Below are 57,671 nucleotides of genomic sequence, written 5' to 3' on the forward strand. Positions count from 1 at the left end.
TATGAGCTTCCTGGTGCGGTGCTTGCCGTCCAGCCTTGGAATCCTGCTGGATATGTGGTTGAGGCAGATGCTAACGAAGAAAAATCCTGCACGTAAGGTAAATTTTGTGCTGCTGGTGATGTTCCTTGAGCAGCTAAGGACAAGCAACAAAAAAGACTTAAATAAGCCAAAAGACAGCGAGTTTGGTAGATGTGTTTCATTTGTTAGAAAATAAAAGTTTTTATAAATCAAATATAACTTATTTAAAATTAAGATATTATTATAAAATTATTAGCTTATTGTGCAAATCCAGCCATCGGGCTAATTTTTTAGAGCAGTCTAATTTGAATTGCCTTTTATCTTTTCGTCCGCTATCTTTTAAAAATAATTACTAGGCGATTCATAAGACTTTCGTCTCTGATAAAGCTATAAAAATAATACCACAATTTACTTGTGTTTAGTTTGTGGGCACGAGCAGGGACTTTCTTTGTTGATTTCACTATCAGTTATGAATTCAAAATCATAAAAATATTTTCCCCAAAAGTTTATAACTTGAGACTCATTATTAAATAAAAATTTATGTTCTTTTATTTGTTCTTTAACTAAAACAGAAAGCATTGTTTCGGTTTTAGCTGTTTCTGTCGACATAGCAACAGTTCCAACTTCATTAGAATAACTCCAATGTGCTAAAATTGCATATATTGCTCCGATTTGAGGATTTCTTAAACCAATTTCACCTAAATCTCTATTTTCTCCTTTTAAGAGAAATTTATCTTTCCAAGATGATATAATATCATCACAATTCAAAAAAGTATTTATATTGTCTTCAACCTTTTGAGTAATTGAATTTCTTGCTATTTTTACTTCTAAATACTTCATAACTTGACAATTTATTTTAGACGATTTCCATTCATTATGAACTCCTATACTACGAATGATTTTAAGTGACATTTCGACCCAAAGCGAGAAATTATCAACCATTAGATACTTGATAATTAACTTGCCATACATTCCTGTATGTTCCAAACAAACAAGCGTGTTTTCATGTGTTGAACCTTGTTCTTTTAGCTATTTACAAAGAGATTTGATTCCTTTATAATCATTTACAAATTGACTATGAATGGGTTTTTCTTTATTCCCATCAAGAATAGCCACAGCATCAAAATATTCTTTTGATACATCGATACCTAAAAAATGTTTAAATTTACTCATAAGAAAAGTCTTTAAAGGTTAGCAACCTAATTATTGAACACACTCATAACCTTGATAATAGGCCTAAAAACCTGAATTACTATTTGATGCTTGTTCAATATAAACTGACAAAGTTCTAATCGAATAATAAGTCTGAAAACTTTGCAACGCTCATGATTCACTTTGTCAGTTTGGTTGTTACTTTAAATTTACAAATAATTTATTATGCAAATCTAAAGGCTATCGCTCGAGTTACTTCGTCTATTCGCTGTCTCTCGGGTGCTTCGTCTGTTGGGTGGCAAATCCGAAGAATGAGTTTAATTTAGTCCCAAACCCACTGTATTATCAGAACGTTAGCTGTTATGGCAGGACGACCGCAACGACGGCTTAAAGACATATTGTCATTTTGGCTACATCCTAACTCAATTTGGCTACATCGGTTATTTAATATCTGCGGACTTTTGCATTATAAATTTAAAACAACATCAAAATGCAAAAGACAATTTTTATTACAGGAGCATCAGCAGGATTGGGAAAATCAACTGCCAAATTATTTCAATCAAAAGGTTGGAACGTAATTGCAACAATGCGAAACCCCGAAAAAGAAACGGAATTAACGCAACTCGAAAATGTTACGGTTTTAAAACTTGATGTTACTAATCCAACTGAAATTGAAGAAACTGTAAACAATGTGATTGCAAAACATTCCATAGACGTAGTATTGAACAATGCAGGTTACGGACTGATTGGCGTTTTGGAGGCAATGACAGATGACCAAATCACCCGACAATTAAATACCAATCTGTTAGGGGTTATTCGAGTTACCAAAGCATTCACGCCTTATTTCAGGGAAATGAAAAACGGAATTTTCATCAATGTTACCTCTATGTTCGGGCTTGTTGGCTATCCAACTTGTTCGGTTTATTCTGCCACAAAATTCGCAATTGACGGATTTTCAGAAAGCTTAGCTTACGACCTTGCACATTTCGGAATAAAAGTAAAAACAGCCGCACCAGGAGGAATACAAACTGATTTTGCAGGACGTTCCATGGACGGTGGATATCACAAAGCTTATCAAAAATTGATGGAAAAAGTAAGCGAGGGTTATAGCGAAGAAAGCATAAGCCAATATTCTACAGCCGAAAATATTGCTTTGGTAATTTACGAAGCGGCAACAGACAACAAAGACCAATTGCGTTACATTGCAGGTAAGGACGCTGTTTCTCTCTATACCGAAAAAGAAAAAATTGGAGCAGAAGCACAACACCAAAAAATTCTTAAAATGTTTGCTTATTAATGTGTTTTGTATATTTACAACAATGAAAAAAGATGATTTTACACCGCAAAAATTCAATTCAATTTCAGAATTGCACAAGGCTTTGGGCTTTCCAAAGCCATTGCATCCGTTGGTTAGTTTGGTAAATTATGCTGACATCAAAACCCCGTATGATGAACTGCCAAAAGCATTGCTGTTTAACTTCTATAAAATTTCGTACAAGAAAGGTTTGACGGGAAAAATAAAATACGGACAGAATTATTACGATTTTGATGAAGGTGGTTTGTCTTTCATTTCGCCCAATCAGGTTATTTCAAGTGCCGAAGATGAAAAAGATTATTCGGGATACACATTGCTTTTTCATCCCGATTTTATTGGCAATTATCCGCTTGCAACAAAGATTAAAACTTTTGGCTATTTTTCATATTCCACAAACGAAGCCTTGTTCTTATCAGACAAAGAAAAGCAAATCATTTTTTCCGTTTTTGAAAATATAAAAGAAGAATTGAACAGCACCATCGACGATTTTAGTCAGGATGTGGTTATTTCGCACCTTGAAGTTTTATTGAATTACAGCAATCGGTTTTATAAACGCCAATTCATTACCAGAAAAGCTGTTAGCAATGATTTATTGACACAAATGGAGCAATTGCTAAACAATTATTTTGAGCAGGAAGTAGCATTGCAAAAAGGACTTCCCACGGTTGAGTATTTGGCGAGCCAGCTCAATGTTTCGCCACGCTATTTAAGTGATATGCTTCGCTCATTAACAGGACAAAATGCACAGCAGCACATTCACGAAAAACTAATTGAAAAAGCAAAAGAGCAATTGACATCAAGCAATTTAAGTGTATCGGAAATTGCTTATCATTTAGGCTTTGAGCATTCGCAATCATTCAACAAATTATTTAAAAAGAAAACCCAACAAACACCGATAGAATATAAACAATCATTCAATTAGAAATATGGATCTAAAAATATTCATACAGGATTGGCTTGCTGCAAGCAATGCCTACGATACAAAAAAATATTTAGAGAAATGGCAAGAGAATGCAGTTCTTGACGACCCTTCAGTTGGACAAGTTTTTAAAGGACAATCGGGTATCCGAAAATATTTTGAAAGTTATTTCATCGGTTACAAGACACAAACACGACTTGTTAAATTGGACATCATTGCCGATAACAAAGCACACATTGAGGTTGAGTTTACAGGTGAATTTCCAGAAGGGAAAATAGGAGGAATTTTTGATTTTACTTTCAAAAATGGCAGGATTGATAAAGCAAAAGCAGACTTGACGTAAAATCACAGCAGCTAACATGCCCTTGCTACAAGAGGTTTGGGGTTAAATTAAGCCTTATTTTCGGATTTGCCAAATCATCCCAAATGCAAAACCAATTTCCAATTTAGGCCAATTGCCCAAATCTTTTGTAGCAAGTCTTAGCTGTAGTGCTTTTATTCGTTCTTGTTTTTGTCAATAAGTTGCACCATATTCTTGTTGAATTGTGAAAGTTCAATGTTCAATGAAGCAAAAAAATCAATGTCAGCATTTTCTATTTCAATAATTGCTTTTTGCAAAACCGTTTCTCCGATATTCGTTAGTTGAATGGTTTTTGCTCTTGTGTCTATTTCGTGTTCTTGTCGAGTTACAAATTTCTTTTCTTCTAAAGTCCTTAAAACTTTTGACACCATCATTCTATCAAAATTAGTTTGATTGGCAATGTCAATTTGCGTTACATTATTGTTGTTGTTTGAAAGCCAAGCTAATGCACATAATAGAGCAAATTGCGTTTGTGTCAAATCTAAAGGGTCTAAAACCTTTTTTTGTTTTCGTTGCCACAACAAAGTAAGTTGTCCGAGTAAATACCCAGGACTTTCGTTTGGACTTTTAAAATTAAATTCAATTTTTTTAGGCATAATCTTTATGTCGCATTTGGGTTGATATTTAGTAGTTTACTCATAAGTTGCTTGTAAAAACTCGGACAATGAAGTTGTTTTTCTCCCTAAAACCCTTTCTAAATCATTTGATTGTTGGTCAAATTCCCCATTGGCGATGGCTAAACTGAAAGTTTTAAGTATTTCAATTATATGACTTGGTAACCCAAATTTATTCATTTGTTCTTCAAATTCAATTTTTTCTGGGGAAATATATTGAATAGGTTCTTTTACAATTTCAGATATTTTTTTAGCAATTTCAGAAAAAGTTATTTGTTCACTTCCATTAAATTCTAATATTTTATTGGAATAGAATGAAGGATTTAAAAGAATACTTACTTCTGCTTCTGCTAAATCTTTTTTAGGTACAAAAGAAGTTAGTCCATTTGCTGTTGGCAAATAAATTGTTTTGGTTTTTAACAGTTGGCTTTTATCTCCTATCATCATTTCGATTACTTCGGCATATAAATTATGTTTCAAAATTGTATAAGTGATTCCTGATGTTTTAATACAATTTTCAGTTTGTAAATGAGAATCCACAAGATTTGCCAATGGTGAAGAATTACTTTGGTCTTTCCACAAAGCACTTGTATATAAAACGTGCTTAATGCCTGCTTTTTTTGCTGTATCAACTACGTTTTTATGAAGAGTTGCTCGTTCATTATCGTCTCCACCTGAAACAAAGTATAAAGTATCAATGCCTTTAAAAGCACTTTCCAAGCTTTCTAAATTTGCATAATCTCCAATTTTTATTTCAATACCATCATTGGCATATTGTTTTGCCAATTCATTTTTTTCGTCTCTCACCAAAACAGCAATATTTTCAATTTTGGTTTTCTCTTTTAAAAGGTTAACAACCTTACTTCCTAAACTACCTGTTGCACCTGTGATTAATATTTTATTGCTCATATCCACTTTTATTTTGTGTTTAAAAAAGTAAGTTTATACCCATCAATGTCTTTTACGTGGAATGCTCTACCAAAAGGTGTTTCTATAATTGGTCCAGTAGTGGCAACTCCATTTGAAATGAATTTTTCTTTCAATTCGTCCACATTTTCGTCCACTGCAAACCAAAGTGCTACGCCAATTCCTAATTCTTTTCCTTCAAGTGGTTCAAGTGGTGTACGAATAGCAAAACTTGCTTGTCCTTGATTGTACTTGAAAACGCAGGCTTGTGGGTTAGTACTGTCAATTTCAAACCCTAATTTGTTAGTGTAGAAGGCTTTTGATGCTTCTAAATCTCTTACTTGAAGAGATGCAAATGTTAATTGTATCATTTTATTTATTTTAAATTGTTGTCGCAAATATAATATACATGACAACAATAAGCAAATCTTTTTTCACAATTTTTATTTAGATCAATAAAATGATGATGTTTTTTGTTGGTAAGGTCGGTCGTAGCATTACAGCTAATATTAGTCTGTGAAAAAACTAAAATCTGCCTCTTGAGAATCTCATATTTGAGATTTTTCTTTGGCAGCCCTCCGAATACTTTCTAAATTTGAGGAGGTTTTTTCACAGCCTGACGTCAGTCTGTGAAAAAACTAAAATCTGCTTCCTGAGAATCTCATATTTGAGTTTTTTCTTTGGCAGCCCTCCGAATACTTTCTAAATTTGGAGAGGTTTTTTCACAGCCTGACGTCAGTCTGTGAAAAAACTAAAATCAGCCTCTTGAGAATCTCATATTTGAGTTTTTTCTTTGGTAGCCCTCCGAATACTTTCTGAATTTTAGGAGGTTTTTTTACAGCCTGACGTCAGTCTGTGAAAAAACTTCCGTTTGCTTAGGAACAAATATAACAAAAAACTTGTGTTAAAACAGGAATTTTCGTATTTTTAGGGATGCAGCATATCATAGGAATTTCCCGCCACCAGATGCGTATTTCCAGTTTAGAAGACGCCATAGCTCCCGATAATCAAGTGCGATTTATAGATGCATTTGTGACGTTTACAGACCTTGCTAAGCTGGGTTTTGCAGTGCAAACCATCAAAACCGAAGGCCGCCCGAGCTACGATACCAAAGTGTTTCTTAAAATCTATTTATACGGTTATCTGGGCGGAATAAGAAGCTCGCGAAAATTAGAGAAGGAATGTTTTAGAAACATTGAAATGCAATGGCTATTGGAAGATATTCGTCCCAATTACCACAGCATCTCAGATTTCAGAAAAAACAATCCCGCTGCCTTGAAGAAACTCTTCAAGCTTTTTGTCTCATTCTTGAAAGATGCGGACTTGATAGGCGGTGAAACCATTGCCATTGACGGCACCAAAAGCCGGGCTCACAACAGCAAAAAAGCCAATTTTAACCAAAAGAAAATTGACAAGCACCTGGAATACATTGAGACCAAAACCCAAGAATATCTTGATGCTCTGGAAGCAAATGATGCAAAAGAAAACTCTCCAAAAATCAAAAATGTCCAACAAAAAATAGAGTGTCTCAAACAAAACAAAATCCGCTACGAATTGCTGGAAGAAAAACTAAAAGCAAGCGGAGAACCCCAAATAAGCACCACCGACAGCGATGCCAGAGCATTATTGGTTCAGGGACAGGTGGTTGAAATCTCATTTAATATGCAGGCAGCCGTCGATGCCAAACACAATCTTGTAGTAGCCACGCACACCATCAATCGTAATGACCGCAACGCCTTATCGGCTATTGCCATAGAAGCCAAAGAGAATTTAGAAATAGAAACCTACACGGCTTTGGTGGACAAAGGCTATCATAACGGGCGAGAAATAGAAGCCTGTAGGCAAGCCAATATCACTACAATTGTAGCGCAACCCGAACAAGGAAAAAATAAGGAAAACGGAACAACCAAGGATTATTTTGTTTCTAAGTTCCAATACAATAAAACCACCGACACCTACACTTGCCCACAGGGCGAAACGCTTAAAACTACAGGCCACTGGCACAAGAAAACCACGGACAGAGACAGTTATGAGTTCAAGAGATACCGAACACCCAAATGCAGAGAATGTCCTGTAAAACATTTATGCACCAGTAGGATGGCCGGTCGAGATATAGACCGCAGCCAATATGCCGATGCCGTAGAAGAAAACAACAAACGCTACCACGCAAATGCACAGCTCTACCGCAAGCGGCAGGAAATCAACGAACACATTTTTGGCACTATCAAACGGCAATGGGGCTACAATCACACCAATTTAACAGGATTGGAAAAAGTAAATGGAGAACACAGCCTGATTATGCTGGTCTATAACATCAAACGCAGCATCAATATACTCGGAGTTCCCGAGCTCATTGCCAAACTCAAGAAATGGAACTCACCCTACAAGGCAAAAGTCTTGTTTTTGTTAAAAATGAGTTATTTAAAACCGAAATTAGACTTCTTTTTCTTTGAAACTAAATTAGCCTCCTAAAAAAGAGGCTTCGTTAAAAGCCCTTATTTGAATTTTGTGAGGGCAAAATAAAGAGGTTGGAATGAAAAAAAGAGGTTTTTTCACAGCCTGACGTCTTGGTACTACAGCAGGCTTGGAACTAAAGTAACCCCATTATTTGGATTTGCCAAATCATCCCAAATATAAAACCATTTTCCACTTAAGCCAATTGCCCATATCCGTTGTACTTGTTAGCAATAGTACTTTAATTCTTTTACATAAATAATTAATCAGAATCCTTTTCTCCATTCCAACGATACTTTCGGATTAAATCTTCTTTTTTTGTTTCAAATTTTCTCTTATCGGTATGGACAACTTTTTTAAGTAACCAGCCAGAATCTTTTCCAGCGTCCTTCACACGATTTTCATTATTCTTACCTAATTTTATTTGTTTTTCATATAGAGCGTATAAGGGACTTCCTTGCCATAAAAAATTATCTCCTCCTAAAAAATCTCTAGCAGAAAACCAAGCATCTTTATTAATATTGCACCAACAATAAACAGCTCCATGGAGAAAATCCATTATTCTCTGTTTTTCATCATCAGAAATTCCATGAACTTCTCTAATTTCAGATTTATCTATTAACATATTACTTGTATTTAATTTAATTTCATTTTGTCTTTCTGCAGGCATATTAATGCTAAATGTTCTGGAACTGTTGCGGGTTTGGGACTAAATTAAGCCATTATTCGGATTTGCCACCCGAGCGATAGCGAACTGGCGGAGCAATCATCCCAAATACAAAACTAATTTTCCATTAAGCAAATTGCTCAAATCCGTTATAGCTGTTAATGATTGGTTTTATAACTCAAGGGCTAATTTAATAAAATCACTTGAATTTTTGTACATTATTACCATCCCTGCATCTTGTGGGTTTTCGAGCTTATATCTGCCTTTAGCTGATCCATTTAGTGCGTAATCATGTCCGTCAATTGTTACTATACACCAATGTTTATATTTACATTCAATTATAACTTGATCACTGTAAAATGGCCAATCTCCAGCATATTCTGCTTTTAAAATTCTCTTATATTTTATATTAGGATTTAATTTTCTTTCTAAATCATCTTTTACAGTTCTTTTATGTATCTTTTTTGGTATTTCTTTGTAACGAGTTGTGTTTTTCCGATAATCTCTATTTCCAAAATCTTTTTCGTACAACATACCAAAGTCAAAAAAAGAAGTGATAGATATTTGTTTTGCTTTTTCTCCAATACAGTTAAATATGATTTGTCTTGATAAAGCAGAAATAAACTTTTCAAATATGATTATTACAACACTATTTAATTTGTAAAAAACTTCATGTTCAGTTTCTCTGCTAAACAGTTTTGATAATAATTTTTCATCACTTAATAAATGTTTGTTTTCAAACTTTGTCCATAATTCTTTAGTGTTTAATGGAATTTCTTTATTTTCAGTTATTTTTTTGCAGAAATCCCTTCCGTTCAAGATTTAATAGTTACGCCTGTCTTGGGTTCTGTAGTAGGCGAAGGATTTTTCTATGCCAAGAAAACTATTCTTAAAAATAATTCCAAAATTTTAAATTCGAGATTCCTAGGTAAAACTTCTTTGTTTTTGATGGATCCACTTAATACTATTATGGATAGTTTCGGTTATAAGCAAAAGGTAAAAACACAACTTAATGTAGCTTCTGTAGGGTTCAATCCATATACCAAAAATGCTACTTTGGGGCTTACTTTTTCGGCTAGATTTTAATTTTTTTTTGAATTAAATTTTCCCCTCAGGAGAAGGTAATTCCGCTACAGCTTTTCCTTTTAATCCTTCATTGACAAGATATCCAAGAAATGAGGCAAATGGAATAATATTTTGATCTACGCTGGCTTTTTCCAATGCCTGCATGTACTCATCCCTTTTTTCAACCGGTATTACTGTCCATGGATATCCGCCTGATGCCAGCATTGCATTTAATAGAAAACGCCCCATTCGTCCATTTCCATCCATATAGGGGTGAATAAATACAAATATGAAATGCCCTAAAACAGCACGTACCGAGGCCTCACTTTCTTGTTCAAGCAGTTCAAAAAGTATCGGCATAGTATCACGCATAGCCTCAACGTTTAGCGGTGTGTGTTTAGAGTTGCCAATATAAACCTGATGATTGCGATATCCTGCCAGATCGGAGGCCTTTAATATACCAGCAGCTACACTTGGATCAAAAAGTTCCCTGTACCATTTGGAATGATCTTTGTCTACCTCTGTGCCAGCGTTTGCTCCCTGTAAAATTTCTTTAATTGTCTCTTTAACTTGTGTAAATGCTTGATAATAGCCTCTTGTGGCCATAGCATCCCTTTGTTTTCGATCTTCCTCATTTTCTTTTGCATCCCATCTGCCACTGCTCACTTTGGCAATTAATTCCGGTGTTACACGATAGCGTTCAATAGATAATGAATGGTAAGCATCAGTAATAAAAATATCATCAATTTCTTTAAGATATGAATTAGTGTCTTTGGGTAGTCCAGGCTGGGCAGGAAAATTATTTATAATATCTTCGCGCATCTGCATCCACATTAAGCGAATGCGGTTTGCATATGGCGATCGTTCGCGCGGAGATAGTTTGATATCAAGCTGATTGTTAAATGGGTCTTCTTCGCGAATATCGTAATCTGCTGTCTTGAATGTTTCAATAATCTGGTCTGCTATTCTGTCACGACGTATATTGCGAAATGCACCGGCTAAACGTCCAGCGAGTGTGGTATGTCCATTCTCCAGCAATATTGGCAATAACTCAGAGGCATCCCTGATCATTGAAAGTGTCGTACGGGCATCAATTGCATTGTGAGTATACAAAGAAGGGCTGCTATAGATAAGAGCACTCTGCAGATTGTACATCTTTATGCCTCTTTGTATCTCAATTTGATCAGGTGATGCTATATTAGTCTTTAGATTGAAAAGTGATGTATTGTATGGCAATGGGGTTGGTTTGTTGTTGCCTTCGAGGGAGCGTACAATTAATTGCTGTGGCACTGACCAGTTTCCAGAATGTATAAGCAGTGATTGATCAGCAGATATACACCAGTTCTCCCCATATTTTTTATTAAGAAATTGAGAAATAAAATCCCAGTATGAACTAAACCAGGCTGTTGTTTTCCCTTCTTTTTCACTTGGGTCTGCTGCAATGTACCAGCCTTTGGAGACCTCTCGAATGAAGCCGTTTTTTACCATTAGCTGTCGATATTTTGCATTAGGGATATCATCGGTATGTATCCCCACAATGTCCTTCTCTTGTAGGTTTTTAAGAAAAGTAAGTGCTTCTATAAATCTTTCTTTTGGTGTCGCCATTTTTAATTATATTATCGTTAAACGTACTATAATTTACTTAGAAATTTGCATGCGTAAATACGTGATAAAATTAGTATATGCAAATGTACTAAAATTAGTAAACATAATTGTGATAAAATTAGTAAATATAAACGTGCTTTAATTAGTAAATTCGACAGTGTTAAAATTAGTAAATCTAAATCATGAAGAATATTTATATAAGCATTATTATTTTAGGTTTGATTAGATCAAAAGAAACATCTAGTTATAGATTAGAAGTTAATGTATTGATATTTAATGTAATGTCTTGTGTCTCTAAATGTAAAAAGACGACCTTTGCTCAAGCGGTATGGGAGCTTGAGCAACAAACCCTAACCCAAGAAAATACGCCATGTAAGCCTTCAAAGGCTTACATGGCGTATTTTCTTGGGTTGAAATTTGTGCCAATTATTAGATTATAAAGAAATTTCAGCGAAGCTGAATTCAAAAAAATGTTTGATTGACCAGGTCGGTTTGAAATTAAGATCCTCATCCAATTTGGGTTACTCGGAGTATACTCCCGTACTGTCTGCTGATGGTGACGGCACAAATTTTAAATTTCAAGGGTCATTTTTTTCTTATTTGTTCCATAATATTAAAACGATTTTTAATGTCAAAGATAGACTTCCTTAACTTTCTATGGCAAAAAAGGTATCAACTCCATAATTTGCTGCGCCACGATTTTGCCAGAAAACTCAAATTGCCATTTTTTTAAACTATTTAATCAATAGGAATATTTTAGCTTTCTTAAAATAAGAGATGACAGATGACTGATTCTATTGAATCAATCATCTGTCAAACACTTAAAAAAAACTAACTAGTAAAACCACTTACCAAGGTGAATTTTGAGTCATATTGGGATTATTATTCAATTCACTTTGTGGAATTGGATAATAGGAGAATTTAGTAGTAAAAAGTTGGTATCCGCCTACCTGACTCGCTTTGATTACTGTCTCTAAGGTTCCCCATCTTCTTAAATCAAAAAAGTGAAGTCCTTCACGAGCAAATTCAACATTTCTTTGATGCATAATCTGCGTCATCATTTGATCTTTAGACCATCCTACCATCGAAATATCTGCCAACTTCGCTCTATCTCTAATTCTTTTCACCAATGGCGCTGCTCCAGTTACATTTCCTTGCATCGTTTTTGCTTCGGCAAGCATTAAAAGAACATCGGCATAACGCATTGCGAATTCATTCAATTCAGATTTCCAATCCCCTTCGTCATTATTCCACCAATTTTGATTTTTTCTAATCCATATAGCATTTGCTCCAAACTTTGATGCAAAATCAGAATTATAGTAAATACAACCAGGATAATTCCAAGCCAAAGTAGTCAAAGCTCTCGGATCAAATGAACCATCAACAGTTTTCTCTTTTGTCATCGCATTTAATAATACTGTCGTAGGCCATAATTCGTTCCAACCGCCTACTTCACCAGGTGCACATTCCTGAGCCATAGTTGTTGCTCTTGTTCTTTCCGCTGGGCTTCCTCCCCAAATAGTTGAACCACCAACTTTGCTAAACTGAATTTCAAAAACAGATTCTTTACTATTTTCATGTTTACCATCAAATAATTCAGCATAATTATCAACAAGACCATATCCATTTGTAGCTTCATTATTTACTAACTTATTAAATTGCTCTTCGGCTTTTGCCCAATCTTTCAAATACAAATATGTTTTGCCTAAAAAAGCTATTGCTGCATTTTTTGTCACTCTTCCTTTAAGAGCAGCTGGATAATTTTCAGGTAGTTTGCTATTGGCTGCAAATTGAAAATCAGCTATAACTTGATTCCAAACTTCAGCTTCGGTAGATTTTGATTTAAAATAATCGGCCTGAGTTTGTACTAAATCTGTAGTAATAGGCACGCTTCCGTATTCATTAACCAAATTAAAATAATTCAATCCTCTTAAAAAGGTAGCCTCTGCTAATAGTTGCTCTCTTTTGGTTTCATCAATATTTTTAATTTGTGGTGCATAAGCAATTACTTGATTGGCACGGAAAATTCCAATATATAGGGCTTTAAATATCTCTCCCGTAAGATTCGTACCGGCATCATTTTTATACATAGAAACTGCATAACGATCCTGTACATCATTTCTTGCAACAAAATTTTCTGTTCTGTTTTCTTTAAGCTGCATGGCCTGTATTTCCCAATAACCAGCATTATTATTGTCTACAAGAGTATTGTAAACTGTTGCTAATCCAGATTCAAGATCTTCAGGAGTTTTCCAAAAAGATGTGGTTGTTAATTGACTTGGGTTTTCTAATTCAAGGTTATTATCGCATGAACTTAATAATACAAGTCCAGATATTAAATATGATATAATTGATTTCTTTTTCATTTTTTATCGATTTAAAAGTTAATTTGCAGACCAAAAAGTATAGTCTTGCTTAAAGGATATGATTTATAGTCAACCCCTCTTCCCCCCAATGCATCTGCAGACACATCCGGGTTATAACCCGTATATTTAGTAAAAGTGTAAAGGTTATCTCCTGCAAAATAAATTCTGCATCTATCTATAGATACTTGTTTTGTTATGCTGTTTGGTATTGTATATCCAACTTGAATCGTTTTGATTCTTAGATAAGACCCGTCTTCTAGAAAACGATCAGAATAATCTGCTCCGTTATTGTTTTTATCATCAATATCTAATCTTGGGAAATTTGAATTTGGATTAAAAGTATAGGAATCTAATGTTGCGCTAGAATAGTTAATATTGGCTCTTACTGTTTCAAGATCTGTTTTATTTCCATTATAAAGCTTGTTTCCTTGAGTTCCCTGTAAAGCCAGAGTAAAGTCAATTCCTTTCCAATCTCCTTGAAATCTCATTCCATATTCAAACTTAGGAAAAGCGCTTCCTTTGTATTGTCTATCCTCTCCATTAATTTCACCATCACCATTATAATCTATATATCTGATATCTCCAATTTGTGCATTTGGCTGAATCGGTTTTCCATCTTTTTTATAAGCGTCAATTTCTGCCTGAGATCTAAATAATCCATCAGTGTCCACTAGAAAAAAGGAATAAATTGGATAACCCACTTTGCTATATGTTACCGGAGCACCGTGAAATGAACCTTTACCACCTTCTATTACCTGACTTCCTGTACTAAGCTCATCTACATTATTTTTAATACTTGAGATATTACCTGTTATATTGAAGTTGAAATCTCCAATTTTTTCATTGTAGGTTAAACTCATTTCATATCCTTTATTGGATACGTTTCCAGCATTCGTATAAGGATTGTCACTTGATCCAACAGATAGTGGAATTGGAACTCTCAGGAGTAAATCTGAAGTTTGTTTTTTAAAATAGTCAAATGTATATTGCAATTTTCCGCTCCATAAATCCAGATCTAAACCAAAATCTGATGTTGCTGTTGATTCCCATTTTAAACCAACTGCCGGATAATTAGTCTGAATATTACCACTCCATAATGTGTTTGGCTCTCCTGCTCCGTAACTGATTCCTGAAGTAATTAATCCTAAGTATTGATAATCTCCAATTTCCTGATTTCCCAATACACCATAACTAGCGCGTAATTTCAAATCTGTTATTGGAGTTTTTAGATTCGTAAAAAAGTTCTCTTTACCGATGCTCCACGCTCCAGAAACAGAAGGGAAATCACCCCATTTGTTATTTTGACTAAATCGTGATGATCCGTCACGTCTGATGGTAGCTGACAAAGTATATTTACTATCATAAGAGTATATTACACGCCCTAAATAAGAAACCAAATTGCTCTCTGTATTGAAACCGTTTGCTGCTGGTTGAACTGCTCCAGAAAGCGTATATATATTATCCGGTATTCCGCTAACTGAACTTGTTACTGATTTGAAAGTATTATTATATACGGTATATCCAGCCAAAGCATTCACATAACTCTTACCAAAAGATTTTGTATAATTTAATGTGTTTTCTACCTGAGTATATAGATTAAATTGATCCAGATGAGTTAAATCGTTATCTAAGTTTTTAAAGAATCCACCTACCTCATATCGAGGAGAATAATTATCTCTTTTATAATCTGATACAGTCGCCCCAACACTTAACTTATATTTAAAACCATCAAAAAAGTTAGCTTCAAGATAAGTATTTAATAAGGCTTGATAAGTATCACTTGTTACATCAAAAAGATTCAATGCTGCTATCGGGTTAAAGATATCCGTTACAGGGCCTGAAGCTCCACCGTATCCTCCCACAGCATCTTCATTATAAACAGCAAAACCAGGGATCATTGTGATAGCCGCTCCTACAACATTACTTCCTTGTCCCGGTACACCTGGTAATTCTTTTCTTTTTTCTTTGGTTAACAAAATTGTTTCCCCAATTTTAAAAATTCCTTTTTTATAATCTGATTTTACCCTTATATTAAAACGGTCGTAATTTGTTTCTTTGACTACACCGTCTTGATTAAAGTAATTTAAAGACATACTGTATTTTAAATTATCTGATCCTCCTGAAAATCCTAAAGAATAATTTTGAGTAGGTGCAGCTCTAAAAATTCCGTCTTGATAATTTACTCCAGCTCCACCAACTTCAGGATTAAGAGAAATAGGTAATGGCGCTTTTCCAGCTGCAGCATATGCAGCATTACTTACTTTTGCCCACTCTTCCTGATTCAATAAACTTAATTGTTTTGTTACAGTAGAATAACCTCCAAATACATCCAAAGAAACCTTGATATCCCCTTTTTTTCCACTCTTAGTGGTAATAATGACAACACCATTTGCAGCTCTCGAGCCATAAATTGCAGCCGCAGCCGCATCTTTTAAAACTTCGATTGATTCAATATCATTTGGACTTAAGCTGTTCATAGACGCAACCTGAATATCATCTACCAAAATCAAAGGAGTGTTATTGTTCAATGAACCCGCTCCCCTTATCTGAATTCTGGTGCCAGAACCGGGACTTCCTCCTGCCGATTCTACAGAAACTCCTGCAACCTTACCTTGAATAGCACTACCTAAGTTCGTATTACTCTGAGAGTCTAGCTGTTTTGCTTTTAGACTACTTATAGCACCAGTTGTACTACTTTTTTTCACGCTGCCATATCCTATTATAACAACTTCATTTAAGGCATTACTTTCTTCGTTTAATGAAACATTAATAACCTCTCTGTCATTTATTGCTTCTTCAATTGTAGTATAGCCAATGTATGAGAAAACTAATATTTCTTTAGAATTGGCTACATTTAATTTATAACTTCCATCAAAATCTGTAATAGTTGCATTGGTAGTTCCTTTGACGGTCACTGTAACGCCCGGAATTTGAGCTGTTTTGGCATCTCGAACAGTTCCTGTAATAGTATTTTGAGCTTGCATACTAATGCATGAGGTCAAAATAAAAATCGACAGTGCGAGTTTTGATTTAATGAAAGATCCTAATTTTTTCATTCGATTAACATTCTTTTTTTTCATAATTTCATAGTTTTAAAAATTGGTTGGTTAATATTTAATGTTATTTATTCTCCTTTTTAAGAAAAAAGTAGTAGTCTTAGCTTAAATTTGAATTGAAAAAAGTAAGCGCCCATTTGACAAGTTGCTTTCACTACATTTGGGAGGACGGGTTCTTATTGTACTGTAATCTCTATCACTTTGCTGCTCATGAGGTCACTAGTAAATGCGTCGAGTCCAACTTTCATCAGGTAATCTCCGGAATACACCTTGCTGTTTTCTTTAAGTGTAGATGCTTGACCGGGCAAAAGATTGATTTCCTTAACTTGATATTGCTTCAAAGCGTCCAATCCCTGAAGCTTTACTTTTAGGAGTTTTTCTTTAAATCTTGGAAATATATCATAAGCATATAATACTGCTTTTGACTGGGCATCATCTACATACATTACCGATGTATGGTTACTCTCGTAAGGAGATGCCAGACGGTATAGGTTACCATCAAAAATGACTTTTTTAAGGCGTTTGAAGTTGGCAACGGCAAGTTTTGCAAACTCAATTTCATCCTTTTTGAGTTCTTCCAGTGAAATGTCAAATCCCAATTTTTCCATCATCGCCACTTCTATCCTGAATTTGATACTTGCCGTCTTATTCCAGCTCGTTACGTGCGCCGCCATAGCTTTTGATGGAAAAAATTGCGAGAAGCCCCACTGTATATAAAGCCTTTCTACCGGATCGGTATTATCACTTGGCCAAAATTCAGAGAAATATTTCAGGGCTTCGTAATCGCAACGGGCACCACCTCCTGAACATAACATCAGTTCAATATTCGGATACTTGTCTTTCACCCTTTTGAACACATTGTAGATTCCATGGATGTGGTCTATATACAGCTGCTCTTGGTTTGCTTTCAGGTAAGGAGAATAGACATTGGTAATTGGACTATTACAGTCCCATTTGAAAAAAGCGAGATCTGGGTTCTCTTTCATCAGATTATCGACCACGCCAAAGACATAATCCTGAACCTTAGGGTTGCTCAAATCCAGTACCAATTGATTGCGGTAATAGTAAGTTTCTCTATTAGGGAGGGCAATAGCCCATTCTGGATGTTTTTGGTACAATTCACTCTTCGGGTTCACCATTTCCGGTTCTATCCATATACCGAATTTAACATCGGCCTCTTTGGATAATTTTACCAATCCGGGAACTCCGTTGGGTAGTTTACTCTTCATTGCTTGCCAATCTCCTAATCCTGCGTGGTCATCCACTCGAGGATATTTGTTGCCAAACCATCCGTCATCCAACAGGAACATATCAACACCAAGTTCTTTGGCTTCGCCCATCAGTTTAGCTAGCTTTGCCTCATCAAAATCAAATTGGGTGGCTTCCCAGTTGTTCAGTAAGGTCAAACGGTCTCCTTTTCCATCCTTTAACTGATAATTTCTTGCCCATGAATGAAGGTTCCTGCTGGCTTTTCCGGTTCCTTCATTACTTAGTGTGAAGATAAACTCGGGAGTTTTAAAAACAGTGTTTGGCTTCAGTTCATAGTTGGAAGCATAAGGATTAATACCCGTGATGACCCGAAGGTTACCCGCATTATCGACCTCAAAAGTAAACTGAAAGTTTCCTGTCCAACCGATGGTACCAAGAATAACATTTCCTTGGGTTTCGGAAACGGGCTGCCCAAGGCCCAACTGGAAGAACGGATAGGAATGCATGGCTGCCCTTGAGCCAAGCTTTGTTTCCAGAACTTTTTTGCCAAACTGCAACTGCTGTGAGGATATCTGTACTTCTTTCGCCCAGTCACCGCTGAATTCAGTCAGGAAATATTTGCTGTCCTCAAAATATAGCATATTGGATGCATAACGGCTTATCCTTACAGGGTTTTTCTCATTATGTGTAATCTCTGTCCACGATTTAATAACATTTTCCTTCTTATAAGCTACATAGAACATTTTTATATTTAATGGATATACCTTGTCCTTGAGCTCGATGACCGTCTCTGTAATGTTCGCATCCAGTGCTTTTTGTTGATGCGAAACATAGGTCGGGATAGAAGTCAGGTTTCCATCGTTATGCTGTATGGCAAATGCCGGTTCAAAGAAATCTTCACCACCCGAAGCTGGATATGCTTCAAATCCCCTTATTTTGACTGCACCATCAGAAGCTGGGCGGGCAAGATAATAAGGAAGCTCCTTGATATCTGATTCCGAAAGTAGCCTGTCTCCAAGATAGGTTTGGTACAACCTGCCGTTTGGTGCGGTTTTTAGGATCAGGTCCGTTTCTTTAGTTGAAACCCTGATAGTAGTCTGTGCTTGCGTCTCTATAAACATGGTCGTAAGCATTAATGTAATGAGTAAATTTGTTCGTATCATATCTATTCTATATCGATTGAATTTTCATTTTTTTATATAGGGGCTAAATTATAGAGAACGATTAGTTTAATGAAAAAAAGTAGATGACAAGTAGCTTTATTTTTAAAATAAAAACCATAAATGATTGTATATCAGTTATTTATTTATTTATACAAGATTGGTGTGAAGAAAGCTAAAGTAGATTCGTTTTTTGTATTTTTACTAAAATTTTATCGTTTAATATTATAAATTGTTATTTTATTATGAAGAATATTATGTACTTGTTAATTATAGTGATATTATTCCAGTCTTGTCAGAAAGCTGATGTCAATAACAGGTCTCTGAAGACTCTGGATAAGGTACTCACAGATAATTCTATGATAGCTGCAAAAGAGAACAAACTAGACAGCTTGAAGCGTCTTGTAAATGACACCTCAGATCCGTTTATTAAATATGAAACCTATAATCAGATCATTGATGGTTATCTTTGGTATAGGTCAGACTCTGCATATGCTTATATTGAAAAAAGTATGAAGATTGCGAAGGTATTGGACAACAGTAAAATGTCCAACCAGCTTACTTTGACCTATTCAATTATGCTATCCACATCTGGTCTGTTAAATGAATCATCACAAATCTTGAAGAAAATCAATAGGCAGAGATTGGACAAGTCTTTGCTTCGCGATTATTATTACGCTCAGGAAAGGTTTTACTACGTATCTTCGGAATTTAGTCACGATAATTATTACACCCCACTTTATAAAAAACAGGAACGGATCTATCAGGATTCCGTTCGCTCCACTTATCTGGAAAATTCTGTTGAATATAATAAATACACCGCTAATCTAATGGTAAATGCTGGTGAATATCTTAAAGCCCGAGATTTGCTTGAGAAAACAATCCCCAGCCTGAACAAACCGACGAGATTTGCTGCAATGATCTATTACGACCTTGCCGGAATCTATAAGATATTAAAAAATGACAGGCTATATGAATATTACCTCATTCAGGCGTCCATTGTAGACAGGCAAATCCCCACTAAAGAAAATGCAGCTATCAAGGATCTGGCCTTTTATCTCTATAAGAATAAACTCCAGGATATTGATAGAGCCAATTTATACATTCAGTCGGCCCTGAACGACGCACGCTTTTACAATAATAGACAACGAATCTTACAGATATCCGAGAAGTTACCCTTGATCGTAAATGCCTTTCAGGAAAAAAGCAGTAGGGAAAATATACATTTAAAATATTCCATTATTGTAATCAGTATTTTATCAATTTTCATTACATGCTCTTTAATATTTATTTACAGACAGGTAAGACAATTGCGAAAGGCCAGATTGGCGGTGGATTGGCTAAACAATGAACTGCAGTTCTACAACAACGAGCTGCAACAGCTTAATAGCAAACTTCATCATGCAAACGAAACGCGTGAGGAGAATGTAGGATTTTTTATGGATTTATGTTCTTCATATATCAATAAACTTGATGATTACAAACAGATTGTGAAGAGCAAGATCATCAATAACAGAATCAATGATCTATTGAAGAATATTGATTCGCAGCAATTCGCCAAATCAGATAAGAATGATTTTTTTGTAAGTTTTGACCGGGCTGTACTTAGCCTCTTTCCCAATTTCGTTGATAATGTGAATAAGCTTATGAAAGAAGATAGTCAGTTACAACTCAAAAAGGGTGAAATTTTAAATAGTGAACTGCGTGTCCTCGCGCTGATACGATTAGGAATAGATAGCAGTAGTAAGATAGCTTCCTTTCTGCACTATTCTCCCCAAACGATCTACAATTACCGTGTCAAACTGAAGAAAAGTTCGCGGTTTGTACGAGAAGATTTCGAGCAACAGATCAAAAATATGTGAGAGATTCAGCAAATCATTAACTAAACTGGAAAAATTTGTGAGACAGACCATATTCTTTCAGTATAAGAGCCTGTTTAAAAATGTAAAATAAAACCATTATGGGTTAAAGAAACCGATTGAAATTAGTCTTTTTGTAGCGATTAAACAATAAAAAGATGTATCCAACCGATTTAACAGAAACCCAGTAGCAATTTATACAAAAAACTTTAGATTTAAGTAATAGAAAACGTAATCATAGGGCATTCGCTTTTAAAATTTTGAAATTGGATTGAAAAGGCTTAATCCTGCAGTATGAATGGCAGGCGGTCTGCCATAAAAAAATTGACCACAAGCCGCCCGCCCTGAATCAGAGCATTTACTTATCAAAGATTGCTTCACCACATTGAAAGACACCAGACGAACTAGTAAAGGGAACATAAAGTACAGTTTGGAAGAGAATTATCCTCCTAACGCTTTCGGCAGTTGTCAGCGGTTTTCAAACCTATGAGCTCATTGAAGGATTCGGAGAAGAGAAGCTCGATTGGCTTCGCAAGTTTTATCCTTATAAATATGGATCTCCATCTCATGACACTTTGGGCGAATTTTTCAGCAGGATAAAGCCAAAAGAATTTGCCAAATGCCTTATCGAATTCACAAAAGCACTGGCAAAGCATGATTCAAAAGTCATAGCCCTTGACGGAAAAACCGTAAAAGGATTCCTTACCCAAGATGGTTTATCCATTGCACATCCTTACTGCTTTCTGTACCAAATCAACAATCCCGTAATAGGTAATGTGATAGCAAAAAGACATACTAAAAAGGCTAGGATTTTTGTTGGATATCCATAAATGCTTCCTGTATGAATAGGGTAAATAAGTCGTCGGACTTTATCGCCATTGCTAAAAGATTCATAAGGTTTGATTTTTAAAATTTTACCTGTGTATTTATCGAAATAGGCCATACTTGAAATATTGGGAATCGATTTTTCAAGATTTAGCTTAATGACCATTATACTGTTTATTGTGTCGGATGGGATCCTGATCTGAGTATCTCCTTTGTATCTATAAATACTATCAGTTTTTGAAAATAGGTTCTGATAAAAAAAAGTTTTATCAAGCTTTGGATCAATTTTAGTTGGATTTTCCACTTTAGCCGATGGTTTTTCCGCTGTTCCATCTGCCAATAAATACATACCGCTTTCGAACCATTTAAAAGACCAGGTTAGTCCTGTTAGTGATATTATCAAAAGAATAATGAAAGTATAGAAACCGAAAGTCGAGTGAAAATCCCAATTGACTCTTTTAAAAGAGGCGCTCCATTTTACGGTTAATCTTTGCTTTAGGTTTTTTATTTTTTTTGGCCACCATAAAATAAGCCCCGAAAGCAGCATGAAAACAAAGATAAGGCAACTGCAGCCCGTAATAAATTTTCCAGCTTCCCCTAAAATTAAGTGGCGATGCAAATCGAGCACAATAGAAAAAAACCTGCTTTTTTCAGGAATTGTTGCCAATACTTTTCCAGTGTAAGGATCTACAGAGAAAATCTGATCATTTTTCTGGGCATCGGTTCCGGAAATAATTATGCTTCTTTGCGGATTTTCATAAGTTTGAATGCGGTCTAATTCCGTGATTGCATATTGCTTTCGGATAGCATTAACGTAGAGATCAACAGGCATTTTTTCTGTTCCGATGGTTGAAACTTTATAGAATTCGGGATTTATAAAAGCATCGATTTCTTCTTCAAAAACTAAAAGACTTCCAGTCAGCGCCACAATAAATACAATAAGCCCGGACAAAAGTCCGAGCCATAAATGTAGAAAATTAATATTTTTTTTAATGTTTTATTCATCTAAATAGGATATGGAAAAATATTTTAAATATAGCTAAAGCTTTTAAAAGGAGTATCCAAGTGTTAGCAGCCAGTTCGATGGTGCACCGGGAAATAAACGAATATAATCATAACCGCCAACCCAGTACGTTTTGTTGAATATATTATTGGCATTTACCTGGATTTTAAATTTATTAATGTTATAATACAAAGTCGCATTAAATAAAGTGTAGCCTGGAAGAGTTTGCGTGTTGGTTTGGCTTAATGTGCGTGTTGTTGCAAAATTGCTTCCAAAAGCAAGACCAAAATCTTTTAAAGCTCCATGAGTAAAATTATAACGTGTCCATAAATTACCTTGCTGACGGGGTGTGTTTGGTTTTTGTCTTCCAATTTCGGATTCAATCGGGCTCTCAGTAATTGAGGCCTCATTATATGAATAAGCGGCAGAAACACTCCAGTTTCGCGTAATATTTCCGTTCACATCGATTTTTCTTCTTCACCTACAGCACGCATTAGATCCGGATTTGTAGTATCGTTTGCAGGATATAAAGTGTTTCTCTGCTTAATTTTAAACAGTGCAACGGTCACAAAAAGTTTTTCTTTAAACCAGGAAGATTTTCCTCCAAACTCGATCATATTGCTTTCTAACGGATCAAAAGGACCGCCTGCATTTGGGTTTGATTGAGAAGAAGCCGTCTGCGGATTGTATCCTTTTACGTAAGTTCCATACAAATTAATGTTTGGATTAACGGTATAAGTCAGTCCAAAACGTGGTAAAAACGAATGTTGTTTTACTTTCTTTTCAGTATCTTTTTTGTAGTTTTCCTTATCGCTGTATTCGTCATAACGTACTCCTATTAAAGCCTGAAAAGCACCAAACTTAATATGGTCCTGAAGGTAAACGCCATACAGGGAATAGAAAGCAGGGTCAAAAGGGCGCGCTGCATAAAAATACTTGCTCATATCTTTTAACTGCTGTGATCCGGAGGGATTAGTCAGGTCAAAATGTGCTACGTTTGGTACCGGATTCCCTTTAGCATCCAATAAATAATTAGCTTTATTAGCAGGGTTATACGTTGCAATTGATGCTGTATTGGCTGCATTTCTATATCCAGTAGCCTGCAATTGTGAACCTCCGGCCGGCACTTGCTCCTGTGCGTAATCGTAACCCAAAATCAGGTTATGATCTAAAGCTCCCGTTTTGGCTTCATATTTAAAAAAGGTCGAAAGATTATCGATATAACGTTTACGTTTACGAATAAAAACCTGCATTTCTATAGAAGTAGGAATAGTACTCCCATCACCTGCAGATGCATATTTATTGGCACCGCGATGCTCTAAAAGATCTTCTGTATACCCTGTGCGAATATAGGATGCAGAAAACGAAAAACGATCTGTAAATTGATGATTTAAGGAAGTTGTTACAATATAGGTCTCTTCATTTAAATAATCGTTTGTAGAGTTTAATGAATTGGAAATTTTGGTTGAGTATAAATTATTTTCATAAGTCGATTGTCCACGATCCAGAATACTTTTCGAACTGGTATAAATCAAATCAAAGTTAACACTTGTTTTTTTATTTGGCAGGAAAGACAGGGAAGGAGCAAGTACAATATTTTTGTCGAATTGTAAATCTCTGAAAGAATTCGCATTTTCATAGCCTAAATTCAATCGGTATAAAAGTGATTTGTCTTCTGTCAAAGGCCCCGTAAAATCGGCTAAAGCCCTTAAAGTATTAAAACTTCCGGTAGAAAAACTAACACTGTTTGCAGCCTGATCCAAAGGTTTTTTAGTTACTCTGTTTATAACACCTCCTGGAGAAGCGTTTCCAAACAAGGCAGAAGATGGTCCTTTTAAAACCTCTACACGTTCCAGATAATTGGCAAGCGGCTGTTTCCAAAATCCGGTAGAAGTTCGCATACCGTTCAGTAATTGCGTATTACTGCCTCCGTTGATTCTAAAACCTCTAATCGAAATATCATCATAAAAAGTAAACTGACTCACCCCGCTGAAGTTTTTCACAACCTCGCCTACGCGAATAGATCCCTGATCTGCGATTAACTCTTTGGTAGCGTATGATACGGCCTGCGGTAAATCTTTTAGGGCAATTTCTGTTTTGCCTCCAATAAAAGATTTTGAGTTTCGATATGATTTCTCTTTACGTCCAGTGATTTCAACGGTCTGTAAAGTATTGATATTTTCCTTTAGAACTATCGAAATTTCAAGTTCTTCATTTTTATGTAATTCGATATTTTTTTCTTGAACTGAAAATCCCATTGCTGAGAAATAAATAGTATAATTTCCAGGAGGAAGATTTGTAATTTCAAAGTGCCCCTTATCATCAGAAACGAGATTCTTTTTAGGGTTCTTTATTGAAATAGAAGCATAAGAAACAACTTCGTTATTTTCGGAAACAATTTTTCCGTTGATTTTGGCATTTTGTGCCAGACCAATATTAAAAATAGCAAGCAGTATTAATGAGAATGTAAACTTCATGGCGGTTATTATTTTCAGACCGCAAATCTATATTTATTTAGATTAAATACAAATAATATTTTCCATTAATATTTTTGGAAGATTAATTTTTCTTAGTAATAATTTAAAGTTTAATTGTGAAATGCAAATTTCCGTGCTATTGATTAATGAATTCCAATGTGCTTTAGAAATGATAGTGTGTTTTCAATATTTTGATTTTCAATGCAATAAAATATATTTAAAAATATATTGGTTATTAATTTGTATTTGTCAATTAAAACTGGAAAGAGGTGGTCAGTTGGACCATTTTTTTTTCAACTATGTACTATTAAAAAAAAACAAAATTTAGTTTGGAATAACTGTTCTTGGTAATTTGTAGTGCATTTATCTTGTTTTCTGAATTATCAAAAGAAAATTTAAAAATGATATTATATGCTATCAAGAATAATTGAAACATTAAAATACTCACTATTAGAATATCGTTTTTATTACTTAAGCATTGTGTTGCTATTGGTCCTATTGATTTATAATCACAATAAAACTCTCACTTTGGAGAAAGAACTTGTTCGAGTAAACAATGAACTTCATGTGAAACAAGTCACTTCCGAAAGAAGGCAAAAGGCATATGATGAAAAAGTAAAACAACAGCAAGAAAAACTCGAACGTATGATTAAAGAGATCAAGTCGCATAAATAGAACTTGCAATCGATTCCGCTTGACAAAGTTTTCATTGTTTATGTTGGATATTCAACGAAGCCTTGCTGTTAGCAATAGTATTTTTTTAGTCCTTTATTTTAGTTTTGAGGTCTAGAGCTAGAGTAATAATATTTTTTTTCTCATGTCGAACCGTAACAGATAGTCGGGGTCAGATATTTCATTTAAAGCTTCAATATTGCATTTGCAATAAAAAAAAGGCAAATGAGTCCAGTAATATATTGAATAAAGAAAAGCATTAATAACCTGCTGTATTTATACTTTAAGTTTCCGAAATCAACTTTCAAAGAAAAAAAGATATAGGCTGTATGCAAAAATATTCCTAACTGTGTTCTTAAAAAAAATCTCAGTTTCCCTTCCTCTTTTAGCTTTAATTGATCATCTAGTGGTATAATGGTATAAACCGTTTGCATTTTTCCCCAGAATAAATAATTCAAAAAATGAAATAAAAACAAAAATACAAACGTCCAATATATAATGTATTCTTTATTATAACCATAGTTCCACCAATACTTATTCAAAAAAGCTGAGTAACGACCTTTTAATCCATCTTGTGAAGCTATATACTTTTGATAAGCAATATCAACATTTTTATAGCTTTCGGATTTCCCTTCTTTTTTAAATTTGGCTAAGAGCCTCTCGTAGGTGGATACGATATAATCCTTATTTAAATCGGAATCAAAATACAGATGTACTCTTTTGGTAAAATTAAATTGAATATTATCCAAATCCATGTTAACAAACGAGAGATATACTGGATTATTGGTTTTATCAAATTCAAGATAAAGAGGGGTATTAACAATACACCGGTTGAAGTAAATAGTATCAAAACTCATTGCAGTTAATTCTGCATCTTTCCCAAATTCACACTCCTTAAAATAAACTCCTCCCTTTTTGCCTGTATAAGGCACATAAAACTTGGCATTCAGCCATGCTTTATCAAAAGAGCATTTCAAATTTGTAGAATCTCTGAACTTCTTTTTTGAAAAAGTATTTTCTAACCTGAATGTCCCATTTATAGAATCTTTTAAAAAAGTTAAAACGGTATGTTGAGAACTGTCATTCATGTATATAAACCCTTCTTTAAAAACGTCCCAATTAAACTCCATCGTTAACTTCTTTTTATCGGATTTAATCAAAAGAATTCCTCGAGGCTCTGCCTCGGGGTTTAGCGTACAATAGAAAGATTAGTATATTTGTTGGATGAGCGAACACATTTTCAAACGACACAATAAAAGTTTGTTACTTTATCATTTGGAGTGTCCTGTAAAATATAGGAGAAATGTTTTGACCGATTCTGTTGAAATGAGTTTGGTTTCTATATGTGAAAATATTTCAGAACGCTATGAGATTCATTTTATAGAAATTGGGGCTGATGAGAATCACGTTCATTTTTTGATACAAAGTGTTCCAAAAATTTCAGTTGAAATAATGGTTAGAACTGTAAAAAGTATTACTGCTAAAGAGATTTTCAGATTACATCCTGAGGTTAAGAATAAATTGTGGGGTGGTAACTTTTGGACTAGTGGATATTATGTGAATACTGTTGGTCAATATGGTAATGAGGATGTGATTCAGAAATACATTCAAAACCAAGGTGAAGAAAAAACAGTTTATAAATCGTTTAACAAAAATCAATTGCGGTTATCTTTCGAGTAACGCGATACCTCGAGGCTCTGCCTCGGGGTAATTCATTTCCTTTTAAATAAAAAGCACTGTACTCTCCTGCCCAACTTATAAATGAATGAAAACGGTTGTCTTCAGCAAACAAACCAACTTTCATTCCTCTGAATTGAACTTCTGAAAATTTATTATGCCACCAAACTAAATAATGATCGTTTTTTATACCAGAAAGCTCCAATAAAGGAGCCTTACAATTTTGAAAACGCAGATTTATCTCAGTAGAAAATAGTAACCTCTTATTGAAATCATCTTGCAGTAAATTATTGTTATCAATAAGTGAGTCAACAAACGTAACATTGCTTATTACAAATTGTTGATCACTTTTAAAACTCCACAGATTCTGTCCATCAGTACTTTTATATGTGTATTTAATAAGTTTTTTATCCCCTACCAAAAGTGCATCAAGATCATAAAAAGCAAAAGTTTTATTCTCGAGAATATACATTTCATTATTGTATTGATTCATTTTCCACCAATCGGATTTCCCATAGCCTTTATATGTGATTGGCTGAGCAATACCCGTAAGTCCAAATCCAATAAGTAGCATCCAGAAAAAGATTCTTTCATTTTTCAATTTAGCGGAGTTATTCATGTTTACAATAATTTACGGTAATTGATTTATAATCATTTAGAATATTGCAGAATAAAACTCTGTTTGCCTTTTTCATAATCTATTACTAAGAATTGGTTAAAAAATTTGGTCTTTTGAATTTGTCTTAGGCAGTTAGTAGTCAAGCTGGTGATCTCCATGCGACAATTGGCAATACAATTCCTCCTTAGGCAAAAGCCTACAATCTAACACAACAACCCTATTATTTCAAACCATTCCATCTCTCAAAGATAAAATGGCAATTCCAGTTGTAAATACATTTAATTATAACGCTTTCTAAATTAATGACTTATACTCCCTATTTAAGAAGTAATTGTCATAAAACAAAAAAAAGATGCTATAAAGCATCTTTTGAAAGGTATTGGATTAAGGTCAAACCTTATTTTTTCAACTTACATTTCTATGAATGTTAGTAATTTACCTAATACTTTTAAAATCAGAAATAAATTTACTACATTTCGTCTATAAAAGTATATTTATGCAACTGCTGCAACTTGTTTCTATTGGAGGAATTATGACGGGGGGAACCACAAGACCTCTTAACATAATTGCAGTTGACGAAAATGGCGATCCAAATAAATATATAATGAAAGTTTTTACCGAAAAAAATATATCCCAAAATGTTTCAGTAGCAAAAGAAATAATATGTTCTGAACTAGCGAAAGAGTTCGATTTAGTTTGTCCAAATTATGGAATAATAAATTTTGACCATATAGAAATTTCAGAATTATATGATGAGCATAAATTGAAAATGCTAGATAAAGGCTTTAAGTTTTGTAGTAAATTTGTAGAGCAGAATGCAATTTTTAATCCATTAGTTACTAATTCTTTTTTAAAAGATTATGAGGTTGCAAATATTTTTGCTTTTGACTTATTTATTTACAACGTTGATAGAGGAGGTGAACATAACAAGCCAAATATGCTAATTAATGACTCAAATCTTATTTTAATAGATCATGAGTTAACATTTCCTTTTATAAACGATACCAATCAAAAAGTGGATTATGAATTTTTTTTACAAATTATTTAATATTCCAAAACATACTCTTAAGCCAATTACCCCACCCGAGGCTGTAAGCCGAACGGACGAAGTAAATCCGTTGTACCTATTAGCAGTAGCCCTTTATTCAATTGAAGTCATAAACATAAGTTTCGATTTCATTGTTCAATAAAGATTCTTGTATTAGTGGCTCTATTCTGTCCCAAGTCCCACCTGCAAGTCCGCAACCAATTCTTGGCATATGGACAGACGTATTATTTTCTGTTGCAAATTGAGCAACTTTTTCAAGTCCTTTTTTTATTGCATCATAACGAATTGGAGCATTACCATTTTCATCTTTATTTATTTTATGCTGTCCAATTAAATTTGCAATCCAAATATCGTCTTCCACTTTTACAAATTGTATTTGTCCAAGTAAGAAGTTGTCTTGTGATTTAAACCACTCTCGATATTTTTTTTCAGGTTCTTTCCAACGTTTAGAAATTGCCATCACAAATCCTTTTCCCCAACCTCCAATGTCATTACAAATATGGACAATGATTTTATTGCCGATTACTTTTGGATTTGTAGCATCGCCTACAATATAATTTATCACTTTCCCCATTGATATTCAAAGTCTGTTTTATTTATAGTGAATTTTTCAAATTCTAAAAGGTCAATATTTTGGTCTGCAAGAAATCCAAACTCATCTTCTATTAATTCTTCACTATATTTTGATCTTTTTCCATTTTTATAAATTTCAATTTGTCGAAGTATTTCTCCATTCTGATTTGATTCAAGATAATATTCACAAGTTCCCCAAGTTTCGGATTTTTCAATCCGCCTTTCGTCATAATGTCTTTTGTAATATAATGTTGTCATAGGGTTACTGCTAATGTTCTGCAACTACAGCAGGTTTGGGACTAAATTAAGTCCATTATTCGGATTTGCCAAATCATCCCAAATACAAAACCAACTTCCTATTAAGCCAATTGCCCAAATCCGTTGTAGCTGTTAGCGAATGTTGCGACACGCATGTTAAGCCCGAACGATTTGACATTCCAATTATCGATTCCCATTTCAGTAAACTTTTCCGTCTTCCGTCTTCCACTCCAAATTGTTTCCGCTTTTGAATTTCAAACTTCGGTTAAATCTCAAAAAAAATCCTCTCGAGGTTTTCCGAAACGCGGTTCACTTTTGCTTCTCTGCAACAATGGAATATCGATTTTTTGCCTAAAATTTAGTCCAGTTTGGTTTCTTCTTCATTATAAAACACTAGATTAAAATCAGCTGTTTATCATTAACGGAGTAATCCAAGATAAAGATCCGCATTGCTGAAGGTGGAGATTTTAAAGACGCCCGCCCGGCGTTGAAACTGAAAAGAAATGTGATTATAAAATTATTGAAATGTTTTTTAGAATAAGTCACGCCTAAAACTGAAGCTGATAGCGAAATACAGCACATGTTACAACGTAAAAGACCCCACTTGCGACAATGCAAAGTTATAGGTGCTTACCGAACGGTCACTATGTCGTTTAGTGTTTTACCACTTAATTGTGCACTCTCAATTTTTGCAAAATTGTTGTTTGAAATTTCAAATTTCATGTCTACTGAACCTTCAAGATAAACACTATCATATAGATATTTATCTTTAAGGTGGTTATAAAGAGTTTTGCAACCAGTAGAATCAAAATGAAAAGGAATTTTAAAGAACGTAGCAGAGTGGTTTTTCAGAACGAAAATTTCACTTAATGGTTGAGATGATTTTTTAATTTCATTAAAACTTGCCATGCTAAATGCATCGTATTTATTTTTACTTCCTATTGAAAGATGAAATGAACCTAGGTCGATAATCTGGTCATTTTCAGATTTATTCGTAATTACAACTCCTAAAATTATAGTATAACTAGTTGTTATGTCAGTGAGAAAATTCTCTGATTCAAGCAGTTCTATAGTGCTTTCTATGTCTGCTTTCTTTTCGGTGTGGAAAAATGATAAAACCTTAAGATTGAAGTAACATAAACAGATAAATATCAAACATAATAATATTGGTTTTAAATACCAATATTTCTTATCTCTACCAAGTAGATATTTCGTCCCTGTCCAAATTATTTTTACCAATAAAATAATAAAAGAGCCGAAAACGACTAAGTTAATAGCTTCGTAGTATTTTGAATCAAAAAGATCAAATGTGTATATGTTGAAGAAAAGCTTTGGTATTATTAAAAAAAATAAAAAGTAAATTATTGGGAAGCCTATTAATATTAAGCCAAATAAATAAAATGAGAACTTGAGAAACTCGCTTATTCTCCCATTAGCTTTGAAACAAAACGCAATTAATCGGACTGTTACGTTACTGATTAATATAATGGGAATCAAATTTATCAGCGCTCGGGTCAGTGAGTCGACATCGAAAAAGTAATTTTTAATCTCAGAGATGTTTGGATCAAGAAGGTAAAATACTATTGGTGAAATTAATTCACCCGGTTGAAAGTAAAAATACCAAAATTCAGAACTTAAAAGTAAGCTAACTGCAAAATAAGTCAAGGGTTTTATTTTAAAGTCTGGTCCAAAAATATTTGAAGGCTTGAATAAAACAATATATGTAACTAGGGGAAAATTCAATAGGAAACTTACTAAGCTATTTAATATTTCCTCTATAACTTCAATGAATTTTGGCTCTTTATTTGAATCTACATTTTCACTCATAGTTTGTCTATATTATTTCAAATAGTTGCGTCCAAGATTTTCTTACTACATGAGATTTGAAACTAAATTAGTGTTATTTTTCGGCTCAGCAAAATTCTCACAAATACAAAATCATTTCAAAATTAGACAAATATACAAATCTCTTGTAGCAAGCGTTATGCTGGATTGTGACACGATTGTTAAGAACGAACGATTTGATATTCCAATTTTGATAAACTTTTCCTCCTTTAGATTTCTGCGCCAAATAGTTTCCGTTTTTGAATCTAACTTAAGCTAAAACTTATAAAAAAAATCGAACAAAAAAATTCCGCTTTCGGTTTTCTGTAAAGCAGTTCACGCTTGTTTGTCCGCAACAATTAAAGAACGAATTTCGGCTCAAAACTCGGTCAGCGGGGTTTCTGTTTCATTAAATCCTTTTCGTGCTTAAATGCCCGATTAAAATCTGCTGTTTCTCATTAACGGAGCAATAGTCGCTAACTTGTATATATGTCTAACAACATCCGACATATCACTCCTATATTGAGGGGGTATGTCTGACAAACGTCAATACTTATTTATTCTCAAATATATAGATTTATCCTTATAAATTATCAAAAGGACTTTTTATTTCAATAGCCAATTGGCGAATAGCCCACATCAGCATAAAACAAAAACAAACGCCATCTGGCGTTTCACTATCTCTTTCGTTTATCCTTCCAACTATCATTATGATAATAATTTTTCCGGAACTCCTTATTCTTCATTCCGAGGTAAGGCCCCACAAACCACAACACAACAAGTCCTATTATTTCATACCATTCCATCGCTCAAAGATAAAATGGCAATTACAGTAATAATGCATCAAGAATTCTAATACTCTCGAATTGACGAGTTTTTAATACGGAATTGACAAGTGTATTATAAATAGCAAAAAAAAGAGGATGGCAAATCCTCTTTAAATTAATAAAATTATTTTATGACAACTTTACTATGTGGTAAAGTTTAAGCGGTTTCATACAACAGGGAGGGCATTGTTGGTGCTACGCACCCAACGAAACCCTGACTGTTATAGCCAGTTTTTATTTTTTAATAAGTTTCATTTCTTTTATACTATACGGAGTGCAAGTTCCTTTGATAATCCTTTCTCCAGTTATTGAGTATTCATTCAACGTGTCTTTAATTTGTTTTTCGCTAAAATCTTTTCCTATTCGAAAACTTAGATACCACGAATCTTCTTGATATTTGTGATTAGAATTTACTGTAGATTTAAAATTTATGTAGTCTATTGAGTCATTTTAATAAACTATCTTTTCAACTTTAATAGTATCTGTAAATTTTTCATATTCACAACCTCCACAACCGATACATAACTCATTAGTTTTTTTCCAATAGAGTACTATTAAAAAAATGCTAATGAGCACAATTGATACTATAATTATTTTTCTTTTTGCTGTCATGTCATCTGTAAAATTGCCTATAACTAGTATACATGCGAAGCAAACTTTCGCCAATCTACCAAACTGATAGGTGTATATACGAAGGTTTTTTTCGTTTTTTGTTTTTCAAAAGTACCTAAAAAAGATTACAAATCATCAAATAAATTTTTCATTTGATGATTTTTTCTTACTACTCAAGGGGCATAAAAAAAGACACTTCATCAGCATCTTTTATTATTTCTTTCGCCTAGTTCTCCAGCTCCCATTATAACCTCTATCCCTCAATCGCTCATAAAAATTCCCTCTAAGGTAAAGCCCAACAAACCACAACCCAACAAACCCTATAATTTCATACCATTCCATCCCTCAAAGATAAAATGGCAATTGAAGTAATTATCCATCTAGAATTCTAATACTCCCGAATTGACAAGTTTTAATACGGAATTAATAAGATTGTGAATACAAGCTAGAATCTCGCCTGCTAAGTTTTATCTAATGTTCGATATAGATAAGCAAGTTCAGGGAATTAGGACTTTTTAGTGTATCTGTTTTTATTTTTTTAAACATTAATTTTTAAATCATAATCTATTATATTTACATACAGTGTCATCATATGTATTAAGGTTCTATAAAAAAAAATATTTATAAATGAAATCAGTCATAAAGATTCCAAAAGGCATAACCTTAGAAAAGCTCGAAGACTTATTAGTAAAACTTGATAAATCAGTTTTTAATACTGATTTAGAAATCCCTTTAACTGTTGACTATAAGGGTTTTGGAATTTTACCAGGATTGTATTTGGTCCTATTTACATGGATGCGGACAAAGAAAGGTAATATCATTATACATCTTGATATTGAAAATACAGAATCAATTAAAAATTTTTCACTGGATTATTATGGTTATGTAATTTTATCAACATTATGGAAAGAGTATGATTTTGTTAATCGTGAAGGTGTTTCTATAAAAAAGTATTTTAAAGAGCATACACCTTCTATGCATAGATATATTGATTCCTTGTCTAAGGAACTACCTAAAGAATCAGTAATGATACCTTGTTTTGATCATTATTCTTTTGAAAAAGGATTGTCTCACTGGTTTTATGCAAATGATTATTCATTTAGTGATACACCTTCTGGATTGGATAATTCTTTGTATCATATAATAACGAAACTATCGATAAATTATAAGGAAAGAGTAAAAAGGAATTTTAGTGATTCTTTCGATAGTATGTCAAAAATTGTGTGGGAACTTTTAAAAAACACTGATGAACATGCCAAAAAAGATTATTTGGGAGAAGAGAAATTACAACCGAATACTAGGGGATTATTTATGCGTATTCATCGGAGTTCAAAAAAAGGGTTTATTGACGGTACACATCATGAAGGCCTAAAAAAATACTATAGATCATCGTTCTATCAAGAAGATGCGGATTGTTTTCTTTTAGAGATTTCTGTTTTCGACAGTGGTCCTGGGATAGTCAAGCGTTTTCTAAGTTCTTCTTATAACAAAAATCTTACTATTAATGAAGAAATTAACGTTGTTAGAAAGTGTTTAATTAAAGGGCAAACATCTGTTGAAGGAACTGACGGTAAGAACAAAGGTTATGGACTTGATGAGGTTTTAAATTTATTGAATACTAAGCGTGGGTTTTTAAAAATTAGGTCTGGACGTTGCTCAATTTATAGAGATTTGATAAATTCCCCTTATAAGTTGACCCAAAATGAAGAAGAAGTTGAATTATTTGATTGGGTAAAAAGCTCCAATAATAATTATTCTGAAATGAAAACAACTGAGGGAACATTGATAACGCTAGTTTATCCACTATTATAACCAGCCTATGAAAAGTTGTTATCTATATAGTTTTTACAAGGAAGTCGATGTTAAAGATAAAGGAAAGCAGATGCAAAATCATCTTGTTATTTTCTTTCCATATAAAACACATATTGATATTGAGCTTCAGTTACGTGATTATTTCCATAATAATACATTACCTGATCAATTAATCATCATCTGCCTTGAATTTAACAAGGACAGTATCGAGAATTTGTTTAAACAAGATTCCTCAATTTATAATTACATACCAAAATTTGAGTTTGATGAAAATCATTATAATATTTGTTTAATTGCACTTAATCATTTTGGGGAATTCACAAGTGTAATTGGAACTTGTCCTTCAGAAAACTATCTCGATGAAATTTACAATCGAGGGCTGTTAAAAATATTTATAAATAATGGAGGGCTTATTGTTTCACAAACTGCAAATCACTTTGTTTTTCCTTCTGGCAAGCACAGTAACCGTTTCTTAAGAACTGGCAACGTACTTATTACTGGAAATGAAATTTTTTTTATTGCATCTGCATTAATCAGATATTTTAAAAGAGCAAAGTTTGAAACACTGTATTCGGACACCTCTTCGATTAACTCTTTAGCTTTTGCATATATCAACTTACTAAAAGAATTAAACCCTGAATTTACTGAATCTGTACTTGTAGAAAGCTTTGGATCCTACACGATGTTTGAAAAATTAAAATTCAAGGCTAAACGTGATACTATTTTTTTAGTGTCATCCTCAACTTCTGGTAGTATTCTTAAAAGAATGACTGATACTGAAAATAAATCAAATAATATAGATTTAAAAAATATTGCTATCATATTTGGTCTAAATGTTGAGGCTCCATATAATGCACAAGTACTTTGTGATCTTTCGCTAGATGAAAAAAATAAAGATTCTTTGGATCCTATTAAAAGTTATAATTTAAAAAAGGGCGAAATCTGTGCTTTTTGTGCTGAAGGATCAAAAGCATTAAAAGTAGAAGGAGATGTTTTTTTATTGGAGAAGCCAATAGTTTCAAGCTACTTAGTAAAACAAACAGACCTACCAACTTACATGAAAAATTTTGCTTCTTATTACAAAAAAGAAAATAAAGATGCAGAGCCTATCATTAGATGTTATCATAAAGAAAAAACATTCAAGGATAAAAAATATGAAATTTATATTGACTTGTTCAAAGTATTTGATGAATGGTCTAAAAAGGAAGATACCACTCATCCATATGCAGCAATTTTTCTAAAATTAGAAAAATATATACTTCAAAATATTCCTGCTTCGCTCAAATATATTATTGTTTTGCCAGATGAGGGATCTGTGAGGTTAGCGGAAATAATTATGCAGGTTCTTAATGAGCATGGTTTTACATTCAAGCAAGATCAAATACTCCAAATAGCAAGCGAAGAATTAAAAACAAAAATTGATAAAGAACAAAAAGGATCGATTGCAATAGTAAGTTCTTCTATAGTAACAGGGAGAAATTTACTATACTTAAGCCGAGTGTTGCGAGATTATGAAAAGACTTACCAAAGAATATTTTTCACATTTGCAAATAGAACTAGTAATAGTGAACATTTTGAGTTTCTGGAATCAAATTTAAGTTTGGGCGAATTTGGAAAAGGAACACATAAGATTTTTAATGTTGAAAAAATTCATTGTTCTGCCGAAGCACAACATACACCTTGGCATATTGAAGAAAATTGTATAAAACAATTTGAAGAGTTTTTTGAACAATTTGAAGATTTTATTGCTATAAAAAAGTTTTGTAATGAGAGGTTAAAAGAACTATCGGGTTGTGGCAAAAATAAAGGACTAAGCAACAATCTATTTTTACCAACCTTAAAAAATAAAATTCTAAAAATAAGAACTGGTTTTGCCTTTGCACCATTTCAATCTGGAACACAGCACAATAATTTTATAGTTAGATCAAAACAATCTGAAATTTATTTTATTATAGCCACCATTCTAAATGAACTTAGAAACAAAAATATTTTTAGACAGGGTGAGTATGTTCGGAATTTAATTGATCCTGGTAATTTTGTTAGATACAATGACGGTATAATACAAGCTTGCTTTTTAAGGGCTGCAAAGAATGCTGAGCTAGATTATAGCTTGTCAGAAGAAGATAGCATGAAAATGAAATCAGTCTTGGGTGATATGATTCTTCATCTTAATGATGACCATGCAGAAGGTCTAAATGAATTTCTCTATGCTATTGCGATAAGAAAACTAAAAATGACTCCTGGTAATATTGAAGATTGTATTGAGTTATTGAGAGAACAAGATTATTATAAGAAAGGAGATAGCATACTAAAAGGTCTTGTTAAGTTTATTGATGAAAAAATAATTGAGAGACAGCAAGTACAAGATAAATTTAAAAAGATGACAAGGTTAGTGGTCAATGATGATTAGTTACGTTTTTTATGCAGAATTGAATAATGTAAAAATAAAGCCCTTCTGTAAAAGTAGGGCTTTTTGTTGTTATAAGTATTTCGAAAAATATCTAATACCAAACAAAAATATAATAAATACCAATTTTGATAATTGTTTTTTTTAGATTACATTTGGACTATATTATAACAGTGATCATGGCACATCCAAAAATTTTGGTAATTAAGGAAACTGAAAAAGAGATTAAAAATCTACTTAAGCAATCTATTCCATTTATTGGACAACGCTTGAGAGTACTTTTAATTTTGAAGCAAAATGAAGAAACAGGGATTTCTAGACGTGAAGTTGCTAAATTAGCAGGGGTTGCCCCAAACAGTGTTCAGAAATGGCGGACATTATACCTCAATTCTGGAATTGATGGTTTGATTAAACATGGAAAAACAGGCTTCAAGCCATCTGTTTTTAATGCTGCTGAACACACGATGTTGGAAACAAAACTCAATAACCCTCAAAATGGGCTTCAAGGTTATGTAGAATTAAAAGATTGGATTGAAAAAGAAACTGGAAAAAGCTTTAATTACAACACCTTGCTTTATTACTGCATCAGAAATTTTAAATCAAGTGTAAAAGTTGCCCGCAAAAGTCATGTCAAAAAAGATGAAGACCTAGGAAGCTCTTTTAAAAAGACTTCGGAAGAATCTGTCAAGAAACAGCACTAAATGCTGTAGGCGATTTTAGCTCTGTAAATTTATATTTTCAAGATGAGTCACGTTTTGGCTTATTTACTCGAAATGGAAAATCAGTTACTGCAATTAGGGTTAAACCAATTTGCACTTTCCAACAAGTTTTTAAATCAACATGGCTTTCTGGGGCTTTTTCGCCCATAACAGGGGATCATTTTCAATTAATACTTCCACATTGCAACACTGATAATTTTCAAATTTTTCTAAATAATTTTTCAAAAGAAAACCCCAAAGAACTCAAAATAATGGTATTGGATAATGGGCGATTCCATAAGGCTAAAAGATTGATCGTTCCAGAAAATATTGTTTTGGTTTTCCTGCCACCATATAGCCCGGAACTTAATCCAGCCGAAAAAATGTGGGCAAAATACAAAAGAGAATTTTCTAATAAATTTTATAATTCAATCGAAGATGTAGAAGATTTCATTATTACTGCAGTTAAAAACACAAGTAAAAAAGAGGTAATGAGTATCTGTGGTTATGCCTACGTCTTTTTAGATCAAATTTGGTCTAAAAATTAAATGCGTTTGGTATAAATATTTCCTGAATTCCAAGTTTTGGCAACAAAAGCATTTAGCTCAGTTCTCAATACAATATCGCTTGCTTGTGGAAGCCTTAATATTTTTTCAACTCTTTGAAAGCTCTCCTTTGTTTTAGAAACACTATAGTTCTTTACAAATGCATCACAGAACCATACAACTTCATAAAGCTCTTTTTTTGCTTACTTTTTCTCTGTCACGAATAGCTGTGTGGGGTTATCACCTTTAGTAGTTGTATTGACGTAATCATTATTAATTAAGTCATTTTCATCGTAATTTGTCATAATTTATATTTTAAATTTATCCATATATTCTAAAAAATTCTATTTTAGGTTTTCATCATTATTACAAAAAGTATAGCGAAAAAAGACACCTCATCAGCATCTTTCATTATTTCTTTCGTTTATTTCTCCAGCTGTCATTAAAACTAGAATTTTTCCTAAAGTCTGTAAAGTTCGAGATTTATAATTATTTCAATAATAATAAAATTTATTGGGCACATAGTAAAGCTATGATATTTCAAAATATGGAATATACTGATAAGGATGCATTTAAAATGATTGATACTATTAAATCTAAAAATTGGGCAGTATACAATGAGAAAAGCACATTAAAATATATAGTAAGTGAATTCAAATTATTCAGTCACATAATTTCTAATCAAAAATACAAAGTTGCTGATATAAAAGTTGCTGTTAAAAGTATTCTTGATAGTGAAAAGCTTGTACAAATAATTGAATTTAATCCATTGATTTCAGATTTAATAAATGAGGGACGCCATCGTGTAAAAAATGTTTATCCACAAGAGATAAAATATCGTCAAAATATTAGTGCTGAAATAGGAGATAAAGTTTATCTCTGTGATAGCTCAAATAATATAGGCCAATCCTGCTTATGTCATAGGGAATTTTGCAAATGAAAAACTTCATATTGCTTACTTCACCAATTTAAATTCTGATTACATTGAAACACAAAATTTAAAGATTAATGGATGGGCATTAATTGGTGCATATAAAAATGAAGTAGGTTTAACCCCAGAACAAGCTATTAAAAACCGAATGTATTAACTTTTTCTAATTTAGTGTTACAATAACCAATTAAAACTAAAAATAGGGTTCAAAGAATTCCAAACGAATTCCAAAAAAATGTTTATCCAAATAATTAAAACTTAAGATTCAAGCTAATACAAATATCCAAACCCGTTATTATGCGCTATAGTAACTAATGGCTGTATACTTTCCTTATATTTAGTATAATCAAAGCTATTAGAACTGATCAAATCCGGATATATAGTCAAATACTCTTCAAGCAATTTGCTTTTAGGGCGATGATGGTTTATAATTTCAAAGGCAGTTTTTTGAAGATTAAAAAAGCCGTCAAAATGAGTTTCCATAATCGGTAACTTATCACTTTTCCTAGAGTTAAAACTGGTATCAATCGGTACCAAATTCCAAATCAAATCATGTGATACAAAAGCATGAGGTATAAAATGATCCAATGCGTAGCGGTCAATAGTTAAAGCAGTATTGGTAAAAATACAATCCACAGTTCCAAGTTCCTTAAAAACGATATCCCAGTAGTTCTTGCGTTGGTTCGTGAGTGAACCTCTAAATGGCGGTCGTATTAATTTATTGGCAATATCCGGTACATTCGGGTTACGGGTCTGCAAAAACAAAGTCAGGTTCCAATAAATAAAATCCTTTAGTATTTTGGCATTTGACTTTAAGTAATCAACCCAGTTGGGGTTAATAACAATATGTTCATCATAAAGAGCATACAAACAATCATTTTCAAATACCTGCGAAGAAGTATAAATCCGCTTCCTGTAAGCAACATCATTTTCTCCAGCAACTTTACTAAACCACGGAGATAAAAACCAATGTGGCACATTTTTATTAAAATGGTAAAGGGTTTGTTGTGTCGCTTTGAGTTCAGAGTTTTCTAAAATAGACAATAATAGACTTTTCTTAGTATCTATAGTCAGCTGTTCCTGCTCCAATATAGACTGTACTGCCTGCTGTATAAGGTCCTGCTTACCAAATGATACATGGAAATAATTCACAGTATACCACGCATTGCCAATCATCCGTGCAAATAAATGCCGCTTCGGTATTGTTGTCTGTCCTTCCTCAACCAGTTCCAAAATAGCCAACAACCAATAAAACTTATATGTCGCTGAGGTATTACCAAACGAAGTCGCTAGTTTAGAGACAGGAAGTTTATCCGAATAAGGAAGATTCATAAAATAACGTAATTTATGGTAGGGCTAAGATAGGAAAAGTAAAATAGAGTCATATGGAAAACATATTGCATGAATTTTCAATAAAAATGTATGCAATTAAATATTATTTGTTAACTTTGTACTTATGAATAAGTTACAAGAATTAAAGAAACATTTAAAACGAGGAAAAGTATACCGCAGGGCTGATTTATCCAAGTGGTCAAAATCTGTTGACCGTCATTTAGATGAGTTGGTACAGGAAGGCACTTTGCAAAAGCTGTCACAAGGCTTATACTATTATCCTGAAGTAACTGTCTTTGGAGAGACACCTCCCGAAGAAGAAGTGTTGGTGCGTTCTTTTCTTAAAGACAAACGTTTTCTAGTAACTTCCTTAAATGCTTATAACACATTAGGAGTAGGAACTACTCAGTTATACAACTGCAAAACGGTTTACAACCACAAACGCCATGGGGATTTCAACCTCGGTGGCATGACGTTTTCATTTAGGGTAAAACCTCATTTCCCATTAAAGGCCACACCCGAATTTTTATTGGTAGACCTGTTAAACAATCTCGACCAATTAGCTGAAGACCCAAATGAAGTAGTGTCAAGAGTGCGTTCCAAAGCAAAAACAATGGATGCTAAAAAACTAAAAAAATCACTTCAGGAATACGGCAGTGTTAAAGCAAAAAAAATGTTGGAACCTGTTATAGCAGCACAATATGTCTGATTACTTACACAACCACAAAAACTTCCGTGATCTGCTCCGTATTGTAGGAGCAGAATTAAATATCGAATCTGGACTTGTCGAAAAAGACTATTGGATTATGCATGTGTTAAACGGGCTAAAACAACAAGGGTTTCAATTCGAACTCAAAGGAGGTACTTCTCTATCCAAAGGATATGGAATTATACACCGTTTTTCTGAAGACATCGACATCCATATCAAGCCACCGGCTGAAATGGAAATAAATGAAAACCCAAACAACAATAAGCCTCGGAATATTCAAAAAAGAAAAGACTTTTATGATGGATTGAAAAACGATATAAAAATAGACGGAATCATATCAGTCGTAAGAGATGAAGCTTTTGACGACCAAAGGCAATATCGTAGTGGTGGTATAAGATTACATTATGAAAGTAAAACTGATGCTATTGATGGAGTCAAAGAAGGTATATTATTAGAGGTTGGATTTGACACAGTAACACCTAACAATCCACTAACCATTTCTTCCTGGGCTTATGACAAAGCAGTTCAACAAGGCGTAGATATAATTGATAATCGGGCTGTAGATATTGCTTGTTATCACATTGGTTATACTTTTGTTGAAAAACTACAGACTATTGCAACCAAATTTAGACAAGAACAGGAAGACAAAGAAGAAAGGCAAAATTTAATGCGCCAATATTATGATGTCTATAGTCTATTACGAGATGATACTGTAAAAGCATTCATAGGTACAGAAGAATATCAAAAACACAAAGTGGCTCGCTTTCCTCCCAAAGACTATGGAATACCCATTGCTGATAATGAAGCTTTTTTACTGAAGAACCCAGAACTTAGGGAGCGATTTATAGAACGCTATAAAAAAACGGCAAAATTGTATTATAAAGGCCAACCCGACTTTAACGAACTGGTTGCTGAAATAAGTAAATGGGTTGAAAAATTATAAGCAAATTTGAAGAATGTAAACTATCATGTTCAATCATTGAACACTATTTTCAGCCAATTTTGACAGTAATTTTTAATTCATTCATATTTGCTCTATAAGATTTCAAAATTTACTGCTCATAAATGAGGAGCAAAAGCGAGACCGTAAAATAGTAAAAAAATATATAATCCTTATATATCAAAGCATTAGAGAAGGAGTACAAGTACCTCTTTGACTGGGAAAGGCCTAAAACTAACGAAAAGAACAACTTTTCAAAAAAGCTTAAAAAAAGGTGATAAAACCTGTAAATCAAATGATTTGCAGGTTTTTTATACCTGTTTTCAATATTTATAAAAATGCTCAAAATCTTTGTGCACAATCGCGGCGCAATTTGACAATTGGTGTTACTTGATTTTAATTTTGCTAAGGTTAGTTTTTTAGTTTATTTAATCCCAAATTGTTCTTTAAGTTTTTGTAATTCTTTTTCCAGTTTCGAGATCATAGACATTGCTTCATCAGGTATGGTTGGGTTGACTTTACGCAGCTTGCTACTCAAGTTATTCATTTCCCTGCCAATTGTTTGCTCAGTGGTAATTGCATACGATTCAGTCTGGCGGATTGACTGGTGTCCCAGCATCTCTTTTACTACGGAAATGGGCACATCATTATTAAGAGTAACTGTGCTGCCAAAAGTGCGTCTGGCTTTATGTGTGTTCAATTCGCAAGTAAACCCACATAGATCGGCTATTTCTTTAAGATAAGCATTCATTTTTTGATTAGATGCGACGGGTAGGACAGCATTTCTTGAAAGGCAGAGCGGATGTTCTTTGTACTTCTCGATTATTTCGAGGGCTTTGGGAAGTAATGGAACATTGGTTACAGAACCGGTTTTTTTGTCTTTCGGACATTATCCATTGCGCTCCATCTATACCTATTTTTATATCTGTCTTCCGAAGTTGGTAAGCATCAATATAAGCTAGGCCAGTATAGCACTGAAAGACAAAGATATCCCGAACTGTTTGGAGTCTTGAGGTTGTAATACTCACCTGTTCGAGTGTGCGCAGTTCACTCGCGGTGAGTGGTCTTTTGACAGTTTTTGTCATTTTACGCTTGAATGCTCTGAAAGGATCCTGAACAATTATATCTTTATCAATTGCCCTGTTTATTACCTTTTTCATGCAGGCAATATATTTTAATGCAGAGTTATTTACACAATTCCGTACGGTTTTTAGATATAATTCATAGCTAATGATAAAATCATAATCTAAATCCCTGAACTCAATATCTTCCGTCGCGTATTTGTATTTTACAAATTCTCTGGCATGAAATCTTGCTGTCTCATAACGTTTGTGCGTCGCTAAAGCATAATCCTGTGGAACCAGTGCCAACATCTCGTCATTATGCTTTTTAAATTCTTGAAGAAGCATTGCTTTTGAAACTATCCTTCCCAATACAAAATCAATAATCCGCTGCGCTGAAATCGATTTTTCGTTGTAAATTAAATCCATTTTAAATTGGTTGATCCGAGTGGTTAGAGCATCAAGAAAATGATTTAGAGTCCTGGCATCTTCCTTATTTCCCGTTGCTCTTTCTGTTTTTTGATCCCACCTTTGAATGTCCCATGTCCTTTTAGTAGATGTCTCTTTAGGTATTCCATCTACTGTTACTCTCAGATAAATATATCTGCTGTTTGATTTGTTTTTGGTTGTTTTCAAAAAGAAACAAAGCCCAAAGCTGCTTTCTAACATAATTCAATTTTTTAAGTTAATAAATATAGAATTATGATGTTCTTCAGTCAAGTCGTTAACCTGCTTTACATGTTGTAATTCAGTTACTTAAGCGCTTTTTTATGGCAATTTTGTGGCACTTTTTGCTCCAGTACTAAAATGCCACAAAATTGCCATAAATATTTGGAGCACTTTTGAAAATTTTGATAGTTACAGGAAAAATAAAAAAGCCTGCAAATTCAAAAATTTGCAGGCTTTTAAAGGGTTTCGAGACATTTTGTGCGTTTTTGACAACTTTGAAAAGTTGCCTTTAAACGGTCCCAGTGGAATCGCCGGGAATCGAACCCGGGTCCAAACAAGCAATTAAAGAGCTTTCTACACGCTTATTTCCTGAATGAATTTTCGACTCGGAGTTAGGTCAGGAACAACCGCTCTTTGCTTAGCTTCTTTAGTTTCGAAATCCGCCCGAAGCTTGCGGAAATCTAGGTTTAAATTTACGATTCACCTTAATCGACCGCTATAAACCAAAGCTTTCGAGATGAATCCTGCTTTCCTACCTAGTAGGACGAGGCTAATCTTACTATGATTCAGATTATGCAGCAAGAGCGTAGTTTCCTTCGCCGTGTAAAATGTTTGAGACCTTTTATTTACGAGAATTATCCCAGTTCTCGGCGTGCTTACTTTTCAATTCGACTTGCTGTCAAAACCAGTCGACCCCATTTTTTATTTTAGATTGCAGAATCTTAAATAGGACTGCAAAGATACGACATGAATTTCAAAAATCAATGCCAAAATTCAATAACAATTGCAATTTCAAAAATCAATTGCAATTTCAAATTTTTAAATGTGAATATTGCAGTCTAACATCTGCAGTCTGAAATGAATTTTACTCAGTATCCTCGACTTTAAACGGATAATCACCAAATGTAACAGCCAGTTTTCGAACGGCATAAGTGCTTCTGTTGAATTTATTGGATAAAGCAATTATAGTAACATTTTCATCTTTCAAAGTAACATACGAAGAAGTAAAACCATGCCACCAGCCGTTGTGAAAATAAAAATTCTTGCCATTATCCCAATTGATCATTCGGATTCCCAATCCATAATTTTTGGTTCCTTTTCTTTCATTACTGTATCCAGTAAAAACTTGTGCTAATAGTGCAGGTTCCAAAAAGGATGGTGAATTTCTAGCTCTGTCAAATTTTAATAAATCTCTAGGAGTAGAGTAGATGTTTTTATCGCCATAAATTTTGTCTAGATAATCAATTCCAATTTCGACTCTGCTGGCTTTATAAGATGGTGCTACATGGTGTTTGTCTTTATCAAAATCTAAAACAAAAGTATGTGCCATTCCCAGAGGCTTAAAAATCATTTGAGCCATCGCATCTCTATAGGAAAGCTTGGTTACTTTTTCAATAATCAAAGCCAGCATCGCATAATTAGTATTGCAATAAGCAAATCGGGTACCGGTTTTTTGTTCCAAAGCAATATGTTTTGTACCCATAATGGTCAATATGTCTTGGTTGGTCAAGGTATTATGCCTATCCCAAACACTTTTGTCACGATCGGTAAAATAGGCGTAACTGCGCATACCGCTTCTATGACAAAGCAGCATCCTTACGGTAACCTCCGGATACGGAAATTCGGGTAAAAAATCAGTTACTTTTTGATCTAAATCAATTCTTTTGGCATTGACTAATTTTAAAACAGCTGTTGCGGTAAGAACTTTACTAACCGATGCAATATGAATGGAAGTCGTATCTCTTATAGGTGTTTTGTCTCTTAAATTCGAATAGCCTTCGTATTTTTCATAAATAATCTGACCATTTTTGGCTACCAGAAAACCACCGTTCATACTGTTGTTTGGCCAATTTTTTCTAACAAAAGAATCAATTCTGAGCTGTTTTTCCTTTATATAGTCAGCGGTAAGAGGTGTTTCCTTACCCATAGGTTTCATTTTGGGCAAAACGTTTTTAGGCAGTTCTGAATCTTTTATTTCTATTGCAGCTTTTTCATCAGATGCGGATTCCTTTTTGCAGGAAGTCAGTACGGCTATTGGGAGCAGTAAATATAGTATATTTGCCTTTTTTATAAAATTCATTTTTTTGTGCTAAAAAGCAAATATATATAATCCTTGATTCTGTTTTTGTTTTTTTTTGCTTTATGGAGATTATTTTAAAGAGCCCGCAAAGAGGAGTTTTTTATAGTTTATTAATCATCATGGCATTAAGTTTTTTTAGATGAGAAAAAGTTTTATAAAAAAAATGAAAATTAAATAATATTGTTATATTTGTAACAAAAAATACTTATAAAGTTATATTTTTAAAACATTCAAAATGAAATTCGGAATTATTAAAGAAAGAAAAAACCCGCCTGACCGCAGAGTTGTTTTTTCTCCCAATGAATTAGCCAAAATAAAACAGCTGTATCCTAGTTGTACTGTAAAAGTAGAAAGTTCCGATATCCGTATTTTTACAGATGTTCAATATCAAAGCATGGGAATTGAAGTGACCAATGATGTCAGTGATTGTGATGTGCTTTTTGGTGTAAAAGAAGTCCCTGTAGACGATTTGATTCCTAATAAGTCCTATTTCTTTTTCTCGCATACCATCAAAAAACAGCCACATAACCGAAAATTACTGCAGGCTGTTTTAGAAAAAAATATAGACTTGTATGATCACGAAACTATTATTGATTCTCACAACCGAAGATTAATTGGTTTTGGGAGATATGCTGGATTTGTTGGTACTTACAATGCTTTTCGCGCTTTCGGGATCAAATTTGAATTGTTCAAAATGCCAAAAGCCGAGACGCTTTCCGGCAAAGATGCCTTAATTACCCATTTAAAAAGGCAGGTTTTGCCACCACTAAAAATTGTGGTTACAGGAACTGGAAAAGTCGGGAATGGAGCCAAAGAAATTCTGGATGCGATGAAAATCAAAGAAGTTTCGGTTGAAAATTATTTGACCAAAAATTTCACTCAAGCCGTTTATACACAGATTGATGTTTTGGATTATAATAAAAGAAAAGACGGGCAGGTATTAGATTTTACCGATTTTCACAATAATCCGTCCGAATATGTTTCTGATTTTGAACGATTCACGAAAGTTTCCGATATCTATATCACAGGTCATTTTCATGCCAATGATGCTCCAGCGATTCTAACCCGCGAAATGCTTCAAGCGAATGACTGCAAAATAAAAATAGTAGCCGATATTTCCTGTGATGTCAATGGTCCTATCGCCTGTACGCTGCGTTCCTCAACGATTGCCGAGCCTTTGTACGGTTATCTGCCAAGCGAAAATAAAGAAGTAGACGTTTTTCATCCCGCTGCGATAGTGGTTATGGCTGTCGATAATCTGCCTTGCGAACTGCCAAAAGACGCCAGTGAAGGTTTTGGCGAAATGTTTTCAGAGCATGTTATTCCCGCCTTTTTTAACGGCGACAAAGACGGCATCCTCAAAAGAGCAAAAATGACTGAGAACGGTAAACTTACCGAACGTTTCAGCTATCTGCAGGATTATGTGGATGGGAAATAATTTTTTAAATTATGAATTATAAGTTTTTAGCACTTTCTAGTAAACTTATAATTCATAATTGTTTCTAAACCATATCCTCTGGTTTCACCCATTCGTCAAATTCTTCGGGAGTTACATAGCCTAATCGTACCGCTTCTTCTTTAAGGGTAGTTCCATTTTTGTGAGCCGTCTGTGCAATTTCTGCCGATTTATAATATCCGATTTTGGTGTTCAAAGCTGTAACCAGCATCAAAGAGTTATTAACCAATTCCTCAATGCGTTTGTAATTAGGTTCAATTCCCTGCGCACAATGAATGTCGAATGAATGGCAGACATCTCCCAGCAATTCCGCCGATTGTAAAAAGTTGGCAGCCATCATCGGTTTAAAAACATTCAGTTCATATTGGCCCTGCATACCGCCAATGGTAATCGCCATGTCATTCCCAATCACCTGGGCGCAAACCATCGTCAGTGCTTCGCATTGTGTAGGGTTTACTTTTCCAGGCATAATGGAGGAACCAGGTTCATTTTCAGGAATAAGGATTTCGCCGATGCCAGAACGAGGACCCGAAGCCAGCATCCGAATATCATTGGCAATTTTGTTTAAAGAAACGGCTAACTGTTTCAGCGCACCATGGGTTTCTACAATTGCATCGTGTGCTGCCAATGCTTCAAATTTATTGGAAGCAGTCACAAAAGGATGGCCTGTAAATTGAGAAATATATTCGGCTACTTTTGTGTCGTATCCCTTTGGAGTATTTAAACCAGTTCCTACTGCTGTACCGCCCAAAGCTATTTCGGATAAGTGTGGCAATGTGTTCTTTACGGCTTTCAAACCAAAATCCAATTGCGCGGCATAACCCGAAATTTCCTGTCCCAAGGTAAGGGGAGTGGCATCCATCAAATGAGTGCGTCCAATTTTGACAACCGATTTAAATTCGGCAGCTTTTTTTTGAAGTGTATCTCTTAATTTTTGAATATTTGGGATAGTATTTTCAACTACAGTTTTGTAAGCCGCAATGTGCATAGCCGTTGGAAAAGTATCATTAGACGATTGTGATTTGTTGACATCGTCATTGGCTTTGATAAATGGTTTGTCATCAGCAATATTCAGCCCTTTTAAAACCTGAACCCGATTAGCAATCACTTCATTAACATTCATATTGCTTTGCGTACCAGAACCGGTCTGCCAAATCACCAGCGGAAATTCCTCAGAAAGTTTTCCTGCCAAGATTTCATCGCATGCCAAAGCTATATAATCCCTTTTTTCTGTGGATAAAACACCTAATTCACAATTGGTATAAGCAGCAGCTTTTTTGAGATAGGCAAAACCTTCAATAATAGCTTTTGGCATGGATGCAGGCGACCCAATCTTGAAATTGTTTCGGGAACGTTCGGTTTGTGCTCCCCAATATCTGTCGGAGGGAACCTGTACTTCGCCCATAGTGTCTTTTTCGGTTCTAAAGTTCATTTTTTGCGTTTTTAAGTATTTGAAAAAAGAATACCCTGCCGTGTATTCTGTAATAAAGTTACTCGTTTTTTTTAGTTATAAAATCAGTTTGGGTCATAAAAAAAAGGTACTGATTGCTCAATACCTTTTAACAGTTGGATTTTTAAGTAAATAACCAAGATGGAATCTTAGATACTTATGATCTTAGTTTCTTAGCAATTTTAAAAAAAATTACTTTTTAACAAAATCTCCTGTATTTACAACTACGAATTTTTTTGGATCAAAATATTTAACTAATGCAGTATTGATTTTTTGTACATCTAAGCTTTTAACTTTAGTTTCAAAATCCTCATAATCTTTGAATGTTTTTCCTAAATCCAAGTTTTCTCTTAGTTGGCGAACTAAAAACTCATCGGTTCCCAGCATCGTTTGTCTGTTTTGCAGCCATGATTTCAATGAGCTGTCAAATTCTTCTTTGGTAAATCCTTTGCTGATCGCTTTTTGAATTTCTTCATTCAAGGCAGCAGTTAATTTATCTTTCATTGTTGGATTGTAAAAGGCATAAATTCCCCAATCGGTTGTTGGATCTATAGCATTAGCCTGCAAATAAGAACCGGCACCGTAGCTTAATCCTTCTGTTTCGCGCAAACGCTGCGGAATTCTGGAAGACAGGAATGATCCTCCTCCAAGTAACTCATTTGCCATAGAGACAGCAGGGTAATCAGGGCTTTTTTCTCCAATATTCAAATTGATTTTTCCAAGTAAAACTGCGTTTGTTTTATCATTAATCTGAATGGTTTTATCATTTGATTTTACATCAAAATATTGAGTTGGAATTCTTTTGTATGCAATCTTTGAATTCCAATTATCAAAAGTGCTGTTCAAGAAATTTTTTATGACCGTTTTGTCAATTCCTCCAACAAAAGAAGAAAAACTGTTTGTACCGCCATAAAAAGAAGCATAAAAGTTTTTAACATCTTCAATTGTAATTTTACTTAATGTTGACAGACTTTCATCTGTTGTCTCCGAGTAATATGGATGTGTTTTAGAATATAATGCAGTTAGTTTAGTTAACTCTTCACTAGCTACAGCTTGCGGTTCATTACGGTTAGCTTCCAGTCCGTTTTTGGTTTCCAGTTTTAGTTTCTCAAATTCAGTAACATCAAAAGAAGGGTTTTTCAGAATGTCTTGCACTAAGTTTAAAGCATTGCTTAAATTGGTTTTGTCAGTACTGATTCTCACATACAACCCATCTACAGAACCTCCGAAACTAAGGTTGATTTTGTATTGGTCGATTTGGTCGTTGATTTCTTTTTTAGTTCTGTTTTTCGTTCCAAGTTTCAGCATATTAGCAGTTAACATGGCAATCATTGATTTTTGGCTTAATGATTTTTCATCTCCCATTCGCAGTAATATTCGGCCCTCAATTTTATTTCCTTTGGCTGGTTTTTCTAATAGGGCATATTTTCCTCCTGAGGCTAATTTTCCTTCTTCAGTAGATTTTATAATATTGGCTACAGATACTTCAAAAGTAGCAGTGTTGGCCTCCAAAGCTTTTCCTTTGTATCCTTTAACGAGAGCAGCGATATCTTTAGTTTCGGATACTTTGGTTCTTTCGCTAGTTGTTTCAGGAATAAAACGTCCCCAAGTTCTGTTGCTTTGCAGATAGTATTTTTTGGCAGCATTTTGAATATCCGCTACAGTCAAAGCTTCTATATTGTCTCTGTCTATAAAAAACAGACGCCAATCTCCAGCTCCAACAAATTCGGTCAATGCAACAGATAAATTGATGGTTTTGTTGTAGGTGTTCTCAAATTGCTTTAACAGTTCATTTTTGGCACGCTTAAGGTCTTCTTCTGTAAAAGTCATTTGAGGAACAGAATTCATAGTTTCCAAAAAGGCTTTCTGCACTGTATTGATGTCTTTGTCTTTGGCAATTTCACAGGCAAAATAACTGAATGCAGGATCTTTTAATGTTATTGTATATCCATAAACATTAGTCGATAATTTAGTTTCAACTAATGCTTTGTATAACGCACCTGAAGGGTTATTGGTAATTATTGAAATTATGGCGTTATTGGCAGCATATTCTTTATCCGAATAACTTGGAGTGTGGTATGCCATTCCGATATATTGAATATCACCGTTTCTTTTTAGCTCAACAAAACGTTCTCCATCCTGAGTTGGCTCTACAGTATAGGTTTTTGGAATCTCGATTTTTGATTTTGGAATAGGAGCAAAGTAATCTTTAATCCAGGAAAGCGTTTTTTTCTCATCAAATTTTCCGCCAATTATAAGTGTAGCATTATTTGGCTGGTAATATTTTTGATAAAATTCTTTTAGACGGTTAGCAGGAACACGCTCAATATCTTCTTTACTTCCTATTGTTGATTTCCCGTAATTATGCCACAAATAGGCAGTAGAAAGAATGCGTTCATTTAAAACTCCTGATGGATCATTTTCACCAATTTCGAACTCATTTCGAACTACGCTGAATTCACTGTCCAGATCCGATTGAAGGATTGCAGAAGTAATCATTCTATCAGACTCCATGTCTAGTGCCCATTTTAAATTTTCGTCAGTAGCGGGCAAAATTTCATAATAATTCGTACGGTCATAATAGGTAGTTCCATTGGCTTGTGCGCCTTTGTCAGCAATAGTTTTTTTGATGTCAGTAAATTTAGAAGAACGTTTAAATAACATGTGCTCTAATAAATGCGCCATACCCGATTCACCATATCCTTCATGTCGGGAACCTACACCGTAAACAATATTTACAATCACATTTGATTGTGCGGCATCAGGAATTAATAAAATCTTTAGCCCGTTTGGCAAGCTGTATTCTTTGATACCTTCTACCGAAGTGACAAGAGTAGTTTCTTGAGAGTAGGAATTTGTGGATAAAAACGACACAAAAGAAAGAGCAAAAAGAAGTTTTTTCATTTTTCGTATAAATTAGTTGTAAGTTTATATTGTAAAAATATGTATTTTTTTGAAAGAATAATCACTTGTTTTGAAAATTTTAAGAAGGCTGTTAACTTTATTATTTAAGTTGATGCATTTTTTTTAAATTTATAAAATGTTTCTCATTAAAATTAAAAACAAATATTTTTAATAACTTGATTTTTAGTATTTTTTTAAGCTATGGAAAATAAAAAAGCGGCAATTGCATGGGCCAAAAATTATTTAAGAGGTGAAGATATTTCTAACAGTATTCCTTTTGAGGATTTGTACCAAAACTTAATAATATATGAACAGTATGGTTATGCAACTGAGATACTGCTTAAAAAAATTGCCGAAAATGAAGATAAAGGTACTGAAATAAAGTTATCAAAATATCAGGATTTAGCGGATAATGTATATAAGGACAGTACATTGTCGTCTTATTTTAAATTTGATAAAGCAGTTAATATACTCAAATCGTTTTGTGATTTAGAATATACCAAAAACTCAAAAACATTGGGGATTGCAGGAGCAGTCTACAAAAATAAATGGAAGTTTGACCATCAGTTTCATAATTTACTGCAGTCGCGGTCTTATTACAAAAAGGGATATCTGATTTGGAAAAATAAACTGCACAAATCTATCCAAACCGAAACCTACTGTATTAACACCGCAGTGAATTATGCTAATCTCAATGAGTTAATCGTAATAGAAAATTTAGAACAGCTCTCTGAAACCTGCGAAATTACCAGTGAAACCATTACAAGATTTGAAACGGCTCAAAATACAAGAAAAGAAATCATTCAAGCCTATTTGACAGATACAGATGCGGTTGTTTTTAAAGACGGAATTGAATCTCAGGATAAATTATATACTGCTTTGGCCGAAGCTTTTTTTGGTTTGAGAATGTATAAAAAAGCGCTTCATTTCATTAAATTATATACTCAGGATAAGACTGAGAATTGGCAGATTAAATCCTTTAGCAAACAGATCTATGATTTGGCTAATTATCAAAGAACAGAGAAATATCAAAAATCTACTAATAAGGACCCTTTTCAAAAAAGTGAAATTATAGAGGAAGGACAAAACAGCTGTCTGATTGCTTTAAATCTTGAGGCTGACGAAAATACAAATGCTGATGATGTAAAGCAAAAACAGCAGCATAAGTTAGGAATCGGGCTTTCTGGCGGCGGTTTTAGAGCGGCTTTATTTCATATTGGTGTTTTGGCAGCTTTAGCCGAAAAAGACAAACTGAAAGATATTGAGGTTATTTCCTGTGTTTCGGGAGGTTCCATTATCGGGGCTTTTTACTATTTGAAAATTAAGCAATTGTATGAAAGCAAAGCAGATGAAGATATTGTTCAAGACGATTACCTTCGGATTGTAAAAGAAATTGAAACTGAATTTCTGGGTGCTGTTCAAAAGAATATCCGAATGCGTCTGCTGACAAGTTTTTCTAAGAATTTAAAAATGTGGAAAGGAAGTTCGTATTCGCGTTCGAACAGATTGGGAGAGCTTTATGAAGAGTATTTTTATAAGCCATTACTGCCTAAAAAAGATTCTTTACCAATTTTTATGAACGATTTATTTATTAATCCTTTTGGTGATGAGTCATTTAAATTGAATGATGACAATTGGAAAAGAATTAATAAAGTGCCTCAATTAATTCTAAATGCTACAGCAGTAAATACAGGGCATAACTGGCAGTTTACAGCTTCTTGGATGGGAGAACCGCCCACTTTTATTTCGGATGAATTTGATGTAAAACCCCGTTTAAGGAGAATGTATTATGAAAATGCGCCAGAGCAGTACCAAAAGTTTAGATTGGGCTATGCTGTCGCGGCTTCTTCTTGTGTGCCGGTTTTGTTTCAGCCTTTAGTATTTAAAGGGCTGTATGAAAATTTTGATTTGGAGCTGATTGATGGAGGCGTTCATGATAATCAGGGAATTGCATCAATATTAGAACAGGAATGCAATGAAATTATAGTAAGCGATGCCAGTGCTCAAATGCCGGATAATGCAGTAAATAAGGATAATGCCATGTCTTTATTTTTTAGAGTAGATACTATTTTGCAGGAGCGCCTGCGCGAGATTCAATTATTGGATTTAAAATCCCGAAAATATACTTCGATTGTTGCCAAACTTTCAATTGTTCATTTAAAAAACGGTTTAGAACAGCTTCCTGTGAGCTGGATTGACTGTACCGATGTAAACCGAAGCATTTTGTATGATAAAGAAATAGAGGATGAAAATGCACTTTTGAGATATGGCGTAATGAAGAAAATTCAGAAGGGACTTAGCGAAGTACGGACCGATTTGGATTCTTTTAATGACCTTGAAGCGTATGCTTTAATGTACAGCGGGTACAGACAGATGATGCATGAAAATGATTCGGAGATTGTGAAAAAGGAGAATTGGAATTTCCTAAAAGTAGCAGAAAACTGTACTTATCCTGCAAATGAAAAACAGCTTGTAAAACAATTGAAAGTGAGCAGTTTTGTTCCTTTTAAAATTGTCCGAATGTCAAAATTTATTCGTATTATTTTATTGCTAATTGGTAGTGGTTTATTAATTGAAGTGCTATATTATTTAATTTGCAATTGGAATAATCCAAATCCATTTAAGCAAATTAATATTTCCTATAAATTTATTGGATTCACGCTTATTGTTTTTTTAGTTGGTTATTTTTCTAAAATTTTGGCTACTGTCATCAACATTGAAAGCGTAGTCAAAAAGAAACTTGCGTTACTATTATTAATAACTGTTGGTTGGGCATTTTCTCTAATTTATATTCGTATTTTTAATCCTTTGTACAATAGATTAGGTAGAATTAAATAAAAAAAAAGGCATAAAAAGAATGAAAAAATTAGGACTCATAGGCGGTATCAGCTGGGTATCAACAGCAGATTATTATAAGTTTATTAATGAAGGAATCAATAAAGAGTTAGGAGGAGTTAATTTTGCTGAGTGCATAATTTATTCTTTTAACTATGATGATATTAAAAAAAATAATGAAAACAACGACTGGGATACTACATTCAATATGTTATCAAAAGCCTGCCAGGATTTAAAGAATTGCGGTGCCGATGCAATTATTCTTTGTGCCAATACGATGCATCTTATAGCAGATCGGATTCAGGAAAGTGTCGATTTGCCATTAATACACATTGCCACCGAAACTGCAAAAGAAATCCAAAAAAAGGGCATTAAAAAAGTGGGACTTCTTGGAACAAAGTTTACGATGGAATTGGATTTTTTTAAAGACAAATTAACCGCTCTTGATATCGAAGCAATAATACCCGAAGCTGACGACAGAGATTTTTTACACGATACTATTTTTAATGAATTGGGAAAAGGATTAATTCTGGAAAGTACCAAGGCAAGATACCTTTCTATTATCGAAAAACTTATTGATAACGGAGCAGAGGGAATTATTCTGGGCTGTACAGAAATTCCGTTGCTGGTAAAACAGGAAATGGTAAAGGTTCCTGTTTTTGACACTGCTTTGATTCATTCGAATGCTGCAGTTGCATTTGCTCTGAGTTAATTCTTTGATTCTTTAATCATTCTAAAAGCCTTAAGTTAGGGCTTTTTTTGTTTTTGTATAATTTGCTCTAATAAAATGTTTTATCATAGTTTAGGTTCGATAAAATGCTTAAATTTGAGAGTAAAATATTCTTTTAAATGATTGAATAGCATTTCTTTTTAATAGAATCTCATCTAAAACTATAGTAAAATGGCATTTATAGACTATTACAAAGTATTGGAGATTGATAAAAATGCATCTGAAGCTGATATAAAAAAAGCGTACAGAAAATTGGCACGTAAATACCATCCTGATTTAAATCCTAACGATAAAGAAGCCGAGAGAAAATTCAAAGAACTCAATGAAGCCAATGAGGTTTTGAGTAATCCAGAGAATCGAAAAAAATACGATCAGTACGGTGAACATTGGGAACACGGCGAGGAATATGAAAAAGCCAGACAGCAGCAGCATCGGTATCAAAATGGAGGAGACCAGCAAGGTGGAGGTTTTAGAGGCTTTTCTGGAGGTGGTGATTATTCGGATTTTTTTGAATCAATGTTTGGCGGCGGCGGTCAAAGAGGAAGCCGTAAAACAGCTGTGTTTAAAGGACAAGATTTTAACGCCGAATTACATTTGGACTTGAAAGATGTTTATACTACTCACAAACGAACCCTCACAATCAATGAAAAAAATATACGGTTGACTATTCCTGCTGGTGTTGAGAATGGTCAGGTTATAAAAATAAGCGGGCAAGGAGGAGAGGGAGCAAATGGAGGACCAAAGGGCGATCTATACCTTACTTTCAATATCGAAAATCACACCAATTTTAAACTCGACAAACACAATTTATATACAACAGTCGATTTAGATTTATACACGGCACTTCTTGGAGGGGAAATTACCGCCAATACCTTTGATGGAAAAGTAAAATTAACAGTCAAGCCAGGTACACAAAATGGCACCAAAGTAAAACTAAAAGGGAAAGGTTTTCCAGTGTATAAAAAAGAAGGAGAGTTTGGTGATTTATTCATTTCGTATCAAATACTATTACCAACACACCTTACCGAAAGAGAAAAAGAATTATTCGTAGAACTTGCTAAGCTTAGAACAATATGAGAACTGATAACTTAATACTTTTGAAAACCGTCAGCTCTCATTATCAATTAGAGCTTTCCTTCTTTACCCATCTTCATGATTTGGGTTTGATTGAAATTGAAGTCATGGAGCAATCTCCATATATTCACGAAAATCAAATGCATAATTTGGAACGAATGATTCGAATGCATCATGATTTAGAAGTAAACCCCGAAGGAATTGATGTCGTTTTTAATCTTTTGCAGAAAATAGAACATTTGAAAAAGGATTTAATGGCTGCCCAAAACAGATTGCGGTTATATGAGAATTAAGCTCCTGATACGGCTTGTTTTTCAAAAAATATAGCTGTAATGTGTTAAAATAATTAGCTTATTTGTGTGTTTGAGAGTTATTTATATTAGGAATTAATCACAAACGGAATGAACACTATTTTTAGAATCGTTGAAGCATTCAAAAGTTTTCTTTTTGAAATTGGTGAACTTTCGGATTTTGCAGGGCGTTTTTTCAGGGAAGTACTCAAACGTCCTTTAGAATTCAAAGAATTTCTTAGGCAATGCTACAATATGGGTAATCGCTCGTTGCTTCTTGTAGGAGTAACTGGCTTTATTATCGGATTGGTATTTACCTTGCAATCCAGACCTACTTTGCAGCAATTTGGTGCCGTTTCATGGATTCCTGCCATGGTAAGTGTTTCCATCATTAGGGAAATTGGTCCCATCATTACCGCTTTGATTTGTGCAGGCCGTATAGGTTCAGGAATTGGAGCCGAGTTAGGTTCAATGCGTGTGACCGAGCAAATAGACGCAATGGAAGTTTCAGGAACAAATCCCTTTAAATATTTAGTTGTTACCCGAATATTGGCTACCACTTTAATGTTGCCTATTTTGGTTTTTATCGGAGACAGCGTGGCGCTTT

General features: G+C 34.0%; 51 protein-coding genes, 1 other RNA gene and 1 pseudogene (2 of these 53 only partly in view). 25 read left to right on the plus strand and 28 right to left on the minus strand.

Annotated elements, in window-relative coordinates; translation table 11 throughout:
* The 3 genes from CLU83_RS02260 to CLU83_RS21990 form a co-directional block, all read right to left on the minus strand.
* Window positions 1–200, minus strand: partial view of an HYR domain-containing protein gene (locus tag CLU83_RS02260; protein WP_157801968.1) — the 5' portion only. Its footprint begins 3,946 nt before the window's first position; 200 of the gene's 4,146 nt are visible here — the first part of the coding sequence; the start codon lies at window positions 198–200; its stop codon lies off the left edge, out of view.
* A 226-nt stretch (window positions 201–426) separates the two neighbouring features.
* Complete coding sequence (locus tag CLU83_RS02265) at window positions 427–1,005, minus strand: hypothetical protein (protein ID WP_157801969.1); 579 nt, start codon at window positions 1,003–1,005, stop codon at window positions 427–429.
* Between the two features lie 42 nt (window positions 1,006–1,047).
* Window positions 1,048–1,191, minus strand: coding sequence for a hypothetical protein (locus CLU83_RS21990; RefSeq protein ID WP_157801970.1), 144 nt, complete (start codon window positions 1,189–1,191; stop codon window positions 1,048–1,050).
* A 469-nt stretch (window positions 1,192–1,660) separates the two neighbouring features.
* Between CLU83_RS21990 and CLU83_RS02270 the strand changes: the two genes are divergently transcribed.
* The 3 genes from CLU83_RS02270 to CLU83_RS02280 are packed head-to-tail and all read left to right on the plus strand — an operon-like array spanning window position 1,661 to window position 3,747.
* Window positions 1,661–2,467: an SDR family oxidoreductase gene (locus CLU83_RS02270; protein ID WP_100430123.1), complete on the plus strand. Its 807-nt coding sequence runs from the start codon at window positions 1,661–1,663 to the stop codon at window positions 2,465–2,467.
* A 22-nt stretch (window positions 2,468–2,489) separates the two neighbouring features.
* Entirely contained in the window at window positions 2,490–3,407 is a 918-nt protein-coding gene (locus CLU83_RS02275) for an AraC family transcriptional regulator (RefSeq protein WP_100430124.1), read from the plus strand.
* A gap of 4 nt (window positions 3,408–3,411) precedes the next feature.
* Window positions 3,412–3,747, plus strand: coding sequence for a nuclear transport factor 2 family protein (locus CLU83_RS02280; RefSeq protein ID WP_100430125.1), 336 nt, complete (start codon window positions 3,412–3,414; stop codon window positions 3,745–3,747).
* Window positions 3,748–3,899: 152 nt separating this feature from the next.
* Here CLU83_RS02280 and CLU83_RS02285 read toward each other — a convergent pair whose 3' ends face one another.
* From CLU83_RS02285 to CLU83_RS02295, 3 genes are read right to left on the minus strand one after another with little or no spacing between them, the layout of a single operon-like run.
* Complete coding sequence (locus CLU83_RS02285) at window positions 3,900–4,361, minus strand: MarR family winged helix-turn-helix transcriptional regulator (protein ID WP_100430126.1); 462 nt, start codon at window positions 4,359–4,361, stop codon at window positions 3,900–3,902.
* 36 nt (window positions 4,362–4,397) lie between these two features.
* Entirely contained in the window at window positions 4,398–5,288 is an 891-nt protein-coding gene (locus CLU83_RS02290) for an SDR family oxidoreductase (protein WP_100430127.1), read from the minus strand.
* 8 nt (window positions 5,289–5,296) lie between these two features.
* Complete coding sequence (locus tag CLU83_RS02295; RefSeq protein WP_100430128.1) at window positions 5,297–5,656, minus strand: VOC family protein; 360 nt, start codon at window positions 5,654–5,656, stop codon at window positions 5,297–5,299.
* Window positions 5,657–6,218: 562 nt separating this feature from the next.
* On the opposite strand from CLU83_RS02295, the gene CLU83_RS02300 reads away from it, so the two are divergent.
* Window positions 6,219–7,757, plus strand: a complete 1,539-nt coding sequence (locus CLU83_RS02300; RefSeq protein WP_232726934.1) for an IS1182 family transposase — start codon at window positions 6,219–6,221, stop codon at window positions 7,755–7,757.
* Between the two features lie 244 nt (window positions 7,758–8,001).
* On the opposite strand, the gene CLU83_RS02305 is transcribed toward CLU83_RS02300, so the two are convergent.
* Window positions 8,002–8,409: a hypothetical protein gene (locus CLU83_RS02305; protein WP_232726936.1), complete on the minus strand. Its 408-nt coding sequence runs from the start codon at window positions 8,407–8,409 to the stop codon at window positions 8,002–8,004.
* A gap of 168 nt (window positions 8,410–8,577) precedes the next feature.
* Window positions 8,578–9,225 (minus strand): hypothetical protein, encoded by a 648-nt coding sequence (locus tag CLU83_RS02310; RefSeq protein WP_100430129.1) that lies wholly within the window; start codon window positions 9,223–9,225, stop codon window positions 8,578–8,580.
* Between the two features lie 21 nt (window positions 9,226–9,246).
* Here CLU83_RS02310 and CLU83_RS22760 point away from each other — a divergent pair.
* Both CLU83_RS22760 and CLU83_RS22355 read left to right on the plus strand, forming a co-directional pair.
* Window positions 9,247–9,303, plus strand: a pseudogene (locus CLU83_RS22760) (hypothetical protein); the annotation flags it as partial.
* A 51-nt stretch (window positions 9,304–9,354) separates the two neighbouring features.
* Window positions 9,355–9,492 carry a hypothetical protein gene (locus CLU83_RS22355; protein WP_232726937.1) on the plus strand — a complete coding sequence of 46 codons (138 nt, stop codon included), beginning with the start codon at window positions 9,355–9,357 and terminating at the stop codon, window positions 9,490–9,492.
* Window positions 9,493–9,504: 12 nt separating this feature from the next.
* On the opposite strand, the gene CLU83_RS02320 is transcribed toward CLU83_RS22355, so the two are convergent.
* Window positions 9,505–11,076 carry a Fic family protein gene (locus tag CLU83_RS02320; protein WP_100430131.1) on the minus strand — a complete coding sequence of 524 codons (1,572 nt, stop codon included), beginning with the start codon at window positions 11,074–11,076 and terminating at the stop codon, window positions 9,505–9,507.
* 182 nt (window positions 11,077–11,258) lie between these two features.
* Between CLU83_RS02320 and CLU83_RS02325 the strand changes: the two genes are divergently transcribed.
* Complete coding sequence (locus CLU83_RS02325) at window positions 11,259–11,516, plus strand: hypothetical protein (protein WP_100430132.1); 258 nt, start codon at window positions 11,259–11,261, stop codon at window positions 11,514–11,516.
* A 408-nt stretch (window positions 11,517–11,924) separates the two neighbouring features.
* On the opposite strand, the gene CLU83_RS02335 is transcribed toward CLU83_RS02325, so the two are convergent.
* From CLU83_RS02335 to CLU83_RS02345, 3 genes are all read right to left on the minus strand, one after another.
* Window positions 11,925–13,442 carry a RagB/SusD family nutrient uptake outer membrane protein gene (locus tag CLU83_RS02335; protein WP_100430134.1) on the minus strand — a complete coding sequence of 506 codons (1,518 nt, stop codon included), beginning with the start codon at window positions 13,440–13,442 and terminating at the stop codon, window positions 11,925–11,927.
* A gap of 11 nt (window positions 13,443–13,453) precedes the next feature.
* Window positions 13,454–16,522, minus strand: a complete 3,069-nt coding sequence (locus tag CLU83_RS02340) for a TonB-dependent receptor (protein WP_232726939.1) — start codon at window positions 16,520–16,522, stop codon at window positions 13,454–13,456.
* A gap of 152 nt (window positions 16,523–16,674) precedes the next feature.
* The gene (locus tag CLU83_RS02345; RefSeq protein WP_232726941.1) at window positions 16,675–18,828 is read right to left on the minus strand and encodes an alpha-galactosidase; all 2,154 of its coding nucleotides are present in this window, start codon (window positions 18,826–18,828) and stop codon (window positions 16,675–16,677) included.
* A gap of 398 nt (window positions 18,829–19,226) precedes the next feature.
* Between CLU83_RS02345 and CLU83_RS02350 the strand changes: the two genes are divergently transcribed.
* Together CLU83_RS02350 and CLU83_RS22765 are read left to right on the plus strand one after the other, a co-directional pair.
* Complete coding sequence (locus tag CLU83_RS02350) at window positions 19,227–20,729, plus strand: DUF6377 domain-containing protein (RefSeq protein ID WP_157801971.1); 1,503 nt, start codon at window positions 19,227–19,229, stop codon at window positions 20,727–20,729.
* A gap of 440 nt (window positions 20,730–21,169) precedes the next feature.
* Entirely contained in the window at window positions 21,170–21,556 is a 387-nt protein-coding gene (locus CLU83_RS22765) for an ISAs1 family transposase (RefSeq protein ID WP_369828792.1), read from the plus strand.
* On the opposite strand, the gene CLU83_RS02360 is transcribed toward CLU83_RS22765, so the two are convergent.
* From CLU83_RS02360 to CLU83_RS02365, 3 genes are all read right to left on the minus strand, one after another.
* Window positions 21,460–22,503 carry a PepSY domain-containing protein gene (locus CLU83_RS02360; RefSeq protein ID WP_232726942.1) on the minus strand — a complete coding sequence of 348 codons (1,044 nt, stop codon included), beginning with the start codon at window positions 22,501–22,503 and terminating at the stop codon, window positions 21,460–21,462. The two genes, CLU83_RS22765 and CLU83_RS02360, sit on opposite strands and share 97 nt — an antisense overlap.
* A gap of 96 nt (window positions 22,504–22,599) precedes the next feature.
* Window positions 22,600–23,016: a TonB-dependent receptor domain-containing protein gene (locus tag CLU83_RS22630; protein WP_255410936.1), complete on the minus strand. Its 417-nt coding sequence runs from the start codon at window positions 23,014–23,016 to the stop codon at window positions 22,600–22,602.
* Window positions 23,013–25,031: a TonB-dependent receptor gene (locus CLU83_RS02365; protein WP_255410937.1), complete on the minus strand. Its 2,019-nt coding sequence runs from the start codon at window positions 25,029–25,031 to the stop codon at window positions 23,013–23,015. The genes CLU83_RS22630 and CLU83_RS02365 overlap by 4 nt, the downstream gene beginning before the upstream one ends.
* Window positions 25,032–25,442: 411 nt before the next feature.
* Between CLU83_RS02365 and CLU83_RS02370 the strand changes: the two genes are divergently transcribed.
* Window positions 25,443–25,706 carry a hypothetical protein gene (locus CLU83_RS02370; protein ID WP_100430139.1) on the plus strand — a complete coding sequence of 88 codons (264 nt, stop codon included), beginning with the start codon at window positions 25,443–25,445 and terminating at the stop codon, window positions 25,704–25,706.
* A 182-nt stretch (window positions 25,707–25,888) separates the two neighbouring features.
* Here CLU83_RS02370 and CLU83_RS02375 read toward each other — a convergent pair whose 3' ends face one another.
* Complete coding sequence (locus tag CLU83_RS02375; RefSeq protein ID WP_100430140.1) at window positions 25,889–26,833, minus strand: hypothetical protein; 945 nt, start codon at window positions 26,831–26,833, stop codon at window positions 25,889–25,891.
* Window positions 26,834–26,927: 94 nt separating this feature from the next.
* Between CLU83_RS02375 and tnpA the strand changes: the two genes are divergently transcribed.
* A complete protein-coding gene (tnpA, locus tag CLU83_RS02380) occupies window positions 26,928–27,383 on the plus strand; it encodes an IS200/IS605 family transposase (protein ID WP_100430141.1) in 456 nt (151 codons plus the stop codon).
* Here tnpA and CLU83_RS02385 read toward each other — a convergent pair.
* On the minus strand, window positions 27,349–27,999 hold the full coding sequence (locus CLU83_RS02385; protein ID WP_100430142.1) for a hypothetical protein: 651 nt from the start codon (window positions 27,997–27,999) through the stop codon (window positions 27,349–27,351). The genes tnpA and CLU83_RS02385 overlap by 35 nt on opposite strands.
* Before the next feature lie 496 nt (window positions 28,000–28,495).
* Here CLU83_RS02385 and CLU83_RS02390 point away from each other — a divergent pair, with 496 nt between their 5' ends.
* The gene (locus CLU83_RS02390) at window positions 28,496–29,047 is read left to right on the plus strand and encodes a HipA family kinase (protein WP_100430143.1); all 552 of its coding nucleotides are present in this window, start codon (window positions 28,496–28,498) and stop codon (window positions 29,045–29,047) included.
* A 97-nt stretch (window positions 29,048–29,144) separates the two neighbouring features.
* On the opposite strand, the gene CLU83_RS02395 is transcribed toward CLU83_RS02390, so the two are convergent.
* The 4 genes from CLU83_RS02395 to CLU83_RS22635 form a co-directional block, all read right to left on the minus strand.
* Window positions 29,145–29,612, minus strand: a complete 468-nt coding sequence (locus tag CLU83_RS02395) for a macro domain-containing protein (RefSeq protein ID WP_100433581.1) — start codon at window positions 29,610–29,612, stop codon at window positions 29,145–29,147.
* A complete protein-coding gene (locus tag CLU83_RS02400; RefSeq protein WP_198512233.1) occupies window positions 29,609–29,902 on the minus strand; it encodes a hypothetical protein in 294 nt (97 codons plus the stop codon). The genes CLU83_RS02395 and CLU83_RS02400 overlap by 4 nt, the downstream gene beginning before the upstream one ends.
* 606 nt (window positions 29,903–30,508) lie before the next feature.
* Window positions 30,509–31,705 carry a hypothetical protein gene (locus CLU83_RS02405; RefSeq protein ID WP_100430145.1) on the minus strand — a complete coding sequence of 399 codons (1,197 nt, stop codon included), beginning with the start codon at window positions 31,703–31,705 and terminating at the stop codon, window positions 30,509–30,511.
* A gap of 580 nt (window positions 31,706–32,285) precedes the next feature.
* A complete protein-coding gene (locus tag CLU83_RS22635; protein WP_255410938.1) occupies window positions 32,286–32,411 on the minus strand; it encodes a hypothetical protein in 126 nt (41 codons plus the stop codon).
* A 1,357-nt stretch (window positions 32,412–33,768) separates the two neighbouring features.
* Between CLU83_RS22635 and CLU83_RS02410 the strand changes: the two genes are divergently transcribed.
* From CLU83_RS02410 to CLU83_RS02430, 5 genes are all read left to right on the plus strand, one after another.
* Window positions 33,769–34,953, plus strand: coding sequence for a hypothetical protein (locus tag CLU83_RS02410; RefSeq protein ID WP_100430146.1), 1,185 nt, complete (start codon window positions 33,769–33,771; stop codon window positions 34,951–34,953).
* A 7-nt stretch (window positions 34,954–34,960) separates the two neighbouring features.
* The gene (locus tag CLU83_RS02415; RefSeq protein ID WP_100430147.1) at window positions 34,961–37,363 is read left to right on the plus strand and encodes a hypothetical protein; all 2,403 of its coding nucleotides are present in this window, start codon (window positions 34,961–34,963) and stop codon (window positions 37,361–37,363) included.
* A gap of 176 nt (window positions 37,364–37,539) precedes the next feature.
* Window positions 37,540–38,061, plus strand: a complete 522-nt coding sequence (locus CLU83_RS02420; protein WP_100429927.1) for a helix-turn-helix domain-containing protein — start codon at window positions 37,540–37,542, stop codon at window positions 38,059–38,061.
* Window positions 38,040–38,606, plus strand: a complete 567-nt coding sequence (locus CLU83_RS02425; protein WP_100429851.1) for an IS630 family transposase — start codon at window positions 38,040–38,042, stop codon at window positions 38,604–38,606. Before CLU83_RS02420 ends, CLU83_RS02425 begins: the two co-directional genes overlap by 22 nt.
* Before the next feature lie 544 nt (window positions 38,607–39,150).
* Window positions 39,151–39,543, plus strand: a complete 393-nt coding sequence (locus CLU83_RS02430; RefSeq protein ID WP_157801972.1) for a hypothetical protein — start codon at window positions 39,151–39,153, stop codon at window positions 39,541–39,543.
* 261 nt (window positions 39,544–39,804) lie between these two features.
* On the opposite strand, the gene CLU83_RS02435 is transcribed toward CLU83_RS02430, so the two are convergent.
* Window positions 39,805–40,866, minus strand: coding sequence for an HNH endonuclease domain-containing protein (locus tag CLU83_RS02435; protein ID WP_100430149.1), 1,062 nt, complete (start codon window positions 40,864–40,866; stop codon window positions 39,805–39,807).
* A gap of 124 nt (window positions 40,867–40,990) precedes the next feature.
* Here CLU83_RS02435 and CLU83_RS02440 point away from each other — a divergent pair, with 124 nt between their 5' ends.
* Both CLU83_RS02440 and CLU83_RS02445 read left to right on the plus strand, forming a co-directional pair.
* On the plus strand, window positions 40,991–41,575 hold the full coding sequence (locus CLU83_RS02440) for a DUF6088 family protein (RefSeq protein ID WP_100430150.1): 585 nt from the start codon (window positions 40,991–40,993) through the stop codon (window positions 41,573–41,575).
* Window positions 41,568–42,518, plus strand: a complete 951-nt coding sequence (locus CLU83_RS02445) for a nucleotidyl transferase AbiEii/AbiGii toxin family protein (protein WP_100430151.1) — start codon at window positions 41,568–41,570, stop codon at window positions 42,516–42,518. Before CLU83_RS02440 ends, CLU83_RS02445 begins: the two co-directional genes overlap by 8 nt.
* Before the next feature lie 421 nt (window positions 42,519–42,939).
* Here the strand turns inward: CLU83_RS02445 and CLU83_RS22360 are convergent, their stop codons facing one another.
* The 4 genes from CLU83_RS22360 to CLU83_RS02460 all read right to left on the minus strand — a co-directional run bounded on the left by CLU83_RS22360 (window position 42,940) and on the right by CLU83_RS02460 (window position 46,325).
* On the minus strand, window positions 42,940–43,341 hold the full coding sequence (locus CLU83_RS22360; protein WP_369828793.1) for a tyrosine-type recombinase/integrase: 402 nt from the start codon (window positions 43,339–43,341) through the stop codon (window positions 42,940–42,942).
* The gene (locus CLU83_RS02450; protein ID WP_232726944.1) at window positions 43,274–44,245 is read right to left on the minus strand and encodes a site-specific integrase; all 972 of its coding nucleotides are present in this window, start codon (window positions 44,243–44,245) and stop codon (window positions 43,274–43,276) included. The genes CLU83_RS22360 and CLU83_RS02450 overlap by 68 nt, the downstream gene beginning before the upstream one ends.
* A gap of 300 nt (window positions 44,246–44,545) precedes the next feature.
* Window positions 44,546–44,942: a transfer-messenger RNA gene (gene ssrA, locus CLU83_RS02455) on the minus strand.
* 168 nt (window positions 44,943–45,110) lie between these two features.
* A complete protein-coding gene (locus tag CLU83_RS02460; protein WP_100430152.1) occupies window positions 45,111–46,325 on the minus strand; it encodes a serine hydrolase in 1,215 nt (404 codons plus the stop codon).
* Between the two features lie 235 nt (window positions 46,326–46,560).
* On the opposite strand from CLU83_RS02460, the gene CLU83_RS02465 reads away from it, so the two are divergent.
* Window positions 46,561–47,763 (plus strand): NAD(P)-dependent oxidoreductase, encoded by a 1,203-nt coding sequence (locus CLU83_RS02465; protein ID WP_100430153.1) that lies wholly within the window; start codon window positions 46,561–46,563, stop codon window positions 47,761–47,763.
* Between the two features lie 64 nt (window positions 47,764–47,827).
* Here the strand turns inward: CLU83_RS02465 and fumC are convergent, their stop codons facing one another.
* The gene (gene fumC, locus CLU83_RS02470) at window positions 47,828–49,213 is read right to left on the minus strand and encodes a class II fumarate hydratase (RefSeq protein ID WP_100430154.1); all 1,386 of its coding nucleotides are present in this window, start codon (window positions 49,211–49,213) and stop codon (window positions 47,828–47,830) included.
* Window positions 49,214–49,423: 210 nt separating this feature from the next.
* A complete protein-coding gene (locus CLU83_RS02475; RefSeq protein ID WP_100430155.1) occupies window positions 49,424–52,135 on the minus strand; it encodes a pitrilysin family protein in 2,712 nt (903 codons plus the stop codon).
* Between the two features lie 201 nt (window positions 52,136–52,336).
* Here CLU83_RS02475 and CLU83_RS02480 point away from each other — a divergent pair, with 201 nt between their 5' ends.
* From CLU83_RS02480 to CLU83_RS02500, 5 genes are all read left to right on the plus strand, one after another.
* Window positions 52,337–54,973 (plus strand): patatin-like phospholipase family protein, encoded by a 2,637-nt coding sequence (locus CLU83_RS02480; protein ID WP_100430156.1) that lies wholly within the window; start codon window positions 52,337–52,339, stop codon window positions 54,971–54,973.
* A 19-nt stretch (window positions 54,974–54,992) separates the two neighbouring features.
* Window positions 54,993–55,682: an aspartate/glutamate racemase family protein gene (locus CLU83_RS02485; protein WP_100430157.1), complete on the plus strand. Its 690-nt coding sequence runs from the start codon at window positions 54,993–54,995 to the stop codon at window positions 55,680–55,682.
* A gap of 189 nt (window positions 55,683–55,871) precedes the next feature.
* Window positions 55,872–56,777, plus strand: a complete 906-nt coding sequence (locus CLU83_RS02490; protein WP_100430158.1) for a J domain-containing protein — start codon at window positions 55,872–55,874, stop codon at window positions 56,775–56,777.
* On the plus strand, window positions 56,774–57,067 hold the full coding sequence (locus CLU83_RS02495) for a chaperone modulator CbpM (RefSeq protein WP_100430159.1): 294 nt from the start codon (window positions 56,774–56,776) through the stop codon (window positions 57,065–57,067). The genes CLU83_RS02490 and CLU83_RS02495 overlap by 4 nt, the downstream gene beginning before the upstream one ends.
* A 108-nt stretch (window positions 57,068–57,175) precedes the next feature.
* Window positions 57,176–57,671 carry the 5' portion of an ABC transporter permease gene (locus CLU83_RS02500; protein ID WP_100430160.1) on the plus strand. The gene runs 287 nt beyond the window's last position, so the window shows 496 of its 783 coding nt (coding positions 1–496); the start codon lies at window positions 57,176–57,178; the stop codon falls past the right edge of the window.

This window comes from Flavobacterium sp. 1 (assembly GCF_002797935.1).
Classification (GTDB): Bacteria; Bacteroidota; Bacteroidia; order Flavobacteriales; family Flavobacteriaceae; genus Flavobacterium.

Coding starts and splice junctions, on each gene's coding strand:
- CLU83_RS21990 (WP_157801970.1), bottom strand. CDS start 1,191: ATGAGTAAATTTAAACATTTTTTAGGTATCGATGTATCAAAAGAATAT.
- CLU83_RS02270 (WP_100430123.1), top strand. CDS start 1,661: ATGCAAAAGACAATTTTTATTACAGGAGCATCAGCAGGATTGGGAAAA.
- CLU83_RS02275 (WP_100430124.1), top strand. CDS start 2,490: ATGAAAAAAGATGATTTTACACCGCAAAAATTCAATTCAATTTCAGAA.
- CLU83_RS02280 (WP_100430125.1), top strand. CDS start 3,412: ATGGATCTAAAAATATTCATACAGGATTGGCTTGCTGCAAGCAATGCC.
- CLU83_RS02285 (WP_100430126.1), bottom strand. CDS start 4,361: ATGCCTAAAAAAATTGAATTTAATTTTAAAAGTCCAAACGAAAGTCCT.
- CLU83_RS02290 (WP_100430127.1), bottom strand. CDS start 5,288: ATGAGCAATAAAATATTAATCACAGGTGCAACAGGTAGTTTAGGAAGT.
- CLU83_RS02295 (WP_100430128.1), bottom strand. CDS start 5,656: ATGATACAATTAACATTTGCATCTCTTCAAGTAAGAGATTTAGAAGCA.
- CLU83_RS02300 (WP_232726934.1), top strand. CDS start 6,219: ATGCAGCATATCATAGGAATTTCCCGCCACCAGATGCGTATTTCCAGT.
- CLU83_RS02305 (WP_232726936.1), bottom strand. CDS start 8,409: ATGCCTGCAGAAAGACAAAATGAAATTAAATTAAATACAAGTAATATG.
- CLU83_RS22355 (WP_232726937.1), top strand. CDS start 9,355: ATGGATCCACTTAATACTATTATGGATAGTTTCGGTTATAAGCAAAAG.
- CLU83_RS02320 (WP_100430131.1), bottom strand. CDS start 11,076: ATGGCGACACCAAAAGAAAGATTTATAGAAGCACTTACTTTTCTTAAA.
- CLU83_RS02325 (WP_100430132.1), top strand. CDS start 11,259: ATGAAGAATATTTATATAAGCATTATTATTTTAGGTTTGATTAGATCA.
- CLU83_RS02335 (WP_100430134.1), bottom strand. CDS start 13,442: ATGAAAAAGAAATCAATTATATCATATTTAATATCTGGACTTGTATTA.
- CLU83_RS02340 (WP_232726939.1), bottom strand. CDS start 16,522: ATGAAAAAAAAGAATGTTAATCGAATGAAAAAATTAGGATCTTTCATT.
- CLU83_RS02345 (WP_232726941.1), bottom strand. CDS start 18,828: ATGTTTATAGAGACGCAAGCACAGACTACTATCAGGGTTTCAACTAAA.
- CLU83_RS02350 (WP_157801971.1), top strand. CDS start 19,227: ATGATAGCTGCAAAAGAGAACAAACTAGACAGCTTGAAGCGTCTTGTA.
- CLU83_RS02365 (WP_255410937.1), bottom strand. CDS start 25,031: ATGAAGTTTACATTCTCATTAATACTGCTTGCTATTTTTAATATTGGT.
- CLU83_RS02370 (WP_100430139.1), top strand. CDS start 25,443: ATGCTATCAAGAATAATTGAAACATTAAAATACTCACTATTAGAATAT.
- CLU83_RS02375 (WP_100430140.1), bottom strand. CDS start 26,833: ATGGAGTTTAATTGGGACGTTTTTAAAGAAGGGTTTATATACATGAAT.
- tnpA (WP_100430141.1), top strand. CDS start 26,928: ATGAGCGAACACATTTTCAAACGACACAATAAAAGTTTGTTACTTTAT.
- CLU83_RS02385 (WP_100430142.1), bottom strand. CDS start 27,999: ATGAATAACTCCGCTAAATTGAAAAATGAAAGAATCTTTTTCTGGATG.
- CLU83_RS02390 (WP_100430143.1), top strand. CDS start 28,496: ATGCAACTGCTGCAACTTGTTTCTATTGGAGGAATTATGACGGGGGGA.
- CLU83_RS02405 (WP_100430145.1), bottom strand. CDS start 31,705: ATGAGTGAAAATGTAGATTCAAATAAAGAGCCAAAATTCATTGAAGTT.
- CLU83_RS22635 (WP_255410938.1), bottom strand. CDS start 32,411: ATGATAGTTGGAAGGATAAACGAAAGAGATAGTGAAACGCCAGATGGC.
- CLU83_RS02410 (WP_100430146.1), top strand. CDS start 33,769: ATGAAATCAGTCATAAAGATTCCAAAAGGCATAACCTTAGAAAAGCTC.
- CLU83_RS02415 (WP_100430147.1), top strand. CDS start 34,961: ATGAAAAGTTGTTATCTATATAGTTTTTACAAGGAAGTCGATGTTAAA.
- CLU83_RS02420 (WP_100429927.1), top strand. CDS start 37,540: ATGGCACATCCAAAAATTTTGGTAATTAAGGAAACTGAAAAAGAGATT.
- CLU83_RS02430 (WP_157801972.1), top strand. CDS start 39,151: ATGGAATATACTGATAAGGATGCATTTAAAATGATTGATACTATTAAA.
- CLU83_RS02435 (WP_100430149.1), bottom strand. CDS start 40,866: ATGAATCTTCCTTATTCGGATAAACTTCCTGTCTCTAAACTAGCGACT.
- CLU83_RS02440 (WP_100430150.1), top strand. CDS start 40,991: ATGAATAAGTTACAAGAATTAAAGAAACATTTAAAACGAGGAAAAGTA.
- CLU83_RS02445 (WP_100430151.1), top strand. CDS start 41,568: ATGTCTGATTACTTACACAACCACAAAAACTTCCGTGATCTGCTCCGT.
- CLU83_RS02450 (WP_232726944.1), bottom strand. CDS start 44,245: ATGTTAGAAAGCAGCTTTGGGCTTTGTTTCTTTTTGAAAACAACCAAA.
- CLU83_RS02460 (WP_100430152.1), bottom strand. CDS start 46,325: ATGAATTTTATAAAAAAGGCAAATATACTATATTTACTGCTCCCAATA.
- CLU83_RS02465 (WP_100430153.1), top strand. CDS start 46,561: ATGAAATTCGGAATTATTAAAGAAAGAAAAAACCCGCCTGACCGCAGA.
- fumC (WP_100430154.1), bottom strand. CDS start 49,213: ATGAACTTTAGAACCGAAAAAGACACTATGGGCGAAGTACAGGTTCCC.
- CLU83_RS02475 (WP_100430155.1), bottom strand. CDS start 52,135: ATGAAAAAACTTCTTTTTGCTCTTTCTTTTGTGTCGTTTTTATCCACA.
- CLU83_RS02480 (WP_100430156.1), top strand. CDS start 52,337: ATGGAAAATAAAAAAGCGGCAATTGCATGGGCCAAAAATTATTTAAGA.
- CLU83_RS02485 (WP_100430157.1), top strand. CDS start 54,993: ATGAAAAAATTAGGACTCATAGGCGGTATCAGCTGGGTATCAACAGCA.
- CLU83_RS02490 (WP_100430158.1), top strand. CDS start 55,872: ATGGCATTTATAGACTATTACAAAGTATTGGAGATTGATAAAAATGCA.
- CLU83_RS02495 (WP_100430159.1), top strand. CDS start 56,774: ATGAGAACTGATAACTTAATACTTTTGAAAACCGTCAGCTCTCATTAT.